This window comes from Aeromonas sp. FDAARGOS 1416, assembly GCF_019048085.1.
Lineage (GTDB): Bacteria > Pseudomonadota > Gammaproteobacteria > Enterobacterales > Aeromonadaceae > Aeromonas > Aeromonas veronii.
The window spans coordinates 2,819,169-2,876,839 of the sequence record NZ_CP077301.1 but is presented as its reverse complement, the minus strand read 5'-3'; the positions used below and the strand labels follow the sequence as shown (position 1 = coordinate 2,876,839).

43 protein-coding genes (2 of these 43 cut by a window edge) are annotated in these 57,671 nt (G+C 59.8%); 30 read left to right on the top strand and 13 right to left on the bottom strand.

What is annotated here, in order from left to right; genetic code table 11:
* From I6L46_RS12795 to I6L46_RS12785, 3 genes are all read right to left on the bottom strand, one after another.
* Positions 1 to 920, bottom strand: the 5' portion of a protein-coding gene (locus I6L46_RS12795; RefSeq protein WP_216975787.1) for a type I restriction endonuclease. Its footprint begins 175 nt before the window's first position; 920 of the gene's 1,095 nt are visible here — the first part of the coding sequence; its start codon is at positions 918 to 920; its stop codon lies off the left edge, out of view.
* A 266-nt stretch (positions 921 to 1,186) separates the two neighbouring features.
* On the bottom strand, positions 1,187 to 4,060 hold the full coding sequence (gene glnE / locus I6L46_RS12790; RefSeq protein ID WP_216975785.1) for a bifunctional [glutamate--ammonia ligase]-adenylyl-L-tyrosine phosphorylase/[glutamate--ammonia-ligase] adenylyltransferase: 2,874 nt from the start codon (positions 4,058 to 4,060) through the stop codon (positions 1,187 to 1,189).
* 205 nt (positions 4,061 to 4,265) lie between these two features.
* Positions 4,266 to 5,516 carry a methyl-accepting chemotaxis protein gene (locus I6L46_RS12785; RefSeq protein WP_184237551.1) on the bottom strand — a complete coding sequence of 417 codons (1,251 nt, stop codon included), beginning with the start codon at positions 5,514 to 5,516 and terminating at the stop codon, positions 4,266 to 4,268.
* 101 nt (positions 5,517 to 5,617) lie between these two features.
* Between I6L46_RS12785 and I6L46_RS12780 the strand changes: the two genes are divergently transcribed.
* From I6L46_RS12780 to I6L46_RS12730, 11 genes are all read left to right on the top strand, one after another.
* Positions 5,618 to 6,370, top strand: a complete 753-nt coding sequence (locus tag I6L46_RS12780; protein WP_254203099.1) for a potassium channel family protein — start codon at positions 5,618 to 5,620, stop codon at positions 6,368 to 6,370.
* A 146-nt stretch (positions 6,371 to 6,516) separates the two neighbouring features.
* Positions 6,517 to 7,122: a TIGR04211 family SH3 domain-containing protein gene (locus I6L46_RS12775; RefSeq protein WP_042029683.1), complete on the top strand. Its 606-nt coding sequence runs from the start codon at positions 6,517 to 6,519 to the stop codon at positions 7,120 to 7,122.
* Between the two features lie 329 nt (positions 7,123 to 7,451).
* Complete coding sequence (gene putA / locus I6L46_RS12770; RefSeq protein WP_216975780.1) at positions 7,452 to 10,616, top strand: bifunctional proline dehydrogenase/L-glutamate gamma-semialdehyde dehydrogenase PutA; 3,165 nt, start codon at positions 7,452 to 7,454, stop codon at positions 10,614 to 10,616.
* Positions 10,617 to 10,837: 221 nt separating this feature from the next.
* A complete protein-coding gene (gene nudC / locus I6L46_RS12765; protein ID WP_216975778.1) occupies positions 10,838 to 11,617 on the top strand; it encodes an NAD(+) diphosphatase in 780 nt (259 codons plus the stop codon).
* 182 nt (positions 11,618 to 11,799) lie between these two features.
* Entirely contained in the window at positions 11,800 to 12,867 is a 1,068-nt protein-coding gene (hemE, locus tag I6L46_RS12760; protein ID WP_216975776.1) for a uroporphyrinogen decarboxylase, read from the top strand.
* Positions 12,868 to 12,979: 112 nt separating this feature from the next.
* Positions 12,980 to 13,909, top strand: coding sequence for an ROK family protein (locus tag I6L46_RS12755; RefSeq protein WP_201991988.1), 930 nt, complete (start codon positions 12,980 to 12,982; stop codon positions 13,907 to 13,909).
* Between the two features lie 60 nt (positions 13,910 to 13,969).
* Positions 13,970 to 14,980 carry an erythrose-4-phosphate dehydrogenase gene (gene epd / locus I6L46_RS12750; protein ID WP_005335438.1) on the top strand — a complete coding sequence of 337 codons (1,011 nt, stop codon included), beginning with the start codon at positions 13,970 to 13,972 and terminating at the stop codon, positions 14,978 to 14,980.
* Between the two features lie 61 nt (positions 14,981 to 15,041).
* Positions 15,042 to 16,205, top strand: a complete 1,164-nt coding sequence (locus I6L46_RS12745; RefSeq protein WP_005335436.1) for a phosphoglycerate kinase — start codon at positions 15,042 to 15,044, stop codon at positions 16,203 to 16,205.
* 115 nt (positions 16,206 to 16,320) lie between these two features.
* Entirely contained in the window at positions 16,321 to 17,400 is a 1,080-nt protein-coding gene (gene fbaA / locus I6L46_RS12740) for a class II fructose-bisphosphate aldolase (RefSeq protein WP_005340963.1), read from the top strand.
* Positions 17,401 to 17,559: 159 nt separating this feature from the next.
* The gene (locus I6L46_RS12735) at positions 17,560 to 18,864 is read left to right on the top strand and encodes an FAD-binding oxidoreductase (RefSeq protein ID WP_216975774.1); all 1,305 of its coding nucleotides are present in this window, start codon (positions 17,560 to 17,562) and stop codon (positions 18,862 to 18,864) included.
* A 239-nt stretch (positions 18,865 to 19,103) separates the two neighbouring features.
* The gene (locus tag I6L46_RS12730) at positions 19,104 to 19,691 is read left to right on the top strand and encodes a hypothetical protein (RefSeq protein WP_216975772.1); all 588 of its coding nucleotides are present in this window, start codon (positions 19,104 to 19,106) and stop codon (positions 19,689 to 19,691) included.
* Between the two features lie 54 nt (positions 19,692 to 19,745).
* Here I6L46_RS12730 and I6L46_RS12725 read toward each other — a convergent pair whose 3' ends face one another.
* The 3 genes from I6L46_RS12725 to cutA form a co-directional block, all read right to left on the bottom strand.
* Entirely contained in the window at positions 19,746 to 20,159 is a 414-nt protein-coding gene (locus tag I6L46_RS12725) for a hypothetical protein (protein ID WP_058058537.1), read from the bottom strand.
* 131 nt (positions 20,160 to 20,290) lie between these two features.
* Positions 20,291 to 22,081, bottom strand: coding sequence for a protein-disulfide reductase DsbD (locus tag I6L46_RS12720; RefSeq protein ID WP_216975770.1), 1,791 nt, complete (start codon positions 22,079 to 22,081; stop codon positions 20,291 to 20,293).
* Positions 22,078 to 22,395 carry a divalent-cation tolerance protein CutA gene (gene cutA, locus I6L46_RS12715; protein WP_005335428.1) on the bottom strand — a complete coding sequence of 106 codons (318 nt, stop codon included), beginning with the start codon at positions 22,393 to 22,395 and terminating at the stop codon, positions 22,078 to 22,080. Before cutA ends, I6L46_RS12720 begins: the two co-directional genes overlap by 4 nt.
* A gap of 244 nt (positions 22,396 to 22,639) precedes the next feature.
* Between cutA and I6L46_RS12710 the strand changes: the two genes are divergently transcribed.
* Complete coding sequence (locus I6L46_RS12710; RefSeq protein WP_005362699.1) at positions 22,640 to 22,996, top strand: hypothetical protein; 357 nt, start codon at positions 22,640 to 22,642, stop codon at positions 22,994 to 22,996.
* A gap of 162 nt (positions 22,997 to 23,158) precedes the next feature.
* Here I6L46_RS12710 and I6L46_RS12705 read toward each other — a convergent pair whose 3' ends face one another.
* A complete protein-coding gene (locus I6L46_RS12705) occupies positions 23,159 to 23,605 on the bottom strand; it encodes a PACE efflux transporter (RefSeq protein WP_005335423.1) in 447 nt (148 codons plus the stop codon).
* A gap of 125 nt (positions 23,606 to 23,730) precedes the next feature.
* On the opposite strand from I6L46_RS12705, the gene I6L46_RS12700 reads away from it, so the two are divergent.
* Positions 23,731 to 24,612 carry a LysR family transcriptional regulator gene (locus tag I6L46_RS12700; protein ID WP_042080104.1) on the top strand — a complete coding sequence of 294 codons (882 nt, stop codon included), beginning with the start codon at positions 23,731 to 23,733 and terminating at the stop codon, positions 24,610 to 24,612.
* Positions 24,613 to 24,618: 6 nt separating this feature from the next.
* Here the strand turns inward: I6L46_RS12700 and ygfZ are convergent, their stop codons facing one another.
* The gene (gene ygfZ, locus I6L46_RS12695; RefSeq protein ID WP_216975767.1) at positions 24,619 to 25,527 is read right to left on the bottom strand and encodes a tRNA-modifying protein YgfZ; all 909 of its coding nucleotides are present in this window, start codon (positions 25,525 to 25,527) and stop codon (positions 24,619 to 24,621) included.
* A 111-nt stretch (positions 25,528 to 25,638) separates the two neighbouring features.
* On the opposite strand from ygfZ, the gene I6L46_RS12690 reads away from it, so the two are divergent.
* Together I6L46_RS12690 and I6L46_RS12685 are read left to right on the top strand one after the other, a co-directional pair.
* Entirely contained in the window at positions 25,639 to 25,908 is a 270-nt protein-coding gene (locus I6L46_RS12690; RefSeq protein ID WP_005335417.1) for a succinate dehydrogenase assembly factor 2, read from the top strand.
* 19 nt (positions 25,909 to 25,927) lie between these two features.
* A complete protein-coding gene (locus I6L46_RS12685; RefSeq protein WP_111901299.1) occupies positions 25,928 to 26,320 on the top strand; it encodes a protein YgfX in 393 nt (130 codons plus the stop codon).
* 154 nt (positions 26,321 to 26,474) lie between these two features.
* On the opposite strand, the gene nadB is transcribed toward I6L46_RS12685, so the two are convergent.
* Complete coding sequence (gene nadB / locus I6L46_RS12680; protein WP_005354382.1) at positions 26,475 to 28,082, bottom strand: L-aspartate oxidase; 1,608 nt, start codon at positions 28,080 to 28,082, stop codon at positions 26,475 to 26,477.
* A 182-nt stretch (positions 28,083 to 28,264) separates the two neighbouring features.
* Here nadB and rpoE point away from each other — a divergent pair, with 182 nt between their 5' ends.
* The 11 genes from rpoE (at position 28,265) to cysQ (ending at position 37,925) form a co-directional block, all read left to right on the top strand.
* Complete coding sequence (rpoE, locus tag I6L46_RS12675; RefSeq protein ID WP_005335411.1) at positions 28,265 to 28,846, top strand: RNA polymerase sigma factor RpoE; 582 nt, start codon at positions 28,265 to 28,267, stop codon at positions 28,844 to 28,846.
* 22 nt (positions 28,847 to 28,868) lie between these two features.
* The gene (locus I6L46_RS12670) at positions 28,869 to 29,471 is read left to right on the top strand and encodes an RseA family anti-sigma factor (protein WP_111901301.1); all 603 of its coding nucleotides are present in this window, start codon (positions 28,869 to 28,871) and stop codon (positions 29,469 to 29,471) included.
* Positions 29,472 to 29,492: 21 nt separating this feature from the next.
* The gene (locus I6L46_RS12665; RefSeq protein ID WP_005335407.1) at positions 29,493 to 30,473 is read left to right on the top strand and encodes a MucB/RseB C-terminal domain-containing protein; all 981 of its coding nucleotides are present in this window, start codon (positions 29,493 to 29,495) and stop codon (positions 30,471 to 30,473) included.
* Between the two features lie 93 nt (positions 30,474 to 30,566).
* Positions 30,567 to 31,028: a SoxR reducing system RseC family protein gene (locus tag I6L46_RS12660; protein ID WP_216978051.1), complete on the top strand. Its 462-nt coding sequence runs from the start codon at positions 30,567 to 30,569 to the stop codon at positions 31,026 to 31,028.
* Positions 31,029 to 31,144: 116 nt separating this feature from the next.
* Entirely contained in the window at positions 31,145 to 32,938 is a 1,794-nt protein-coding gene (gene lepA / locus I6L46_RS12655) for a translation elongation factor 4 (protein WP_005335396.1), read from the top strand.
* 3 nt (positions 32,939 to 32,941) lie between these two features.
* Positions 32,942 to 33,865: a signal peptidase I gene (lepB, locus tag I6L46_RS12650; protein ID WP_005335395.1), complete on the top strand. Its 924-nt coding sequence runs from the start codon at positions 32,942 to 32,944 to the stop codon at positions 33,863 to 33,865.
* Entirely contained in the window at positions 33,866 to 34,537 is a 672-nt protein-coding gene (gene rnc, locus I6L46_RS12645) for a ribonuclease III (RefSeq protein ID WP_005335394.1), read from the top strand. It begins immediately after the preceding gene.
* Positions 34,534 to 35,433 (top strand): GTPase Era, encoded by a 900-nt coding sequence (era, locus tag I6L46_RS12640; protein WP_005335393.1) that lies wholly within the window; start codon positions 34,534 to 34,536, stop codon positions 35,431 to 35,433. The genes rnc and era overlap by 4 nt, the downstream gene beginning before the upstream one ends.
* Positions 35,434 to 36,144: a DNA repair protein RecO gene (gene recO, locus I6L46_RS12635; RefSeq protein ID WP_005335391.1), complete on the top strand. Its 711-nt coding sequence runs from the start codon at positions 35,434 to 35,436 to the stop codon at positions 36,142 to 36,144.
* Between the two features lie 84 nt (positions 36,145 to 36,228).
* Positions 36,229 to 36,966: a pyridoxine 5'-phosphate synthase gene (gene pdxJ / locus I6L46_RS12630; protein WP_005340919.1), complete on the top strand. Its 738-nt coding sequence runs from the start codon at positions 36,229 to 36,231 to the stop codon at positions 36,964 to 36,966.
* Positions 36,967 to 37,169: 203 nt separating this feature from the next.
* Positions 37,170 to 37,925, top strand: coding sequence for a 3'(2'),5'-bisphosphate nucleotidase CysQ (gene cysQ / locus I6L46_RS12625; RefSeq protein ID WP_042053947.1), 756 nt, complete (start codon positions 37,170 to 37,172; stop codon positions 37,923 to 37,925).
* A 79-nt stretch (positions 37,926 to 38,004) separates the two neighbouring features.
* On the opposite strand, the gene I6L46_RS12620 is transcribed toward cysQ, so the two are convergent.
* The 3 genes from I6L46_RS12620 to I6L46_RS12610 form a co-directional block, all read right to left on the bottom strand.
* Complete coding sequence (locus I6L46_RS12620; RefSeq protein WP_005335344.1) at positions 38,005 to 38,301, bottom strand: YciI family protein; 297 nt, start codon at positions 38,299 to 38,301, stop codon at positions 38,005 to 38,007.
* Between the two features lie 24 nt (positions 38,302 to 38,325).
* Positions 38,326 to 38,889: a septation protein A gene (locus tag I6L46_RS12615; protein WP_005354349.1), complete on the bottom strand. Its 564-nt coding sequence runs from the start codon at positions 38,887 to 38,889 to the stop codon at positions 38,326 to 38,328.
* Positions 38,890 to 38,979: 90 nt separating this feature from the next.
* Complete coding sequence (locus I6L46_RS12610) at positions 38,980 to 40,503, bottom strand: aminotransferase class V-fold PLP-dependent enzyme (protein ID WP_216975765.1); 1,524 nt, start codon at positions 40,501 to 40,503, stop codon at positions 38,980 to 38,982.
* Positions 40,504 to 40,678: 175 nt separating this feature from the next.
* Between I6L46_RS12610 and I6L46_RS12605 the strand changes: the two genes are divergently transcribed.
* From I6L46_RS12605 to I6L46_RS12595, 3 genes are all read left to right on the top strand, one after another.
* Entirely contained in the window at positions 40,679 to 41,314 is a 636-nt protein-coding gene (locus I6L46_RS12605; RefSeq protein WP_216975763.1) for a hemolysin III family protein, read from the top strand.
* Positions 41,315 to 41,441: 127 nt separating this feature from the next.
* Positions 41,442 to 43,103 carry a putative transporter gene (locus tag I6L46_RS12600; protein WP_005335335.1) on the top strand — a complete coding sequence of 554 codons (1,662 nt, stop codon included), beginning with the start codon at positions 41,442 to 41,444 and terminating at the stop codon, positions 43,101 to 43,103.
* Between the two features lie 230 nt (positions 43,104 to 43,333).
* On the top strand, positions 43,334 to 55,564 hold the full coding sequence (locus I6L46_RS12595; RefSeq protein WP_216975761.1) for a retention module-containing protein: 12,231 nt from the start codon (positions 43,334 to 43,336) through the stop codon (positions 55,562 to 55,564).
* A 69-nt stretch (positions 55,565 to 55,633) separates the two neighbouring features.
* On the opposite strand, the gene I6L46_RS12590 is transcribed toward I6L46_RS12595, so the two are convergent.
* Positions 55,634 to 56,128 (bottom strand): hypothetical protein, encoded by a 495-nt coding sequence (locus I6L46_RS12590; protein WP_216975758.1) that lies wholly within the window; start codon positions 56,126 to 56,128, stop codon positions 55,634 to 55,636.
* A gap of 185 nt (positions 56,129 to 56,313) precedes the next feature.
* Here I6L46_RS12590 and I6L46_RS12585 point away from each other — a divergent pair, with 185 nt between their 5' ends.
* Positions 56,314 to 57,671, top strand: partial view of an EAL domain-containing protein gene (locus tag I6L46_RS12585; RefSeq protein ID WP_043820901.1) — the 5' portion only. 598 nt of this gene lie beyond the right edge of the window; 1,358 of the gene's 1,956 nt are visible here — the first part of the coding sequence; its start codon is at positions 56,314 to 56,316; its stop codon lies off the right edge, out of view.

The window sequence follows — 57,671 nt, the reverse complement described above, 5'->3', positions numbered from 1 at the left end:
ATACCAAAATAACTTTGGGTATCTCTTGCCGCGATTCTTGTTACATCAAATCGCTGTCTCAGAATTGCTTTGACAACATTAAAGCCTTCCATCTCTTCAATCGTTGTATCGATCTTTGATTTTTCCTCACTACAGCCTTCGGCATTATTGTTATCACTTGATGGATTACTATCAAATGCCGGTTGGATAGTTGAGGTGTTGACACTGCCACCAATCGCAGATTTCAATCTTGCATTGATGCTGTCATTCAGAAATTGGCTAAGTGCCTTCTTGGTAATGTCGGTAAAGGACTGTTTGACCTTTGCCGTCAGTACACCGTCATAGATTCTGGATGCAAAGAACTTAACAAAGTCTTCTTCCGGTGAGCCAAATTGTTCGGCTAGCAATTTTTTGATCTGGCTAAGGTACTTCAGTTCACCAGCTGCATCGACAACTGAATCAACATCGAAAGAGGTTTTGGTTAGTTTTAATACCTCAGGCACTATGTGTTCATCTATGTCTTCCAGATCGAGCGTCAAAAATGGTTTTTCGTCCATTTTGTTTGGGGCATCAAGGTCTGTGTAGAACTCATATTGTGCCCCATTGGTAAGAATGCCGATTCGAGCATTGGTAACTGAAAAATAGCGAAAGAGTTGCCCAGAGTGCTTGGCCGAGAGTTTTTCACTGTATTTTTTACACTCAACCAGAATTTGCACTTGGCCATCTTTGAGAATGGCGTAGTCAACCTTTTCCCCTTTTTTGATGCCTGTATCTGCGGTGAATTCCGGAATCACCTCCGTAGGATCAAACACATCATAACCAAGTACACGATTGAGAAATGGCATGACAAATGCGTTTTTGGTTGCTTCTTCTGTGGTGATCATCGATGACTGTTGAGCAATCTTTTTGGCTAGACTCTGCAGCTGCTCTGAAAAATCCATTGTTTCCTCTCTGCGCTGGGACTGGAATTGTTGAGTTGATATTCACCGTCATATCTGGCCAAAAATCAGGTGAGGTCATAGAGACGGTTTATCTCTACGTATATTCAGCAAAGTGCCATACGATTCCAAGGCTGGTATGCCTGAAACAGGATCCAGCTCACCGCTATTGAGTGTTATATGAAGAAAATATGAGCTTGTAGCTGATATTTATATTAAAAAGGGGCACCCAAGCGCCCCTTTTCTCGTTGAACCTGCTGTGGTTTATCTCACTCCCCCAGCAGCTTGTGCCAGACGGCGAGCACATGGCTGCGCTCGTTTTGCAGCTGATCGTCGCTCACCTTGCGGGAGATCTCCGAGAGGTTGAGGCGATGGCCGAGGTTGCGGATCTCCAGATAGGCCTGTTTCAGCCCCTCCGCCTGCTCCAGGGTCAGCACCCCCGCCATCACGCACTCGTCGAAGATGCGCACGTTATCGGACCAGCGGGTGAGGGCATCGGGCTCGCCGCAGGCGTGGGCCAGCACCAGATACTGGGCGATAAACTCGATATCCACCATGCCGCCGGGGGACTGCTTGAGGTCGAACTCGCCGGCACCCGCTTTCAGCAGGTGATCCCGCATCTTGTGGCGCATCTCGCGCACCTCGCGGGCCAGGGTCGGCCGCTCCCGCTCCTTGGCCAGCACATCGCGGCGGATACGGGCAAACTCGGCAACGATGGCATCATCGCCATAGATGGGGCGAGCCCGCACCAGCGCCTGATGTTCCCAGGTCCATGCCTCGTTTTGCTGGTATTGCTCGTAGGCCGACAGCGACGAGACCAGCAGGCCGGAGTCGCCGGAGGGACGCAGCCGCATATCGATCTCGTAGAGAATGCCGGACGGGGTGCGGGTGCTGAACAGGTGCAGGATCCGCTGGGCGAGGCGCAGGTAGAACTGGCGGCTGTCGATGGGCTTGCGGCCATCTGTGTAGCTGTTGGGGTCGCCGCCGTGCAGGAATACCAGATCGAGATCCGAGCCGTAGCCGAGCTCGATACCGCCCAGCTTGCCATAGGCCACCACCGCAAAACCGCGCTGGCCACTGGTTGCCACCTCGGGCGGTACCCCGTAGCGCTCGCTCATCTGGGCCCACGCCTGATTGACCACCTCTTCGGTGATCGCCTCCGCCAGCCAGGTGAGGTGGTCGCTCACCTTCATCAGCGGCAGGGCGCCGGCGATGTCGGCCGCCACGATGCGCAGCAGCTGCACCTGTTTGAACTGGCGCAGCGCCTCCATCTGCTGCTCCACATCTTCCTCGGGGATGCGCAGCAGGAACTGGCGCAGCTGGGGCTTGTACTGATCGAGCGGGGTGGGGTGGTAGAGGTGCTGGGGATCGAGCAGCTCATCCAGCAGGATGGGGTAGCGGGCCAGCTGTTCGCTCACCAGATGGCTGGCGTCGCACAGCCGTACCAGCTGGCGCAGGGCGCCCGGGTTTTCCGCCAGCAGTTGCAGATAGGCGCTGCGGGTGAAGATGCGGGTAAGCAGCTCACAGACCCGCTCGAACAGGCGGGCGGGTTGCTCACTGGCGACCACCAGCCGCAGCAGCTCCGGCATCAGCCAGTCCAGCGCGATGCGCCCCTGCGGCCCCACCTGACGGCGCTTGTACTCCTCCTTGAAGCGCAGCAGGGCGGCGCAGAGCGGAGCGGGCTCGACGACCCCTTGAGCAGTCAGCAATTTTTCCAGCTCGGCGGCATCGAGCTCGGTGCGCCAGAGATCGAGCCAGAGCTGCTCCAGATGGGCGGGTGCCTCTTTCTCTTCCCCCACCACGGCGGCGAACTCCTGATGGACGGCCGCCATCTCCTCATCCAGATAAGCCATAAAGGTGCCCCAGTCGGCAAAGCCGAGGGCGGCGATCAGCCGCTGGCGATCCCGCTCTTCGGTGGGCAGGGTCTGGGTCTGTTGATCGCCGATCTCCTGCAGGATGTTTTCGACCCGGCGCAGGAAACGATAGGTCGTCAGCAAGCGGTCGCAATGGGCGGATTCGAGGGCGCCACATTGGGCGATGGCGGCCAGCGCCTCCGGCAGGTGACGCACCCGCAGTGCCGGTTCACGGCCGCCGCGAATAAGTTGCAGCGCCTGGGCGATAAACTCCACTTCACGGATGCCGCCAGCCCCCAGCTTGATGTTGCCCTCCAGCCCCTTGCGGCGCACCTCGGCGGCGATCATCGCCTTCATCTGGCGCAGGCCGTCGATGACGCCAAAGTCGATATAGCGGCGAAACACGAAGGGGCGCAGCATCTCGGCCAGCTCCACCTCGTGCTCGCACTGGGGCCCCAGTACCCGCGCTTTGACCATGGCGTAGCGCTCCCAGTTGCGGCCGTGGTGCTGGTAATAATCCTCCATGGCGGCGAAGGAGATGGCCAGCGGCCCCGCATCGCCAAACGGGCGTAGTCGCATATCAACCCGGAACACCTGACCATCCTGGGTGGGCTGGTGAAGGGCGTTGATGATGCGCTGGCCGAGCTTGATAAAGAACTGCTGGTTGGCGAGCTCGCGCCGCCCGCCGACCGTGTAGCCGTTCTCGGGGAATGTGAAGATAAGGTCGATATCCGAGGAGAAGTTGAGCTCGCCACCTCCCAGCTTGCCCATACCGAGAATGAGCAGCGGCTGCGGGTTGCCATTGCCGTCCATCGGGGTGCCCAGCTCGCTGCACTGTTTGGCGTAGAGCCAGTCGCGAGCGGAGCAGATCAGGGCATCCGCCAGTTTGGTGAGATGGATAAAGCTCTCTTCCACCGCCGCATGGCCCAGCAGCTCGCGCCAGGCGATCACCAGCATGCGGCTGCGGCGGAACTGGCGCAGGATACGCTTGAGCGCCTCTTCATCGCTTACCTCGGCGAGCAGGGCGGTCAGATCGCTCTGGTAGGCGGGCCAGCGTTCGGAGCGCTCCAGATCTCCGGAGGCGAGCAGCTCGGTCAGCAACTCCGGCTGTTTGAAGAGGGAGTCGGCGACAAAATCGGAGAGGCCGAGCAGGGTCTGCAGGGTCTGGCGAACGGGCTCGGGCAGCGAGCCATAGTCGGGGGCTAGCTCGACCAGTCGCTGCCATTGGCGCTCGGCCTGTTCTTGCAGCAGGGGGGAGAGGGCGGAGAAAGAGGGAGAGTGCTGGGCCACGGTTGCCGTCCTTGTGGTTCACGACAGCGGGTTAACGACACGGGGTTAACAACGCTGCCGGTTCAAAATGGTGGTTGCCAATCTAGCACTGTCAGGCTCCCGCGTCACAGCGCAGGGGCGAGAAGCATGATCCAGAAAGGAAAATGGGTTGCTGGTGGGGATATGAAGAAAGGCCCCTCAGGGCCTTTCTGTCTATGCGCTGTGGTCACGCCAGCTTGAAGGACTGGATCTGGCTGTCGAGCTCCTTGCTGTGCTGCTCGACCAGCTCGGAGGCCTCTTGCAGCTCGCGCAGCACCACGACGGAGCCTTCGGCGATCTGCTTGACCTGCTCCAGATTACCGCGCATCTCTTCGGCGACCGAGCTTTGTTGCTCGGAGGCGGCGGCGATGTGGCGGTTCATGTCGGCCACGCCCTGTACCCGCTGCACTATGGTGGCGAGCTGTGTACCGGCCTGGGTCACCTGTTCCACCCCCTTGTCGGCCTGTTGTACGCTTTGGGCCATCAGCTCGCCAGCCTGATGGGCATTGCCCTGCAGCTGTTCGATCATCTTCTGGATCTCGACGGTGGCGGCCTGAGCCCGGTTGGCCAGCTCGCGCACTTCGGAGGCCACCACGGCAAAGCCACGACCTGCTTCACCGGCGCGAGCCGCTTCGATGGCGGCGTTCAGTGCCAACAGGTTGGTCTGCTCCGAGATGCCGCGAATGGTGTCGACTACCGAGCCAATGCGCTCGACCCCCTGCTCCACCTCGTTGACCACGGTGGCGGAGCGCTGGATGTTGCCGGAGAGGGTGTCTATGGTGCTGACGGTGTCGGCGACGCAGCGGCTCCCCTCTTCCGCCAGTTGGCTGGTCTCGGCGGTGGCGTGAGAGGCCTGCTCCGCATGGGCGGCCACTTCGCGAATGGCACCGACCATCTGGCTCATGGCGCTGGCCAGCTGTTCGATCTGGGTGAACTCTTCGTTGATCGCTTCGTTGGCCTCTTCCATGCAAAGGGTCACCTGGGAGGCGATGTCGTTGAGCTCCTTGCAGGCGGCGCGCTGGTTGCCAAACACCTCTTTGAGGTTCTCCTGCGAGTGGGAGACCGCCTTGGCGATGTCACCGAATTCGTCACGAGACTTGAGCAGTACCTTGTGGCTGAGGTCCCGCTTGGCGAAGCGCTCCAGCAGGCCCACCAGATAGTGCACCTGCTTGACCATCAGGCGGGAGCCGGTGAGCAGCAGGATCACGAACAGCAGCCCCATGATGGCGGTCTCCATCAGACCGGTCCAGAGCAGGCGATTGGAGATCGCATCCGCTTTGGCGGGATCGAGCCCTTCGCTGAGCAGGGTCGCTTCCAGATTGTTGGCGTCAAACCAGAGTTTTGTCAGTAGCAGGAGGGTACTGAACACCATCAGCAGCACCACTTTGGGTACCAACCGGATGTTGCTCATTCTTTTCTCCAGCAGGTTCAGCTGCATTGTCATTCTCCTTTTAAAAGCCGTTTTTTCCTTTGCCCTCAGGACTATCGGCATTATCTTCTCTTTTATTAATTTGCACTGTGCTTAAAGTTGGAAAATGTATGCGACATCACTTAACTCATCTGCGGGCGATGGATCTGCTGATGGCATTTCTGTCGATTATCTCGGTTGTGCTGGTGACGGCTCGCTGGTGGGGCCATGAGAGCCTGACACCACAGACCCTGCAGCTCTTCTATGACCTCGACAGTCTGATCTGCTACTTCTTCCTCGCGCACTTTGCTTATGGCTGGATCCGGTCCTCCGATCGCAAGGCCTATTTCAAGGCCAACTGGATCTATCTGCCGGGTAGCCTGCCGATGGCGGAGCAACTGCGCTGGGCGCGGTTGATCCAGCTGTGGCGGGTCTATCAGCTATTCAAGGAGCACCCGGATCTCTGGGCCATGTTCCGTCGCGAGCGCAACGAGACCACCCTCTCCGGCATCCTGTTTCTGTTCTTCCTGCTGCTGGGGGTGGGCTCCGGCGTCATGTACTGGATTGAGTCAGGCCAGCCCGGCAGCCAGATTGAGACACCCTATGACGCGTTCTGGTGGACGCTGGTGACCCTATCGACAGTGGGTTACGGGGATCTGGTGCCCAAGACAGAGGAGGGGCGGTTTGTCGCCAGCCTGCTGATCCTGTTCGGGGTCGGTCTGTTTGGTGCCATCAGCGGTTTTATGGCCAGCCTGTTTTTGCAGCCCAACAAGGGGGATGGCGAGACCGACAAGTGGCGTCATCACTACAACAACCAGCAAGAGGATCTGCTGCGGGAGATCCGCGCCCTGCGCAGCGAGGTGCAGGAGCTGAAAAACAAGTGAGGCCGCGGACGGGCAAGTTGCGAGGTGACTCGCAACTCTGCGCTCTTTAATCCGGGGGAGGTGCTTTTTCTTTGCTTGTCCTTTAACCTGCTGGCGGCTTAACATTCAACCTCTTGTCCAAACCTGAAAAAGAGAACCGATCGACCATGCGCGCCCTTCTCGGGATTTTGATCTGCTTGTGTGCCCAACAGGCACTGGCCGATACCCGTTATGTTTCAGACAACATCTTTACCTTTATCCACAATGGTCCTGGTACCCAGTACCGGATCCTCGGTAGCGTCAAGGCTGGTGAACCGCTGGAGGTGAAGGCGGTGAACGGCGAGGCCGGTTTCACTCAGGTGGTGGACGGTCGCGGCCGTGATGGATGGATCAAAAGCAGCGAACTGCAGAGCCAGATCAGCCTGCGCGAGCAGCTGCCGCAGGTAGAAAAGGAGCGTGACGAGCTCAAGGCCCGCCTGCAAAACCTCAACGGCGACAACGAGAAACGCTTCGCCGAGAAGGATGGCCAGATCGCAGCCCAGAGCAAGGAGATTGCCGCCCTCAAGGCCCAGCTGGCCAGCCAGGGTGAAGAGATGAACAATCTCAAAGAGCAGAATGATGCCCTGACCCAGAGCTACGACAATCAGGAGCACGACATGCAGATGGACTGGTTCATCCGTGGTGGTGCCATGGTTGGTGCCGGTATCCTGCTTGGCATCCTGTTGCCCATGCTGCCTCGCCGTCGCAGCCGTGGCGATCGCTGGATGAACTGACAGCCTCTGGCTGACTGAATTGATGAGAAGGGTCGCCGTGGCGGCCCTTCTTTTTTTGGGCACATTGGCGGCCTCCGCTATTGGGCGGAATGCGTGGCTGTTTTGCGACAGGGTGGAGGCAGATCGTATACAAAATGAAGTCAGATGACCTTCATGTTTACTGGCGGGCTGGCGTCAAAAGGGAATGAATGGGGTGAATTAGCGATCTTTGTTAAAGAGTGGCAACAAATTCATTTCATATAGGGGAGGATATTGTATACATTGTCGACGTTTCGGCGGCGCGACCGCCTTTGTCGATATCAGCCTTAGGGCGTACAGGAAGACCCCATATGTTCAAAGCTACTCAAGTGCTTGCCGCTGACTATATCCCCTCTGATCTGGCCGCCCTGCGCGAAGCCATCACCCAGAACTACGTGGTGGATGAAAATGCCTATCTGGCCGAACTGTCGGCCATGCTGCCGGGGGATGGCGCCTCGCTGGAGCAGGTGACCCAGCGTGCCCGTACTCTGGTGACCAAGGTGCGCAAGGAGAGCGGCTCCGGTGACGGTATCGACGCCTTCCTGCAGGAGTACAGCCTGGATACCCAGGAGGGGATCATCCTGATGTGTCTGGCCGAGGCGCTGCTGCGGATTCCCGATGCCGAGACCGCCGACGCCCTGATCAAGGACAAGCTCTCCGGCGCCAACTGGTCATCCCATTTCCGCAAGAGCGACTCTACTCTGGTCAACGCCTCCACCTGGGGACTGATGCTGACCGGCAAGATCATCAAGCTCGATAAAAAGCTCGACGGCAACCCGGCCAACCTGCTGGGGCGCATGGTCAACAAGCTGGGCGAGCCGGTGGTGCGATCCGCCATGTACGCCGCCATGAAGATCATGGGCAAGCAGTTCGTGCTGGGGCGCGACATGAAAGAGGCGCTCAAGGCGAGCCGCAAATCCCGCGAGCTGGGTTACACCCACACCTACGACATGCTGGGTGAATCGGCACTGACCATGCAGGATGCCGACAAGTATCTGACCGATTACCGCAACGCCATCGAGGCGGTGGGCAACGAGCGGATCAGCGACGGCGGCCCGGCCCCTTCCATCTCCATCAAGCTCTCGGCGCTCCATCCGCGCTATGACGTAGCCAACCGTGAACGGGTGCTCGGCGAGATGTGCGAGCGGCTGGTGGGGCTGGTGCGTCTGGCCCGCGACAAGGATGTGGCCATCAGCATCGATGCCGAGGAGATGGACCGCCTCGAGCTCTCTCTCGATCTGTTCGAGCAGCTCTACCGCTCCGACGCCAACCGTGGCTGGGGCAAGCTCGGCATGGTGGTGCAGGCCTATTCCAAACGCGCGCTGCCGGTACTCTGCTGGCTCACCGCCCTGGCCCGCGAGCAGGGTGACCTCATTCCGGTGCGACTGGTAAAAGGCGCCTACTGGGACAGCGAACTGAAATATGCCCAGCAGGCGGGCCTGCCCGGCTACCCGCTCTTTACCCGCAAGGCGGGCACCGATATCTCCTACCTCGCCTGCGCCCGCTACCTGCTGAGCGAGCCGACCCGTGGCTTTATCGCCCCCCAGTTTGCCACCCACAATGCCAATACCGTGGTCAGCATTCTGGAGATGGCCGGTGATCGCCAGTTTGAATTCCAGCGTCTGCACGGCATGGGGGAGGAGCTGCACAACGCCGTGCTGAACGACAATCCCGGCCTGCACTGCCGCATCTATGCGCCGGTCGGCGCCCACAAGGACTTGCTGCCCTATCTGGTACGCCGCCTGCTGGAGAACGGGGCCAACACCTCCTTCGTTCACAAGCTGGTGGATCCCAACACCCCGGTGGACTCGCTGGCCGAGCACCCGCTGCGTACTCTCAAGCGCTACTCCGGTTTTGCCAACGACCGCATTCCCCAGCCGGTGCACCTCTTCATCGACCGCAAGAACTCCAGCGGCGTCAACATGAACATCCTCTCCATCCAGCGCCCCTTCTTCGCCCGCTTGAAAGAGCTGGAGAGCAAGCAGTGGCTGGCGGGCCCCATCGTCGATGGCGAGACCCTCAAGCGCAGCGAGGCACGCACCGTGCTGAGCCCGCAGGATGTGAGCCTGACTGTCGGCAAGATCCACTGGGCCGACGAGCAGGCGGTGGAACAGGCTTTGGCATCTGCCCACGCTGCCTTCCCGCGCTGGCGTGAAACCCCGGTGAGCGAGCGTGCTGCCGCGCTGGAGAAGCTGGCGGATCTGTTGGAAGCGAACCGCGAGCAGTTCGTCTCCCTCTGTACCCGCGAGGCGGGCAAGTTGCTGCAAGATGGCATCGACGAGGTGCGTGAAGCGGTCGATTTCTGCCGCTACTACGCGGTGCAGGCCCGCGGCCTGATGGGGCAGGCAACCCTGTTGCCCGGTTATACCGGCGAGCAGAACGAGCTGTTCCTGCAGGGGCGCGGTGTCTTTGTCTGCATCAGCCCGTGGAACTTCCCGCTGGCGATCTTCCTCGGCCAAATTGCTGCTGCGCTGGCCACCGGCAACACCGTCATCGCCAAACCGGCGGAGCAGACCGGCCTTATAGCCCATCTGGCGGTGACTCTGGCCCATCAGGCCGGTATTCCGGGCGACGTGCTGCAACTGCTGCCCGGTGACGGTGCCACCGTGGGTGCCAAGTTGACAGCCGATCCGCGCATCGGCGGCGTCTGCTTCACCGGCTCCACCGAGACTGCCAAGCTCATCAACATGACCCTGGCCCAGCGCGATGGCGCCATCCTGCCGCTTATCGCCGAAACCGGCGGCCAGAACGCTATGATCGTCGACTCCACCGCCCTGCCGGAGCAGGTGGTGCGCGACGTGGTGAGCGCCGCCTTCCAGAGCGCCGGTCAGCGCTGCTCGGCCCTGCGGGTGCTCTACCTGCAGGAGGAGATCGCCGAGCGGGTGCTGGAGATCCTCACCGGCGCCATGCAGGAGCTGAAAGTGGGCAACCCGACCGAGCACAACACCGACGTCGGCCCGGTGATCGATGCCGATGCCAAGGCCGGTCTCGATGCTCACCTCGCCTACATGATCCCGCGTGCTCGCCTGATTGCCCAGGCGCCGATGCCCGCCGCGACCATGGAGGGACACTTCGTCCAGCCGACCGCGCTGGAGATCGGCTCCATCCGCGAGCTGGTGAAGGAGCAGTTCGGTCCCATCCTGCACGTGGTGCGCTACGCCACCCGGGATCTGGACAAGGTGATCAGCGACATCAACGGCACCGGCTACGGCCTGACGCTGGGGATCCACAGTCGCAACGAATCCCACGCCGAGGAGCTGGCGAGCCGCATCAACGTCGGCAACGTCTACATCAACCGCAACCAGATCGGCGCCATGGTCGGGGTGCAGCCGTTCGGCGGCCAGGGGCTCTCCGGCACCGGCCCCAAGGCGGGTGGCCCCCACTACCTGAGCCGCTTCGTTACCGAGAAGACCCGCACCATCAACACCACTGCGGTGGGCGGCAACGCCTCCCTGCTGGCGATGGGTGATGCCTGATCCGCGTCGATAGAGGCCGGATACTGGATGCCGGATAACAGCGGGCCGCCTTCGGGCGGCCTCTTTATTTGCGCCATCCGTTTTTTACGAATGGGACAATCGGCCAATGCGGGGTCGTCAGCGACCCGTGCTGGTCGTAAGATGGGAGCCATTCGCATGGCGTTTGTCCCTTGGCGGGCCCGCCGTAGCCAGGGTTTTGTTTTAACGAGAGTGTTTATCTGATGTCATTAACCGAACAAGCCCGCTGGTTCGTGCTGGGGGGCGATCATCTGGTACTGCTCGATCAGCAAGGTCAGGTGCCACAGGGCAGTAAAGCGTGTCTGCCGGCTGAGCTGGCTGACACCCCTTTCGAGCGTTTTGATGAGTGGCAGGGACTGCCCTGTTATCTGCTGGATCTGGGGGACGAGGCTGACACGAGCGCCATGAGCCCTCTGCGCCAGCTGATGGTGGCGGGAGACGAAGAGGGCTTTCGTCTCGCGGGCCGCGCCTGGCAGCTCGTCACTTTCCGCCGCACCCACCGTTTCTGCGGCGAGTGCGGCGCCCCCATGAGCCCGAAGGCGGGGGAGTGGGCGCAGGTGTGCCACCACGGCCACACGGCCTATCCGCGCATTTCACCCTGCATTATCGTGGCAGTGCGCAAGGGGCCGGAGATCCTGCTGGCGGCCCATCGCCGTCACTATCAGGCGGATGATCCCATGTATACCGTGCTGGCCGGGTTTGTGGAGGCGGGGGAGAATCTCGAGCAGTGCGTGGCGCGGGAGGTGTTCGAGGAGAGCGGCATCCGGGTGCGCAATGTGCGCTATGTGGCGAGCCAGTCCTGGCCATTTCCCCACAGCCTGATGATGGGCTTCACCGCCGACTACGAGAGCGGCGAGATCCGGGTGCAGGATGACGAACTGGTGGCCGCCGATTTCTTTACCGCCGACCGCTTGCCGCGTTTGCCGCCCCACGGCACCATCGCCCGGCGGCTGATCGAGCGTTCGCTGGCGGGCGAGGGGTAACGAGGCGCTTATCTTTTCGCCAATCCTTTTGTACTTCTTGTTACAAGCGGGGCGGTCAGGTTTGCGCCCCTTCACATCTTTGCAACCGTGCGCCCATTTGCCACGTTTTGGGCAGTCCGATCCGGTGGGCAAAGTGGTATTATGGCCGCCATTTTATGCGTGATACGAACTCAGGAACTGGGATGAAAGAGCTGAAGAACGATCGATACCTGCGCGCCCTGATGCGTCAGGACGTGGATATGACCCCGGTATGGATGATGCGCCAGGCTGGCCGTTATCTGCCGGAATACAAGGCGACTCGCGCCCAGGCGGGGGATTTTATGTCCCTGTGCCGCAACGCCGAGCTGGCCTGTGAAGTCACCCTGCAGCCGCTGCGCCGCTACCCGCTCGATGCCGCCATCCTCTTCTCCGACATCCTCACCGTGCCCGATGCCATGGGGCTCGGTCTCTACTTCGAGCAGGGTGAAGGCCCGCGCTTCGAGCGTCCGATCACCTCCATGGCCGATGTGCAGGCGCTGCCGATCCCGGATCCGGAAGATGAGCTGGGCTACGTGATGAATGCGGTGCGCACCATCCGCCGCGAGCTGAAGGGCGAAGTGCCGCTCATCGGCTTCTCCGGCAGCCCCTGGACCCTGGCTACCTACATGGTGGAGGGGGGCAGCTCCAAGGCATTTACCAAGATCAAGCAGATGATGTACGCAGAGCCGCAAACCCTGCACCTGCTGCTCGACAAGTTGGCCGACAGCGTGATTGCTTACCTCAACGCCCAGATCAAGGCGGGTGCGCAGGCGGTCATGGTGTTCGACACCTGGGGCGGCGTGCTCACCCCGCGCGACTACCGCGATTTCTCCCTGCAGTACATGCACAAGATTGTTGATGGTTTGATTCGCGAGTATGACGGTCGCCGCGTGCCGGTCACCCTGTTCACCAAGAACGGCGGTCAGTGGCTGGAGCAGATCGCCGCCACCGGTTGCGATGCGCTGGGTCTGGACTGGACCACCGACATCGCCGATGCCAAGCGCCGGGTAGGTGACAAGGTAGCGCTGCAGGGCAACATGGATCCCTCCATGCTCTACGCCACTCCGGCTCGCATCCGTGAAGAGGTCGCCTCCATTCTGGCCGGTTTCGGTCACGGCAATGGTCACGTATTCAACCTCGGCCACGGCATCCATCAGGATGTTAACCCGGAACACGCTGGCGTGTTCGTCAACGCGGTACACGAGCTCTCCGCCCAGTACCACGGTCGCTAAGGCCGGGGCGAGAGAAGAAGAGTTTGTTTGAAATCCGGGGCCGTCAGGCCCCGTTTTACATTAAAAAATGGCGCCGCGATGACGAACGCGTGGCGGCCGAGCAGGAGGCAAGATGAGCAGCAAGTCACTGGATTGGGGTATCGATCTTGGCGGTACCAAGTGTGAATGCGTGGTGCTGGATGGCGACGAGGTGCTGCTGCGCCATCGCATCCCCACCGAACGGGCTGGCGGTTATGAGCATATGATCGGCCAGATCGCCAAGCTGGTAGCTGAGTGCGCCGAGAAGATTGGCCAGCGCCCGGCCGTCATCGGCATGGGCACCCCCGGCGCGCGGGATCCACAGACCGGCCTGATGAAGAACTGCAACACCACCGAGCTCAACGGCAAGCCGTTCAAGGAGGATCTGGAGCGCAAGCTGGGTGTGCCGGTGCTGATCGCCAACGATGCCAACTGCTTTGCGCTGGCAGAAACCCATCTCGGTGCAGTGCGCCAGCACCATCCCGATGCGAAAGTGGTGTTCGGCATCATCATGGGCACTGGAGTCGGCTCCGGCATCGTCATCAACGGCCAGATCCTCAATGGCCACCACGGCATCGCCGGTGAGTGGGGCCACAATGTGCTCTCCCCCGACGGTCCCGAGTGTTACTGCGGCAAGCGTGGCTGCGTCGAGACCCTGATCAGCGGCCCGGCGCTGGAGGCCTGGTACGAGGCCAAGGCCAAGCGCCGCCTCTCGCTCGCCCAAATCGCGGCCGCCACGGCTCACGATCATGTGGCCAAGCTCACCATCGACCGGCTGCATCTGCTGTTTGGTCAGGCGCTGGCCAACGTGGTCAACATTCTCGACCCGGATGTGATCGTCATCGGCGGCGGAGTGGGCAATGTGCAGAGCCTTTACAGTGCCGGGCGACAGACAATTTTGCCCTTCCTCTTTAATCCCCGCTTCAGAGCCCCCATTATTGCTCCTGCCCTGGGTGACAGTGCCGGGGTATTCGGGGCCGCACTGCTGGCCCGCGGTGAATTCAAGGAGGCCCTGCTGTCGTAGCCGGGACTCCCGGGCGGCCGGTGTGCCGCCCTGTTGCTGGTTCAAGGAAACGGATTCTCGATGATCAAGATTGCCATCAATGGTTACGGGCGGATCGGTCGCAACGTGTTGCGAGCCCTCTATGAAAGCGGGCGCGACAAGACCATCAAGATCGTCGCCATCAACGAGTTGGCGGCCCCCGAGGCCATGGTGCACCTGACCCGTTACGATACCAGTCACGGTCGCTTCCACCATCCGGTGCAACTGGCGGGCAACAGCATGCTGGTGGGGGAGGACCTCATCTCTCTGTTTGCCGAGCGGGATCCGTCAAAGCTGCCGTGGCGGGCGCTGGGGGTGGACGTGGTGCTCGATTGCACCGGGGTATTCGGCTCGCGGGCCGATGCCGAGCTGCATCTGGCGGCGGGGGCGGGTAAGGTGCTCTTCTCCCACCCGGCGGATGCGGATGTGGATGCCACCGTGGTTTACGGGGTCAACCATCATACCCTCACCGGAGCGGAGCGGATCGTCTCCAACGCCTCCTGTACCACCAACTGCGTGGTGCCGGTGATTGAAACATTGCATCGAGAATTCGAGATAAATTGTGGTACTATTACGACAATTCATTCGGCCATGCATGATCAGCAAGTCATCGATGCCTACCACAGTGACTTGCGCCGAACCCGCGCTGCCAGTCAGTCCATCATTCCGGTGGACACCAAGCTGGCAAAGGGGCTGGAGCGTATCCTGCCCCACTTCGCCGGCAAGTTTGAAGCGATCGCGGTGCGGGTGCCGACCATCAATGTAACAGCGATGGATCTCAGTATTACTGTTCGTAAAAAAGTGACAGTTACTGACGTAAATCAAGCCCTGCAACGGGCATCCAGAGGTACATTACACGGTATTCTGGATTACACGGAAGAACCTCTGGTCTCCGTAGACTTCAATCATGATGCACACTCCTGCATCATTGATGGTACCCAGACCCGGGTGAGCGATGCCAACCTCGTCAAGATGTTGATGTGGTGCGATAACGAATGGGGCTTCGCAAACCGGATGCTGGATACCACCCGGGCCATGATGGCCGCAGGCTGAGCCTGCCCCGGGCGAAAGGTTACTGTTTTTAACATTACCTGGAAAATATAGAGGACTGAATATGTCTGTTATCAAGATGACTGACCTGGATCTGGCGGGTAAACGCGTTCTGATCCGTGCTGACCTGAACGTACCGGTAAAAGACGGCAAGGTCACCTCCGATGCACGTATCGTTGCGACTCTGCCGACCATCAAGCTGGCTCTGGAAAAGGGCGCCAAGCTGATGATCACCTCCCACCTGGGTCGTCCGACCGAGGGTGAATACAACGAAGAATTCTCCCTGGCTCCGGTTGTCAACTATCTGAAAGACGCTCTGTCCTGCCCGGTTCGCCTGGCCAAGGATTACCTGGATGGCGTAGAAGTCGCTGCCGGTGAGCTGGTTGTGCTGGAAAACTGCCGCTTCAACAAAGGCGAGAAGAAGAACACCGAAGAGCTGGCCAAAAAATACGCCGCCCTGTGTGACGTCTTTGTAATGGATGCGTTCGGTACTGCTCACCGCGCCGAAGGTTCCACCTACGGTGTTGCACAGTTCGCTCCGGTCGCCTGTGCTGGTCCGCTGCTGGCGGGTGAACTGGAAGCGCTGGGCAAAGCCATGCTGAAGCCCGAGCGCCCGATGGTTGCCATCGTTGGCGGCTCCAAGGTCTCCACCAAGCTGACCGTTCTGGAATCCCTCTCCAAAATCGCTGACCAGCTGGTTGTCGGTGGTGGCATCGCCAACACCTTCATCGCTGCTGCCGGTCACAACGTCGGCAAGTCCCTGTGCGAGCACGACCTGATCGATACCGCCAAGAAACTGGCTGCCGAGACCAATATTCCTGTGACCACCGACGTGGTTGTAGGTGCCGAGTTCTCCGAGTCCACTCCGGCCACCATCAAGTCCGTCTCTGACGTGACCGACGGCGACATGATCTTCGACATCGGCCCGGATTCTGCCAAGGCCCTGGCTGACATCATCATGAACGCCAAGACCATCCTGTGGAACGGCCCGGTTGGTGTGTTCGAGTTCGACCAGTTCGCTGAAGGCACCAAGGTTATCGCTGAAGCCATCGCTGCTTCTCCGGCCTTCTCCATCGCTGGCGGTGGTGACACCCTGGCTGCCATCGACAAGTTCGGCATCGCTGACAAAGTCTCCTACATCTCCACTGGCGGCGGCGCCTTCCTGGAGTTCGTAGAAGGCAAGGTACTGCCGGCTGTTGCGATTCTGGAACAGCGCGCTAAAGCCTAATTGACCCGGAACGGGGGGCAAAAGCCTCCCGTTTCGTTTATCATGTGCCCGCTGTGCCGGTTCATGATGAACCCCCCATTTTTTATTAACGGCATACGAGACAGGACGATTAAACATGTCTAAGAAAATTTTCGACTTCGTAAAACCCGGCGTGATCACTGGTGATGACGTTCAGAAAGTGTTCGCCATCGCTAAAGAGAACGGCTTTGCTCTGCCGGCCGTAAACTGCGTTGGTACCGACTCCGTGAACGCCGTACTGGAAGCTGCCGCCAAGGTTAAAGCGCCGGTTATCGTTCAGTTCTCCAACGGTGGTGCCGTGTTCACCGCCGGTAAGGGTCTGAAGCTGGAAGGTCAGAAAGCTGCCATCCTGGGTGCCATCTCTGGTGCCAAGCACGTTCACGCTGTTGCCGAAGCTTACGGCGTGCCGGTAATCCTGCACACCGACCACGCTGCCAAGAAGCTGCTGCCGTGGATCGACGGTCTGCTGGAAGCGGGCGAGAAGCACTTTGCTGAAACCGGCAAGCCGCTGTTCTCCTCCCACATGCTGGATCTGTCCGAAGAGTCTCTGGAAGAGAACATCGACATCTGCTGCGAGTACCTGACCCGCATGGCCAAGATGAACATGACTCTGGAGCTGGAACTGGGTTGCACCGGTGGCGAAGAAGACGGCGTCGACAACAGCCACATGGATCAGTCCGCTCTGTACACCCAGCCGGAAGATGTTGCTTACGCTTACGAGCGTCTGTCCAAGATCAGCCCGCGTTTCACCATCGCAGCCTCCTTCGGCAACGTACACGGTGTATACAAGCCGGGTAACGTCAAGCTGACCCCGTCCATCCTGGACGCTTCCCAGAAGTACGTTTCCGAGAAGTTTGGCGTTCCAGCCAAATCTCTGGACTTCGTATTCCACGGTGGTTCAGGTTCCACTCTGGAAGAGATCCGCGAGTCCATCTCCTACGGCGTAGTGAAGATGAACATCGACACCGACACCCAGTGGGCAACCTGGGAAGGTCTGCTGAACTTCTACAAGAAGAACGAAGCTTACCTGCAAGGCCAGCTGGGCAACCCGGAAGGCGCCGACAAGCCGAACAAGAAGTACTACGATCCGCGCGTATGGCTGCGTGAAGGTCAGACTTCCATGATCGCTCGTCTGGAGAAAGCATTCTCCGACCTGAACGCCATCGACGTACTGTAATTCGTTACAGCACCTTGATTGCATGAAAAGGCGCCCTTCGGGGCGCCTTTTGCATTTCTGTGATCCGCACCGGTTGGTGAGTGGAGGAGGAACTGGGTATTATCGAAACAACTTTGCTTATTTTATTAAACAATTTGCAACCAAGGCAGGATGCTGAGTATGCAGGCAGGAAAGCACAACGGATATCAGGAGCACGTCGCCTCCTACTACGCGGCCACCCGCAACGACTCGCAACAGTGGCCCGAGCTGGAGGGGGAGCACAAGGCTGACGTCTGCATCATCGGCGGCGGCTTTACCGGCCTCAATACCGCCATCAATCTGGCGGATGCCGGGTACAAGGTAGCCTTGCTGGAGGCCAACCGCATCGGCTGGGGGGCGTCGGGGCGCAACGGCGGTCAGCTTATTCGCGGTATCGGCCACGATACCAGCCAGTTCGCCCGCTGGATTGGTGAGGATGGGGTCCGCGAGCTGGATCTGATGGGGCTGGAGGCGGTGCAGCTGGTGCGCGAGCGGGTCGAGCGTTTCAATATCGAGTGCGATCTCACCTGGGGCTACTGCGATCTGGCCACCCGTCAGCGTCATCTGGCCGGTTTCGAAGAGGATTTCGACCATCTGGCGAGCCTGGGCTATGAGCACGAACTCAAACTGGTGCCGCGGGAAGATATCCATAGCGTGGTGGGGTCGGATCGCTATATCGGCGGCCTTATCGACATGGGCTCCGGCCATCTTCATCCCCTCAATCTGGCGCTCGGCGAGGCGCGAGCCGCAGCCAGCCTTGGGGTTTCCCTGTTTGAACATTCCAGAGTGACCCATATCGATTACGGCAAGCAGGTTGAAGTGACCACGGCTCATGGCCGGGTCACCGCCGATTATCTGGTGATCGGCTGCAACGCCTATCTCAACGACCTCAATCCGGAGCTGGGAGGGCGGGTGCTGCCGGCCGGTTCCTACATTCTCGCCACCGAGGTACTGGATCGCCGCTTGCGCCAGCGCTTGCTGCCGCAAAACATGGCGGTGTGCGATCAAAATGTGGCGCTCGACTACTACCGCCTCTCCGCCGACGGTCGCCTGCTGTTTGGCGGGGCCTGCAACTACTCGGGAAGGGATCCCCGCGACATCAAGGCCTTCATGTTGCCCAAGATGCTGCGTGTCTTCCCCGAGTTGGCTGGCACCGCCATCGAGTTCCAGTGGGGCGGGATGATCGGGATCGGCGCCAACCGGCTGCCGCAGATTGGCCGTCTCAAGGAGCATCCCAATGTGCTCTACGCCCAGGCCTACTCGGGGCACGGCCTCAATGCCACCCACATGGCGGGCAAGCTGGTAGCCGAGGCGATCCGCGGCGAAAGCCGGGGTTTCGATCTCTTTGCCAGCGTGCCCCATATCACCTTCCCCGGCGGCCCGGCGCTGCGCTCCCCGCTGTTGGCACTGGGTATGTTGTGGCACCGGATGAAGGATATCTTCTGACCCCCATTGTCAGCCTGCGCAGTGATGGCTGAACGCCAGTCCCCTTGCCAACCTCTTGTTTATAGCGGGTTAGCACAATCGTTCCGCCTGATAGACCAAAAGATGCATTCGCGCCAATCTCGTCCGGTTGGCGCTATCTTTTAGGTGTGAGAGCGGTTATCTGCCAAGGGGACGAGGGTGTGTCTGCTTGCCGGAATATTTGCCGAAAATGGCCAGAGGGCGGGGAGAGGAGGGCCAAGATGGAGATAAATGTAGTCGCGTCAGGCGGGCTCAGCCCGCTGGCGCAACGACAGGGTTCTCCCGCCGTGCAGGCATCGGAGAGGGCCGCATCGTCGCCATCAACGGGCAGTGACAGCCTGGTGCGCGATCTTGGCGCCGTGCTGGATGAGCTCGGGTTGTCGCCGAAAGGGGAGGATAGCAGCGGGAGCAGCATCTCAATCAGAGATTCGCTGGAAGCGTTCATCAACACCATGATGGGCTCCCTGCAACAGCAGCAGGAGCAACAGCTGGCATTGCAGCAACAACAGCGGCAAGAGCAGGAACAGCGCAAACTCGCCATCGATGACAGCAGCGAGAACCCGCTCAAGCGGGATCTGGAGCGCCTGCTGGAGACGCTGGATCAACAGGGTGGACAGGGAAAAGAGAGCGAGCAAGGAGCCGAGCGTGAAGCGGTCAACCCCTTGCAGAGCCAGCTGACCAAGCTGCTGGAGAGCAGTGGTGCGGTAGAGAGCGGGGTCACCCTCAAGGAGGTGCTGTCAGGGTTGGCCAGCAAGTTGCCGAGCGAACCTGCCGAGCGAAAAGGGTATCGGGTCGATACCCAGGTTTGAGCTGGTTGGCAACAGCAGTCCAGTAGTTGCAGTGCGTAAGGGGCGGGCAGCCCTTTATTGGGCCGGTTCAGCCAGTCGCCACCCCTGTTCGTCCTTCATCATCCACACCTCGGCCTCTTGTGGCAGCACCTGGCCCGCCTCGAACTCGCCATATTTGCGCTCGAGCTCCATCAGCCCCATCTCCTGCTGGAAGGGGCCAACCCGGTCGTAGACCAGATCCTCGTCGTGCAACACCTGCAACTGATCGAGTCCCTGCTTGAAGTGGAGCTGGTAACTCACCTTGACCAGATAGACCCCCTCCATCCGCTCCTCCTTGCCGAGGATGGTGAAGTCGCTGATATCGAACAGGTTGGCGTCTGTCTCGGCCAGCAACTTAGCGGTAACTTGGCTCCGGATATCCTCTTCACCGGGCCCTGCACTGCAGCCATAAAGCCAGAGGGCTAGCAGGGGGATGAACCACTTTTTCATCAAAACTCCGGACGGGCGAGACAATCGAAGGGCAAATTCTGCCATGCTGCCGGTCATATACAAGGGATTGCCAGAAAAATCAGTGCGTAACGTATAAGGCTGCCCCTGTCTGTCGACAGGGGTGCCGTTGGTCAGCGTAGCTGATCAAGCCTGCCCAGAAACTCCACCGGCCCCATAAAACCGGTGACCCGCTGCCCTGTCAGCTCCTTGCCCTCGCGGTCGAAGAAGATCAGGGTCGGCAGCCCCAGCACATTGAGGCCGTTGAGCAGCTCGATATCGGCATCGTCGTTGGCGGTAACATCCGCCTGCAGCAGCACCATCTGGCCGAAGCGCTCCCGCACTGCGGGATCACTGAAGGTCTTGTGCTCGAACTCCTTGCAGGCGACGCACCAGTCGGCGTAGAGGTCGAGCAGCACCGGCTTGCCGCGGGCGGCGGCCAGCTGCACCTTGAGATCAGCCAGGGTCTTGATGCGGATAAACTGCGGTGCCGTTTGACCGGCATCCGCCGTGATGGCAGCAGGGGGGGGCGGTTGCAGCAGATCCTTGCCCACTACCACGGCGCTGATCATCGCCAGCAACAGCACGAAGCCGCGCACGCTTCTGGCCACCGAGTGGGGCTGGTGCTGGTTGTGGTGATAGAGATAGCCGCACAGCAGCAGCCCCCAGCCGAGCCAGGCGAGGGTAGTAACTTGATCGCTCCAGAGTCGTGACAGCAGCAGGATCGGCACCGCCAGCAGGGCAAAACCAAACAGCTGCTTGATCACATCCATCCAGGCGCCCGCCTTGGGCAGTAGCTTGCCACCCGAGGTGCCGAGCAGCAGCAGCGGTAGCCCCATCCCGAGCGAGAGGGCATAGAGCGCCGCCCCGCCGAGCCAGAGATCGCCGCTCTGGGCCACGTAGATCAATGCCCCCGAGAGCGGCGCCGTGGTGCAGGGGGAGCAGACCAGCCCGGAGATCATCCCCATGATGGCGACCCCGACCACAGAGCCCCCCTGCTGGCGGTTGGAGAGGCCGGAGAGACGGGTTTGCAAACTGCTCGGCAGTTGCAGGGTGTAGAGGCCGAACATGGAGAGGGCCAGCAGCACGAACATCACCGAGAGGCCGATCAGCACATAGGGGTGTTGCAGCGCCGCCTGGAATTTCAGCCCTGCCGAGGCGACTACCAGCCCCAGCAGGGTGTAGGTGACCGCCATCCCCTGCACATAGACCAGAGAGAGCAGGAAGGCGCGACCGGTAGAGAGGCGATGGCCGGCACCGGCGATGATGCCGGTCAGAATGGGATACATGGGGAAGACGCAGGGGGTGAAGGCGAGCCCCAGCCCCAGCGCGAAGAAGGCGACGATGCTGAGCCAAAAACCCTGATTACCGAGGGCGGCGGCCAGCTGATCTTGCTGGCTAACCGGTGCGACGCTTTGTGCCGTATCAGCAGTGGACGCTGTGGTTGCCGTGACCAGCGGGGCTACGTCGATCAGTTTGTCGGTCGGCGGGTAGCAGAGGCCGTCGGTACAGCCCTGATAGCGCACCCGCAGGGTGGCATTTTCCCCCACCTCCTTTAGCGGTACCGTGATGCTCACCTGCTGGTAGTAGACCCGGGTCTTGCCGAAGAAATCATCCTCGTGCTCGGTGCCTTCCGGCAGAGCTGGCTCGCTGAAGGTGAGGTTGTTCCCCTTGAAGCGCAGGCTGTGGCGATAGAGGTAGTAGTCATCGGCGATGTGGAGGGTCAGCAGCAGCTGATCGCCACGCTGTTCGCTCTCGATCTGAAATGCCTCATCGACCTGCAAAAATTTGGGTTTGGCGTTGGCCTCAATGCCCAGCGAGCTGAGCAGATCGGCGCCGCTGGCGTGGGCTGGGGCGCAGCCTACCGCTGTCGTCAACAGAGCACAGAGCAGCAACAGGGGAGAGAGCAAGCGGGTGAGCGTCATGAGGTCTCCCCATTGAGCCAGTCGAGATAGGCAGGTAGTCCGGCACTTACCGGCAGGGCCAGCAGCTCGGGCACCTCATAGGGGTGATTGGCTTGAATACATGCCTGCAGCTCGGCAAAGAGTGGCTGGCGGGATTTGATGATGAGCTGGATCTCGGTGGCGCGCTCCACCTTGCCTTGCCAACGATAGACGGAGGTAATGCCCGGCAGTTGATTGATGCAGGCGGCCAGTCGCTGGTTCAGCAGCTGTTCGCAGAGAAGGTCGGCACTGGTTTGATCTGGGCAGGTGCAGAGCACCACAATGGCGTCGGTCATAAAGCGGATCTTCACCTCGTTGGGGTAAACCGGGCAGGCGCCCTTGCCGTCTCATCCCTGTTTGCGGATGAGGGTGAAAAAAGCGCCTGAAAATCAGCGGCTACTATACCCCAGAGCCACTTCAAATAGCATCTGTAGCCATTTGTGAGCCAGCGCCAAAAATTTGTGGGAGGCATGAGATAGACGCTGTCATGGGGACAGGGCAGAATGAGCGGGCTTGTTCCCAATTGACGTAAGGAAATGTATGACCCAACAGAATGAGCAGCAGAGAAACCGCATGTTGAGCCTGCTGCGCGAAGGTGAGCGCCGCATGTTGGTTCAATTGGCCGGGCTGCTGCGCACGACCGCCGATGAAATCAATGCCGAGCTGGAGAAAGAGGAGCTGATGGCCACCCTGGAGCAGCCCATCACGGTGGAGTATCTCAACGGCGTGGTGCAGCACCATCTGTTCGAGCGTAAACACAAGGGAGATATGGCTGTTGCCCAGCAGATCCTGAGCGATTATCAGAGCGAGCTGGAAGCGCTGCAGGCTGCCCAAGCCCAGCCTGAAGAGGCTGCCGCGGCCGACGAGAGCGGCGAAGAGCTCAAGGCCCAGGCTTGAGCGACGGGCAGGCCTGAATCCTTACCTCTGAATCAGCCGGCCTGCCAGCGCTGACGCCTTTTGCGGCCCCATCATGTCTGCCATGATGGGGCCGTGTCGTTTCTTCTGTAGTCTTTCCTTGTTGACCTTCACGTCTCGGTTTCAATCCAACTGATTCGTGCCTTAGCGCGCCTCTTGGGGCATGCCGTGCGGCACTTCGCGGGGGATGGGGAACACCTTGTCATAGCCCCAGTTGTAGACGAAGGCATAGATCAGATAGAAGACGACGAAGCCCAGATCCAGCACCAGCGCCTCCAGCATGCTGACGCTCAGCCACCAGGACATGACCGGCAGCGCGACGATCAGCAGACCGCCCTCAAAGCCGAAGGTATGCAGCACCCGTTGCCACAGGGTTTTGTGGGTATGGCCCTGATATTTGAGCAGCAGCTTGTCGACCCCGATGTTGTAGATGTAGTTCCAGACGGTGGCCAGCACCGAGAAGAACAGTGCCAGCGGGCCCATATGGTTGAGCCCGACCCCGGTAACCCAACTGGCCAGCGGGGCGGCAATCAGCAGGCCAATAAATTCAAAGCCAATGGCATGGCGCAGGCGATCGTTACGGGTACGCATAAGTCACTCTCTCAATCAGGTTCATTCACGAATTGCAGGTTAATCTATAGAACTTTGGCGATAGATTCATGTTGGTATCCATCGCTAAAATAGATGGATGAGAGGTCTTGCCGGAGGGCCATAAGATGACGCCATCACTGGAACAACTGAGGATCTTGCTGGCGGCCGCCGAAACCGGCTCGTTTTCCGCTGCCGCCCGCAAGCTGGGCAAGGCGCAGTCGGTGGTGAGCAGCGCCATCGCCAATCTGGAGATCGATCTGGCGCTCACCCTGTTTGACCGCAGCGGCCGCTATCCGCAGCTGACGGAGGCGGGGGCCCGCATGGTGCAGGAGGCGGGGATCCTGCTGGCGCAGAGTGAACGATTGCAATCCATTGCCGGGGAGCTGGCGGCCGGGGTGGAGACGCGGCTCACTCTGGCCATCGATGATGACTCCCACCTCCCCTGGCTCGGCACCCTGCTGGAGGAGTTCGCCACTCGTTACCCGACCGTGGAGCTGGAGCTGCTCTTCCCGCTGATGGAAGATGTGACCGAGATGCTGGTGACCGGCCGGGCCCAGCTCGGCATCAGCTATCAGAAGGTGCATCCCCAGCGGGAGATCGTTGCCCGTTCGCTGGGGGAGGTAACCATGCCGCTGGTGGTGTCACCGGATCATCCGCTGGCCCGCAAGCAGCCGCTGCGGGAGGTCGATCTGCAGGGGGCACGCCAGCTGATGGTCACCGGCCGACGGGAAGGGAGCGAGCGTCAGCGTTTTCGCATCTCGGCTCAGGTGTGGTGGGTCGAGGGGGATCTCGGGGTGCTGGAGCTGGTCAAGCGGGGTCTTGGCTGGTCCGCCATTCCGGAATTTCTGCTGCATCAACCGCTGAAGCGGGGCGAGGTGGTGGTGCTGGAGCCCGACTTTATCGCCAGCCACGCGCTGGCGCTGGAGTTACAGTGGCATCGCGCCCGCCCGCTGGGGCAGGCGGGGCGCTGGCTGAAGGAGGCACTGCTGGCGCGGGTGCCTCGCTAGCCGACCTTACTCGGTCAGGGCGTAAGGCAGGGGTTGCAGGGTGAGGCGGGAGCCTTCGTCCTGCTTGAGGCGGAATTGGGCGTCAGCCTCGGTATCTTTCGGCAATACGGCGGTGAGCCACACCTGCCCGGCCTGTTGCCAGGCGTTGAGCACCATGCCGCTGCGGCGCCAATTGTCACCCAGTTGCAGCTCCAGGGTATCGCCGCTGGCGACCGGCTCGCCGGTGGTGCCCGCCAGCAAGAACAGGGCGCGATTGTTGGCGCCGCGATACTTGGCGCGGGCCACCGTCTCCTGCCCCATGTAGCAACCCTTGTTGAAGCTGATACCGTCCAGCGCCTGCAGGTTGAGCATCTGCGGGATGAACTCCTCCTGATGCACCGCCTCCATGTGCGGCAGACCCGCCTTGATCTCGAGCCCCCACCAGAGTGACTCGTCACCTTGCGGCAGGGCGTCGGCTTGCTGATTGCTTACCAGCAGCCAGCGATCCTGTTCGATCTTCACCGCCATGCCGCCGTCGATAAGACCGCTCTGCAGAAGGCCAAACTGCTCGGTGATCCAGCCATCGCTGCCTGTACCGGCGATCCCGGTGGCGTGACGCTCGTCTGCGGCGATCTCGACCTTGGAGAAGACGGCAAATTTCTTCAGCTCCGGCAACTGACGCTCCAGTACAGAGGGGCTGGTCAGCAGCAGCAGACTGTCGTCGAGGCAGAGCAGGCGGAAATTGCTCCACAGCTTGCCTTTGGGATCACAGTGGCCGCCCGGGGTCTGTTGCCCCGGTTGCAGGGCGTTGACATCACAGGTGACCTGACCTTGCAGATATTTGGCGCGATCCTGGCCGCTGATACGGGTGATGGCCAGCTTGGTCAGGGAGAAGCGGGTCGGCTCGGCAGGAAAAACAGGTGGTTGCAGGCTCACGATGGTATTCCAGAGAGAAAGTATGTGAGCTGCATGGTAAAGACGTAACTAATGTTTGTCAGCCGGAAAATCCAGCTGGTACCATCCCCCGGTCTTTGTAAGGAGAGTGCCATGTTGAGCCCAGTTGAAAAATCCCGCCTGAAGTGGGCCTGCCGTCGCGGTATGCTCGAGCTGGATGTGATCTTTATGCCCTTTTTCGAACACGAGTTCGACTCCCTGAGCGAAGCCGATCAGCAGACCTTTATCCGCCTGCTGGCGAGCGACGATCCGGATCTGTTCAAATGGTGCATGGGTCATGGTGTCCCTGCCGATCCCGCATTTGCCGCCATGATCCCGATGATCCTGGAGCGCAATCAGGCGCGCCACGACCGCCAGGGGTAATACCGTGGAGCGGGTGATCATGACGGTTCACCCCTCCCGCCATCAGCAATATTTGCTGGTGGCCCTCTTTCTGTTCCTGCTCTGGCCGGTGGCTGGCCTGATTGCCGGTTGGCAGTGGGCGCTGTTGCTGCCCGTCTGGCTGGTGGCGCTCTGGCTGAGCTGGCGTGCGCTCGCCGCGCCCCCGTTCGAGCTCGTCTGGGATGGCCAGTGGCTGCAGTGGCAAGGTCGCCGCTATCAGTTCGACAAGAAAAGCCGCATTCTGCCCGGTGTGCTCAGGCTAGCGCTTTGTCCTGATCCGCAAGAGAGTGGAGCTGTGTCGCCACGGCAATTGTGGCTCTTCTCCGACGCCCTTCCCCCCGAACATTACCGCCTGCTGGCGCGAGCCATCCACTTTCTGCCGTCCCGGCGCTGATGCCTGCTTTCCGTGATGACCATGCGCTGATTTATCGCGATAAGCTGCTGCCATGTGGCTGGCGGCACTCTTTTTGTGGTTGAAAAGCGGTTGAAAACAAGTGACCCCGCCGGGGCGGGGTCACTGATAGCTGCAATGCTTGGCGGGAAGGGGGTTAATCCCGCTCCGGGGTCAGCACGGTCGGTTTGGAGTCCGGCAACATATCCGGATAATCCAGGTTGTAGTGCAGGCCGCGCGACTCCTTGCGCTGCAGGGCGCAGTTGACGATAAGTTCGGCCACCTGCAGCAGGTTGCGCAGCTCCAGCAGGTTGTTGGAGACGCGGAAGTTGGCGTAGTACTCCTGCACCTCCTGCTTGAGCAGGTCGATGCGGCGCTTGGCGCGGGCCAGGCGTTTGTTGGTACGCACTATCCCCACGTAGTCCCACATCATCAGCCGCAGCTCGTGCCAGTTGTGCTGGATCACCACCAGTTCGTCGGAATCTTCCACCTTGCTCTCGTCCCATACCGGCAGGCGTGGCGGCTCCACGCTCATCGGCAGCTTGGCCAGAATGTCGGCCCCCGCCTGATGGGCATAGACCACGCACTCCAGCAGGGAGTTGGAGGCCATGCGGTTGGCGCCGTGCAGACCGGTGTAGGTCACTTCACCGATGGCGTATAGGCCGGGAATATCGGTCTGGCCGTTGTTGTCGATCATCACGCCGCCACAGGTGTAGTGGGCGGCCGGCACGATGGGCATCGGCTCCTTGGTGATGTCGATGCCAACCGCGAGGCAGCGCTCATAAATGGTCGGGAAGTGCTTGATGATGAAATCGGCCGGTTTGTGGCTGATGTCCAGATACATGCAATCCGCCCCGAGCCGCTTCATCTCGTGGTCGATGGCGCGGGCGACGATATCCCGCGGTGCCAGCTCGGCCCGCTCGTCAAACTCCGGCATAAAGCGGCTGCCGTCCGGGCGGCGCAGATAGGCCCCCTCGCCACGCAGCGCTTCGGTCAGCAGGAAGTTGGGGTCGTCCGGGTGGAACAGGCTGGTGGGGTGGAACTGGTTGAACTCCAGGTTCGCCACCCGGCAACCGGCCCGCCATGCCATGGCGATGCCATCGCCAGAGCTCACATCCGGGTTGGAGGTGTACTGGTAGACCTTGGAGGCACCACCGGTGGCCAGTGCCACGAAACGGGCGCGGATCACCTCGACCTGCTCGGCGTTGCGGTTCCAGACGTAGGCGCCCAGCACCTTGTTGCCTGGCAGGTTGAGCTTGCGGGTGGTGATGAGGTCGACCGCGTTGAAGCGCTCCATCAGCTGGATATTGGGGTGAGCGCGCACCTGATCGATCAGGGTGAGCTGCACCGCCTTGCCGGTGGCATCCGCCGCGTGGAAGATGCGGCGATGGCTGTGACCCCCTTCCCGGGTGAGGTGGTACTGGGATTCACCGTCGGCATTCTCCTCCTGATCGAAGGGGACCCCTTGCTGAATGAGCCACTGGATGGACTCGCGGGCGTGGCGAGCGGTGAACTCGACCACTGCCGGGTCACACAACCCGGCGCCCGCGTTGAGCGTGTCGCTCACGTGCGATTCGATGCTGTCGGTTTCGTCGAAAACGGCAGCGATGCCTCCTTGCGCATAGAAAGTGGCCCCTTCACTGATGGGCCCCTTGCTCAGAACCAGGACTTTGGCGTGGTCTGCCAATCGCAACGCGAGGGACAAACCAGCGGCACCGCTGCCAATGATCAGTACATCGCAAAGGTATTCAACACTTGCTTTCATAAGTATCATTGGCCTGGATTAAGAACTGGCACCATGGTAGCCCAAGCGAGGGCGAGGATGCAGCCTGCATCACATTTTTTTCAATTGAAGCGAACTTTCTCTGATTCTCCCTGTCTGAACTTGTGCGCTTAGGAAGGGCCGGAAAAGAAAAACGATAACCTGATGGGGGTTTTACGGCTCTGATGAGCGACCAGAATCTACTGGACGAACAGCTGGTTGAACGGGTCCAGCGCGGCGATAAAGCAGCTTTCAACCTGTTGGTAAAAAAATACCAGCATAAGGTGGTCAACCTGGTTGCCAGGTATGTCAACAATCCCGGTGATGTGCCCGATGTGGCGCAAGAGGCCTTTATAAAAGCCTACCGTGCATTGCCGACATTCCGTGGCGAAAGTGCTTTTTACACCTGGTTGTACCGAATTGCCGTGAACACGGCGAAGAATTATCTCACCTCCCAGGGGCGCAGGCCGCCCAGCAGTGATGTGGAGGCTGACGAAGCGGAGTCTTATGGTGGTGGTGAAGCCTTGCAAGAGGTCTCAACCCCCGAAAACCTGGCGCTGACTGACGAGATCAAACGCACCGTGTTTTCAGCCATAGAGGCATTGCCGGAAGACCTGAGGACAGCTATCACCCTTCGCGAACTGGAAGGGCTGAGCTACGAAGAGATTGCCGAAATCATGGATTGCCCTGTGGGTACGGTCAGATCCCGTATCTTCCGGGCGAGGGAAGCAATCGATAAAAAGCTGCAACCTCTGATCGAGAATTAACTGGGGAAAGACGGGTTAACTTATGGCAAATAAAGAGCAAATCTCTGCCCTGATGGATGGTGACCTGATTGACGCAGAGGTACTGAACGAGCTGGAGATGGACTCCGACTTGCAAGATACCTGGGGTCGTTACCACCTGATCGGCGATGCCATGCGGGGTGACCTGCCGGTCAATCTGCAACTGGATCTCAGTGACAGCATTATGGCTGCGCTGGAGGATGAGCCCACCATACTGGCACCCAAGCCGGTCGAGACGGCTCCCGTGCTGCAACCTGCCGTTGCTCCGGTCAAGACTGATTCCAATGTGGTTCCGTTGTTCCGCCGTGTTGGTCAGCAACTGGGTCAATATGCCATTGCGGCATCCGTGGCCGCTGCCGTTATCTTCGGGGTGCAGCAGTATCAGGGGCAGGATGGCGTTCCGGCCAATCCGGTGCTCAATACCATTCCAATCGGTGGCAGTGCGGCGCCGGTGAGTGTTCACTATCCGCAACAGGATGGCGCCCGTGCCCGTCAGCAAGGGCTGACCGAACAGCAGATGCAGGAGCAGCGGGAGCGGATTAACGCCTTCTTGCGTGACCACCAGTTGCAGCAGCGCCTGTTGCAAGACAGACAGATCCAACAATAACGAATTGTCAGGGATACAAACGTGCGCCAGTCCAGCCGTATTTTGCTGGCCTCTCTCCTGCTGATCAGTGCCAAGGCCTCGGCCGACGATAAGTCGGCCGAGGCCTTGTTGCAGCAGATGCAGAGTGCCGTGCAGCAACAGAATTTCGAGTTGTCCATGGTCAAGGCCCGTCAGGGGCGTCTTGAACCGATCCGGATCAGCCATGCCGTCATCAACGGCAAGGAAGTTGCCCACCTCAGTTACCTCGACGGCAAGGCGATCGAGTATCTCCAGCGCCAGAACGAATACACCTTCTTTGAAAACAGCCACGATCCCTACACCCTGAAGGATGCCCGCTTCCCCGGCATCTGGTCGACCCTGGTGAAGATGCCGCTGGCGCAGGTGCTGGAGAGCTATGATCCAGTGCTGGCCGGTCGCAGCCGGGTCGCCGGTGTGGTGGCACAGGTGGTGAGGCTGGTGCCTAAAGAGGCCGATAAATATGGTTTCGTGCTCTGGATTGACGAGCAGAGCCACTTGCTGCTGCGGATCGACATGGTCGAGCGGGAAGGCAATCTGGTGGAGCAGGTGCTCGGTGTCGAGCTGGATCTGCAGAGCAAACCGGCCCCCTGGCTGGTGAAGCTGGCCAACAGCAAGCAGCCTCCGGCGCTGGCGCTGGAGGATGCCTATCCAGCGCCACAACAGCAGTTGAACTGGCAGATCACCTGGCTGCCCGATGGCTTCAAGGTGCTGTCGCAAGACCGGCACCAGCTGGTGACCACCAGTATGCCGGTGGATTACATGATGCTCTCCGATGGGCTGGTGGATCTCTCGGTCTATGTCTCCCGGGTCGATCCCAAGCAGGCGGTGCGCCAGCAGCTGATCCGCCAGGGGGCGACTTCGCTGGTGAGCTATGTCAACGAGGTGGGGGTCGAGATCACCGTGGTCGGCGAGGTGCCTGCCGAAACCGCCAAGCGCATCGCCGAGTCGGTCCAGCCGCTGGCCCGCAACGAAGCGGTGCAGTAACGGGGGATGCGGGGTTCTTCCCCGCTTGCCGAGCGTGGCGAGTCGTGGTCAGATCCCCTGATTGTGTGAACCCGAGGTGTTGCCGTGAATGAGATGAGTGAAGAGCTGGCGACCGTGGTGGCCATTGAGGGTGACCATGCCTGGGTGGAGTACGAGCGTCGCTCCGCCTGCAGTGGTTGTCAGCAGCAATCCAACTGCGGTACCGGCACCGTGGCCAAGGCGTTTCCCCTGAAAGCTCCCCGCTTGCGGGTCAGGCTGACCGCCGAGGTGCGGGTTGGCCAGCAAGTGAGGCTCGGTATCCCGCAGGAGAGTCTGCTGCGCGGGGCGGCGCTGGTCTATGTGTTGCCGCTTTTCTGTCTGTTGGCCGGCGCCTTGCTGGGGCAGCTCTGGCTGGCGCCGCTGCTCTCGGGCGGGGAGGGGATCACCATTCTCTGCTGCCTGCTGGGGGGCGTGCTGGGCTTTTTACTGGTTCGTTACTTTTCCAACCGCCTGGATCAGGGGCGCTACGGCCCGCAGATGCTCGGCGCTGTCGTCCCTGTCCGCATCCTCCCCTGACTGAACAGGCGCTATTTCACTGGCGCTGGCGACTAAAGAATGGCCGTCAGCCGGGTTATCCAGTAAAATCGCGCCTCCATAACTGACCTTAACTAATTTTGAGTGACTCTTGCTCGATGAAACACATTCGTAACTTTTCGATTATTGCGCACATCGACCACGGTAAATCGACCCTGTCGGACCGTCTGATCCAGACTTGCGGTGGCTTGTCCGACCGCGAGATGCAGGCTCAGGTGCTTGACTCCATGGATCTGGAGCGCGAGCGCGGCATTACCATCAAAGCACAGAGTGTGACCCTGAACTACCAGGCACAAGACGGTAACACCTACCAGCTGAACTTTATCGACACCCCGGGCCACGTGGATTTCTCCTACGAGGTCTCCCGCTCTTTGGCGGCCTGTGAAGGGGCGCTGCTGGTGGTGGATGCCGGCCAGGGGGTTGAGGCACAGACTCTGGCCAACTGCTACACCGCCATGGAAATGGATCTGGAAGTGGTGCCGGTGCTGAACAAGATTGACCTGCCGGCCGCAGAGCCGGAGCGGGTTGCCGAGGAGATCGAAGACATCGTCGGTATCGACGCGGTCGATGCGGTGCGCTGCTCCGCCAAGACCGGCCTGGGTGTTGATCTGGTGCTGGAAGAGATCGTCGCCAAGATCCCGGCACCGGAAGGTGACCCGGATGCCCCGCTGCAGGCGCTGATCATCGACTCCTGGTTCGACTCCTATCTGGGCGTTGTCTCTTTGGTGCGGATCAAGAACGGTTCCCTGAAGAAGAACGACAAGATCAAGGTGATGAGCACCGGTCAGGTGTGGGGTGTCGATCGTATCGGTATCTTCACACCCAAGCAGGTGGATACCCAGGGTCTGGGTTGCGGCGAGGTAGGTTGGGTTGTCTGCGGTATCAAGGACATCCACGGCGCGCCGGTGGGCGATACCCTGACTCAGGCCAAGAACGGTGCCGACAAGGCGCTGGCTGGCTTCAAGAAGGTGAAGCCGCAGGTTTATGCGGGTCTGTTCCCTATCTCCAGCGATGACTACGAGTCGTTCCGTGACGCCCTCGACAAGCTCTCCCTGAACGATGCCTCCCTGTTCTTCGAACCGGAGAGCTCCACTGCGCTGGGCTTCGGCTTCCGTTGCGGCTTCCTCGGCATGCTGCACATGGAGATCATTCAGGAGCGTCTGGAGCGTGAATACGATCTGGATCTGATCACCACGGCTCCGACCGTAGTGTACGAGATCGAGCTGACCGACGGCTCCACCATCCATATCGACAGCCCGGCCCAGATGCCCGCCATCACCAGCATCAAGGAGATGCGCGAGCCGATCGCCGAGTGTCATATCCTGCTGCCGCAGGAGTACATGGGCAACGTGATCACCCTCTGTATCGAGAAGCGTGGCGTGCAGACCAACATGGTCTACCACGGCAAGCAGGTGGCGCTGACCTATGAAATCCCGATGGCGGAAGTGGTGCTCGACTTCTTCGACCGTCTGAAATCCACCAGTCGTGGTTACGCCTCGCTGGACTATGGCTTCAAGCGTTTCGAAACCTCCGACATGGTCCGTCTGGATATCATGATCAACGGTGAGCGCGTCGATGCCCTGGCCATCATCACCCACAAGGACAACGCCCAGTATCGCGGTCGTCAGGTGGTGGAGAAGATGCGTGAGCTGATCCCGCGCCAGATGTTCGATATCGCCATTCAGGCGGCCATCGGCAACCAGATCATCGCTCGCAGCACCGTCAAGGCACTGCGTAAAGACGTAACCGCCAAGTGTTACGGTGGTGACGTGAGTCGTAAGAAGAAACTGCTGAACAAGCAGAAAGAAGGTAAGAAGCGGATGAAGTCCCTCGGCCGTGTCGACGTGCCGCAGGAAGCCTTCCTCGCGATTCTCCACGTCGGAAAGGATTAATAGATGGCAAGCACGTTTTCCCTGATCCTGGTGGTGGTCTGTGCGATCACCGGTGTTATCTGGTGTCTGGACAAGATGATTTGGTCCAAGCAGCGCGCCGCCAAGATTGCCGTGGCTCGTGCCCATGGCGGTGCTCACCTGGATGAGAAGACTCTGGCCAAGGTCGCCCCTGTGCCGGTCTGGATTGAACAGACCGCCGGGGTCTTCCCGGTCATCACCTTTGTGCTGATCCTGCGTTCGTTCATTTTTGAACCGTTCCAGATCCCGTCAGGTTCCATGATGCCCACCCTGCTGGTGGGCGACTTCATCCTGGTGGAAAAATTTGCCTATGGTCTGCGGGACCCGGTGACCAACACCAAGTTCCTCGAGACTGGCGAGCCCAAGCGTGGCGACGTGGTGGTGTTCAAGTATCCCCTTGAACCGCGCGTTGACTACATCAAGCGGGTGGTCGGCATGCCGGGTGATCGGGTCATCTATCGCAACAAGGAGCTGATGATCCGGCCCAAGTGCGAAGAGCAGGAAGGGAAAACGTGCCCGGGCTTCAAGAAGCTCGACGTCAAGTTTGAACAAAGAGGCGAATTTACCCAGATGGGGATCCCCCTTGACCGCTATACCGAGCAGTTGGGTGATGTCTCCCACGAGACCCTGCGCAATCCGCTGATGCCCGACATGGTTGGCCGTTACTATCGCCAGCCCGGCACCTACCCCGACGAGTGGGTGGTACCGGAAGGCCAGTATTTCGTGATGGGCGACAACCGCGACAACAGCACCGATAGCCGCTTCTGGGGCTTTGTGCCCGAGCAGAATCTGGTCGGCAAGGCGGTCGCTATCTGGATAAGTTTTGAATTCGAGCGCGAAGAAGGCTCCCTGCTGCCAAGTTGGGTACCGACAGGTGTGCGCTTCAACCGCATTGGCGGAATCAAGTAAATGAATATCAAGATGAACAGACTGCAGTCCCGTCTCGGGCATGTCTTTGCGGATCTGGAACTGCTGACCCGTGCGCTGACTCACCGCAGCGCCGGTTCCCGTCACAATGAACGACTGGAATTTCTGGGTGACTCGATTTTGAGTCTGGTGATTGCCGACGATCTCTTCCACCGCTTCCCGCAAGCGGCGGAAGGGGATCTCAGCCGGATGCGCGCCACCCTGGTGCGCGAGAAGACCCTGGCCGAACTGGGCCGGGAGTTTGACCTTGGTGATCACCTGATCCTGGGCCCCGGCGAACTCAAGAGCGGCGGTTTTCGCCGCGAATCCATTCTGGCCGACACGGTCGAGGCGGTGATCGGTGCCGTCTATCTGGATACCAATCTTGAGACGGTGCGGACACTGCTGCTGAGCTGGTATGCCAGCCGCCTGGAAGAGATCAAGCCGGGCATCGAGCAGAAAGATCCAAAGACCCGTCTGCAAGAAATTTTGCAGGGAAGCCGCAAATCCCTGCCGACCTACACTGTGACCAACGTCAAGGGCGAGGCCCACAACCAGGAGTTCACTGTCCAGTGTGACGTGGAAGGTCTGGATGGTCCCCTCGTCGGGGTCGGCACCAGCCGTCGCAAGGCCGAACAGGCCGCTGCGCAGCAAGCATTGGAAAAACTGTCATGACAGATACCACCTACTGCGGCTTTGTCGCCATCGTGGGCCGACCGAATGTGGGCAAGTCCACCCTGCTCAACAAGCTGCTTGGCCAGAAGGTCAGCATCACCTCGAAGAAGCCCCAGACCACCCGTCACCGGATTTTGGGGATCGACACCGAGGATAACTACCAGACCATCTATGTGGATACCCCGGGTCTGCACATTGAAGAGAAACGGGCCATCAACCGCCTGATGAACCGTGCTGCCACCAGTTCGCTGGGTGATGTGGCCATGGTGGTGTTCATGGTCGATGGTACCCACTGGACCAAAGACGACGAGATGGTGCTGGGCAAGCTGCGCAATCTCAAGTGTCCGGTGGTGCTGGCGGTCAACAAGATTGACAACGTCAAAGAGAAAGAAGATCTGCTGCCCCACCTCGAGTGGTTGGGCCAACAGATGAACTTCGCCCATATTCTGCCCATCAGTGCCGAAAAGGGCACCAACGTGGAGAAGATCCGCGAGTGGGCCAAGGATCTGCTGCCGGAAAACGTCCACTTCTTCCCGGAAGATTACGTGACCGACCGCTCCTCCCGTTTTATGGCCTCCGAAATCATCCGCGAGAAGCTGATGCGCTTCACCGGTGAGGAGCTGCCCTACTCGGTGACCGTGGAGATCGAGCGCTTCAAGGTGGAAGAGAACGGCCTCTATCACATCCACGGCCTGATCCTGGTCGAGCGCGATGGCCAGAAGAAGATGGTCATCGGCAATAAGGGCGAGAAGATCAAGACCATCGGCACCGAAGCGCGCCTCGATATGGAGCGTCTGTTCCAGAACAAGGTGCACCTCGAGCTGTGGGTCAAGGTCAAGTCGGGCTGGGCTGATGATGAGCGCGCCCTGCGCAGCCTCGGGTATGGCGACGACTGATTGCTGACCCCGGCTTTCGTCATCCACAGTCGGCCCTATCGGGAGACCAGCCAGCTGGTCGAGGTCTTCACCCAGGATAGTGGCCGATTTACTCTGGTGGCTCGCGGTTCTCGCGGGCCACGCTCCCCTCTCAAGGGGTTGTTGCAACCCTTTACCCTGCTCACCATCGCCTGGCGCGGCAAGGGGGATCTCAAGAACCTCACCCAGGTCGAATGCCCGGATCACTCCCTGCGTCTCGGCGGCGATCGCCTCTTCTACGGCCTCTATCTCAACGAGCTGGTCTACTACCTGCTGGAAGCGCACACCCCGTTCCCCGAAGTATTCGATGCCTATGCCCGTGCCATCATGGCGCTGGCCGATGGCGAGACGCCGGAGCTGCCGCTGCGTCGCTTCGAGTTCCTGCTGTTGCAGGCGCTCGGCTATGCGGTGGATTTCGAATACACGGCGGACGACGAGTCGCCCATCGAGCCGACCTTGCTCTATGGCTTCGAGCGTGAATTGGGCTTTGTTGCTTGCGAGCGGGCGCCGGATCCCCGTACCCTGTTTCTCGGTGCCCACCTGCTCGCCTTTGCCGAGGGTCGTTTCGATACCCCTCCCTTGCTGCAGGCGGCCAAACGTTTCAGCCGATTGGCGTTGCAACCCTATCTGGGCAAGCGCCAGCTAAAGAGCCGGGAGCTGTTTTTAAAACGCAAAGCCAGTATGCAAGGCTGACACAGATTACAGACATACGGATATTGGCGCGGGGTGATTCGCTGACCGCGCAGTCAACAGATGAAGCCTTTCAAGGAGTTCTCAATGAGTGAAATCTATCTGGGTGTGAACATCGACCATATTGCGACTTTGCGCAACGCCCGTGGCACCCAGTATCCGGATCCGGTACAGGCCGCCTTCGTGGCCGAACAGGCCGGGGCCGATGGCATTACCGTGCATCTGCGTGAAGATCGCCGCCATATCACCGATCGCGACGTGGAGATCCTGCGTCAGACTATCCAGACCAGAATGAACCTGGAGATGGCGGTGACCGAAGAGATGATCGGCATCGCCTGCCGCATCAAGCCTCATTTCGTCTGTCTGGTGCCGGAGAAGCGCACCGAGGTGACCACCGAGGGCGGTCTGGATGTGGCCGGTCAGCTGGCCAAGGTGACTGATGCCGTTGCCCGTCTCTCCGCGGTGGGGGCGCAGGTTTCGCTCTTTATCGATGCCGATCCCATTCAGATCGATGCGGCTGCCGAGAGCGGTGCTCCCTTTATCGAGATCCATACCGGTCGTTACGCCGATGCCACCACAGATGCCGAGCGTAACGCCGAGTTCAAGCGCATCGCCGCCGGTGCCTCCTATGCCGCTGGCAAGGGGCTCAAGGTCAATGCCGGTCACGGCCTGCACTACCACAACGTCAAGGCCATCGCCGCCATCCCCGAGCTCTATGAGCTCAACATCGGCCACGCCATTATTGGTCGCGCCGCCTTCGACGGCTTGGCCAAGGCCGTGAGCGATATGCGCCTGCTGATGCAGGAAGCCCGTCAGGGGATCTGAGTTGCAAAATAGGCCCGCGGCCTGAGACCGGCCGCTAGAAATAACAAGGGACGCCGCGGCGTCCTTTGTTATTTCAGGCCCTGTTCAAGCGAGGGCGGCACCCGCGCAGTAATAACCCAGCACAATCGGCTATAAGCAGTTGATGTCAAAAGGGTTACACTGGTTGACCCTGTGAGTTGGACGAGATTGTTATGGATCATCCCCTGTACCACCCCGATATCACCGAACTTGAACCTGTCGCCCGCGCGGCGGGGGCGGCCATCATGGCCATCTACAGCCAGCCTTTCGCGGTGGAGTACAAGAGTGACGAGAGTCCGCTGACCGCTGCCGACAAGGGGGCGCATGAGGTGATCGTTCAGGGGTTGGCACGGCTGACTCCGGATATTCCCGTATTGTCCGAGGAGTCTGGGTCCGAGGTGATGGCGGCGCGCCACGGCTGGTCCCGCTACTGGCTGGTGGATCCCCTCGACGGCACCAAGGAGTTTGTCTCCCGCAACGGCGAGTTCACCGTCAATATCGCGCTGATTGAAGGGGGGGCGCCGCGCTGGGGGCTGGTCTATGCCCCTGTGCTGGACAAGCTCTGGTATGGCGGCAAGGGGCTCGGTGCCTGGCGCATCGCCGATGGCAAGCGCGAGCCTATCCAGACCCGGCCTCATCGTGAAGGCGAGGCGTGGCGAGTGGTGGGCAGTCGCAACCATCTGTCGCAGGAGACCCTCGATTTCCTGGCTCCTTTTGGCGAGATCGAGCTGGTTTCCATGGGCAGCTCCCTCAAGTTCTGCATCATTGCCGAGGGGGGCGCCGAGCTCTATCCGCGCCTCGCACCTACCTGCGAGTGGGATACCGGCGCTGCACAGGCGGTGCTGGAGGGGGCGGGTGGCAGCGTCACCCAGCTCGATGGCTCATCCCTTGCCTACAACAAGCCCGATATCCTCAATCCCTGGTTTGTCGCCAAGGCATAAACGAGATATCGGGATGCAAAAAGGCCGGACTGGAATGAACTTCCAGTCCGGCCTTTTTTATTTCGCTATTCGCTTCGGGTCAGAAGACCTTTTTGAACGGCTTGATGGTGACCTTGGCGTAAACACCGGCGGTCACATAAGGGTCGGCATCAGCCCAGGCTTTGGCGTCAGCTTGCGAGGCAAACTCGGCGATGACGGTGCTGCCGGTAAAGCCTGCATCGGCCGGATCCTCGGCATCGATGGCCGGGTTGGGACCCGCGGTCAGCAGCCGACCTTCATCCTGCAGGGCTTGCAGGCGGGCCAGATGGGCAGGGCGAACCTGCTTGCGCAGTGGCAGGCTATCGGGGACATCTTCGGAGTAGATGAGATACCACATGAGACAATCCTTTTCTGATGAGGGTTATTTTTTGGGTTCGTCTTTTTGCTGGGACAACTGCTCGGCAGGAATGTGGCGGTAGAGGTAGACACCGCTCAGCAGGGTAAAGACCAGCGTCATCCCCAGCAGACCGAACACCTTGAAGTTGACCCACATCTCTTGCGGCAGGTTGAACGCCACGTAGAGGTTGAGCAGGCCACAGACGGTAAAGAAGCCGACCCAGCCGAGATTGACCTTGTCCCAGACTGCATCGGGTGCTTGCAGCTCCTTGGCCAGCATCTGTTTGATCAGATTCTTGCCAAAGCCGTAGCGGCTGATAAGCAGACCCAGTGCGAACAGCACGTTGATGACAGTCACTTTCCACTTGATAAAGGTGTCATCGTGGAAGAAGACGGTGAGGCCGCCGAAGAAGCCGACCAGCAGGAAGGTAAAGAGCTGCATCTTCTCGACTTTGCGATAGCGGATCCAGCTATAGGCGAGCTGCAGACCGGTGACCACCACCAGTGCGCCGGTAGCCATGTAGATGTCGTAGAACTTGTAGACCGCGAAGAAAACGATAAGTGGAATAAATTCAATAAATTGCTTCATTGTTGGCGCCTAGTCCTCAAAGATGGCCTGCAAATTTCGCCCAGTCTACCTGCATGGCGGACAACGGCAAATGAATAAGACCGCTCATTTTTACGCCGGTTCCGTGCTGTCGCCAAACAGTTGGCGAGCAATGGTGATCCCCAGTCGCTGCTGATCGGCCAGCAGGTCGCGAATATGACGCTCTTCGATAAGCGGGTTGAGTAGCACGGCGCGCAGCAGGGTGAGCGGTTGGGCGCCGTAGCGCAACACAGCGCGCTGGGTGCGGGAGACAAAGCTGTGCCCCTCGGCGCGCTGGGCTTTTTGTAGCGCCACGTTGAAGGCGTTGATCTGCTCGTTGGCCGCTTCGTCCAGCACCTTGCCCTGCAGATGGGGCGGGATGCAGCGGTAGGAGAGCAGGTTCATCACCGGTGCCGACATCAGCTCGAAGGCGGGGTCACTTTCGATGAGATCTGCCATCAGCCGGGCGCGGTCGTAGTTGGCTTCGATAAGCTCGGCGTAGCCTTGCTGGCCGAAGAGTTGGAAAGCGGCATCCAGATAGAGGGCATTGGCCGGGCGGGTGCCCTCCAGGGTAAAGCGACCCTGATCGAACGAGGTGGCGCGAATGGCATAGGGCGCCTCTCGCTTGACTGCCATCATCAGGTCGGGCTGGCGGCAGAGCAGCATGCCGGTACCAAGCGGCACCAGCAGCTGTTTGTGGCCATCGAGGGTGACGGTGTCGGCCTGCTCTATTCCGGCAAGCAGACCTTGATAGCGGGGAGAGAAGAGGGTCGGGCCGCCCCAGGCGGCATCCACGTGGAAGTGGATCTGCTCGCGCTCGGCGATGGCGGCCAGCTCAGGCAGGGGGTCGATGGAGCCAAAGTCGGTACTGCCCGCCACGCCGACCAATGCCAGTACTTTCAATTTCTGCTCTTTGCACTGGATCAGCGCCTGCTCCAGCGCAGCCAGACTGAGCCGGTTCTGCTCGTCGGTCTCAAGGCGCCAGACGCTTCTGGCGCCCAGTCCGAGCAGATCCATCCCCTTGTCGAAGGAGTAGTGCATCAGCCGGGAGCCCAGAATGACGGCGCCGCGATAGCCCTGCTCATAGAGGGCGAACAGGTTGTCGCCACAGGCGCGGTTGCGGGCCAGCCAGAGAGCTGTGACATTGGCGATGGTGCCGCCGCTGGTCATGACACCGAGAGCGGCATCCTTGGCATGCATCTGCTTGCCGTAGAAGGCATCGTCCCTGCCATAGATGAGGCGGTGCAGCTTGGCCAGCACCTCTCGCTCCAGAAAGCTGAGCAGACGGGAGGACTCCATCTTCATCGGATTCTGGTTCAGCATTACCAGCAGGCGCGACAGCTCGGCGGTATAGGCCGGCAGTGGCGCCGTCATGTGGCCCATGTAGCGTGGCGAGGTGAGGTGCGAGGCGCCGGGCACCAGAGTGGCCAGCCGCGCCAGATACTCCTCGATAGGTTGGCCGACTGCAGGCATGCGGGATTGATCGAGCTGGTGGGTGAACAGGTCGCGCTGATAGGGGGCCTGACTGTCGTCGGAGTGGTGGAAGCTCTCCAGCAAGGTGTTCATCGCCTCACCAAAGGCGGGATCCGCTTGTGCAAACAGCTCAGTCAACTTCATCAGGTTCTCCAGACCAGGTCACCGGGGTAGGTGTCTATGCCGCTTGTCTCGGGCATCGGCGGCAGAGCATACACCAAAGGTTGGCAGGTGACAGCCACTCCATTTTTTAAGCGAACACTTGTACTCCGAAATGGCGCTGGGTAGAGTGAGCCACAGTTATTGTGGAGTCGATGTTATGAGTGGTGTGATGGATTACTCCCCCCGGGAGGAGCTGGCAAACCGGCTGAGCCACGGTGCGGGATTGTTGCTGGGGATTGTCGGGTTGGTGCTGTTGCTCATCAAGGGATGGGGGCAGGGCACGCAGGCGCTGGTGAGTTACAGCCTTTATGGTGGCAGTCTGGTGCTGCTCTATCTCGCCTCGACCCTTTACCACAGCATGGCAGAAGGGCGGGCCAGACGCTGGTTCAAGGTGTTTGATCACTGTGCCATCTATCTGCTGATCGCCGGTACTTATACCCCCTTTCTGCTGGTGGCGCTCGACACGCCGCTGGCGAAGGGCTTGATGGTGGTGATCTGGGCCCTGGCGCTGGCTGGTGTGGTGTTCAAGCTGGTGTTTATCAACCGCTTCAAGAAGTTGTCGCTCTTTACCTACCTGATGTTGGGCTGGCTGTCGCTGGTGGTCATCTACCAGCTCTATATCCATCTGGCCGGTGAGGGGCTGCTGCTGCTCGGGCTTGGTGGCCTTATATACAGCCTCGGGGTCATCTTCTACGTTGCCAAGCGAATTCCCTACAACCACGCCATCTGGCATCTGTTTGTGCTGGGTGGCAGCGTTTGTCACTTTATGGCCATTTACGGCTACGTCGCCTAACGTCTTGCAACTAGCCCTTAATTGGTATTTTTAGCGCGTAAAAGGATAAATTCGTGCGGTATCACACAGTTGGCATCAGCGTTTGCTGACAAGCTAGGGCCAGTTCAATTCGCAAAGGATGCACGAAATGAGTGAAATCGCGCTTTCCATCAGCATGTTGTCGCTGGTGGCAGTGCTAGGACTCTGGCTGGGAAACTGGCGAGTCTATGGCGTTGGCTTGGGAATAGGGGGGGTGCTGTTCGGCGGCATCATAGTAGGTCATTTTGCAGGCGCCTCCGATCTCGCGCTGGATGCACAAACGCTTCACTTTATTCAAGAATTTGGCCTGATCCTGTTTGTCTATACCATCGGCATCCAGGTCGGGCCGGGTTTCTTCTCGTCATTGCGCAGTTCGGGTCTCAAACTCAACGCCTTTGCCGCCTTGCTGGTCATCCTTGGCTGCGTGGTGGCCGCTGGCTTGCATCAATTTTTCGATGTGCCGTTGCCGGTCATTCTGGGGGTCTTCTCCGGTGCCGTCACCAATACGCCATCCCTCGGTGCGGGCCAGCAGATCCTGGCCGAGCTGGGCGCCGCCCCCGGTTCGACCGGCCTGATGGGGATGGGCTATGCGGTTGCCTATCCGTTTGGCATCTGTGGCATTTTGCTCACCATGTGGCTGGTTCGGGTCTTCTTTCGCATCAAAATCGACGATGAAGCCGCCCAGTTCGAGCTGCAAACCGGTAAAACCAAGGAGAGCTTGCAGACCATCAATATCGCGGTGCGCAACCCCAACATGCACGGCCTGATGCTGAGCGAGATCCCGAGTCTCGACGAGTCTGATGTCATCTGTTCACGGCTTAAGCGTGGCGACGAGCTGATGGTGCCACGGCCGGAATCCCGTATCGAACTGGGTGACTTGCTGCACCTGGTGGGTGAGCGCCATGCGCTGCACAAGGTGTTGCTGGTGTTGGGGGAGGAGGTGGAGACCTCGCTCTCGACCCGCGGCACCGATCTGCGCGTCGAGCGGGTTGTGGTGACCAACGAGCAGGTTCTTGGCAAGAAGATCCGCGATCTGGATATCAAACAACGCTATGACGTGGTGATCTCGCGCCTCAATCGTGCCGGTATCGAACTGGTGCCGACCAGTCAGACCAGCCTGCAGTTTGGTGATATCCTCAACCTGGTGGGGCGCCTCGATGCCATCGAAGCGGTGACCAATGTGGTCGGCAACGTGCAGCAAAAACTGCAGCAGGTGCAGATGTTGCCGGTATTTATCGGGATCGGTCTCGGCGTATTGCTCGGCTCCATCCCCTTCTACCTGCCCGGTTTCCCGGCCGCTCTCAAATTGGGTCTGGCGGGCGGGCCGTTGGTGGTGGCGCTGATCCTGTCGCGGATCGGCAGCATCGGCAAGCTTTACTGGTTCATGCCCCCCAGTGCCAACCTGGCGCTGCGGGAGATCGGGATTGTGCTGTTTCTGGCGGTGGTCGGATTCAAGTCCGGTGCCGGTTTTGTCGATACCCTGATCAACGGTGATGGCCCAGCCTGGATGCTCTACGGTATGGCGATCACCCTGATCCCGCTGCTGGTGGTCGGTGTGCTGGCGCGCCTCTACGGCAAGATGAATTATCTGACCCTGTGCGGCTTGCTGGCCGGCTCCATGACAGACCCTCCCGCGCTGGCCTTTGCCAACGCCATGCACCCGACCAGTGGCGCCAGTGCGCTCTCCTATGCCACCGTTTACCCTCTGGTCATGTTCCTGCGGATCATCTCGCCACAGCTGCTGGCTATCATCCTCTGGGCGGGAGCCTAGGGTTAATCCTGACAGGAGCATGCCTTGTCATGCTCCTGTCATTACTCTGTAATCTATTGATAATTTAGGTTTTGCCACTCTCGCAACCTCGTTCTATACACTTCTGTCTGGCTGAACAGTTTAGCCTCAAATCGGCCTATCCTTTCGAATTTTCGAGCTGGTTATTTTTCCCCTCAGTCTGCAAAGTAGGCTGTGGCTTATTGCATGCAAATCAGGATTCAGGAGAGAACATGATCACCAATGCTGTTACCTTGGAACAGGGCGTAACCGTAACCCAACTTAAAGGACAAATTTATCTGGTGGCCGCAGATGGCAGCCGGAAGCTGTTGGCTGAAGGTGATGTGCTGCCGAAAGGGGCGGTGATCATGTCGCCGGATGGCGCCAGTTTCATGGGCGGCGGACAGTCGTTCACTGTGCAACCAGCCAGCGAACAGAGTGAGCCTGCCGAAGAGGGAGATGCTCCCCAGCTGGCGCAAAACGGCGCTGCAGGTACTCCTGATGATATTAGTGCCTTGCAACAGGCGATCTTGGGTGGCGCGGACCCGACCCAGGCTTTTGAAGCTTCCGCAGCAGGCGGTGCACCTGCTGCCGGTGGTGGCGGTATTGGGGGCGTCGCCGGTGCCAGTGGCAACGGCGGTTTTGTCACCATCGACCGTACCGGTTCCGCAACCATTGCTGAAGCTACCTTCGATACCACCTACAACACCAATGGCGAGCCACCGCTGGGTGCTGCTGGCGAAGATGAAGTATTCGACCTGACGCCGCCCACCATTTCCGTGGTTGCGCCAGATAACACCAATGACACTACTCCGACCCTGACCGGGACCACGGATGCTCCTGCTGGCAGCACCGTAACCTTGCTGGTCACCGATGCAAACGGTAATCAACAAACCCTGACAGCGATTGTCACACCCAGCGGTACCTTCACCGTGGATGTGGTGACCCCTTTGGCTGAAGGCTCTTATACCGTAACAGCCACAGTGACAGATCCTGCGGGTAATACAGGAACGGCAACCGACAATGGCAGCGTGGATGTGACCGCCCCGACCATCACGGTCGATGCGCCGGACAACACCACTGACACTACTCCAACCATCACAGGTACAACCAATGCAGCCCCTGGCAGCATAGTCACCCTGGTGGTGACCGATGCCAATGGCACTCAGCAGACATTGACCGCCATCGTGCAACCGGGTGGTAGCTACAGCGTGGATGTCACCACCCCGCTGGCGGAAGGGAGCTACAAGGTGGATGCCAGCGTCACCGATCCGGCCGGCAACACCGGCACCGCGACCGACGATGGCAGTGTCGATGTGACCGCGCCGACCATCAGTGTGGATGCGCCGGACAACACCAACGACACCACCCCGACCATTACCGGTACGACGGATGCCCCGGCGGGCAGTACCGTTACCCTGGTCGTGACCGATGCCAACGGCAACCCGCAGACCCTGACCGCCACCGTGCAACCGGGTGGTGGTTACAGCGTGGATGTCACTACCCCGCTGGCGGAAGGCAGCTATCAAGTAACGGCCAGCGTCACCGATCCGGCCGGCAACACCGGCACTGCGACCGACAATGGCAGTATGGATGTGACTTCGACTGCGGCCCCGACCGTCACCATCGTGGATGACCTGAACAACGATGAGCTGCTGAGCAAGGGCGAGATCGGTGCTGACCAGGTGCAGGTGACAGCCGAGGTCAATCACACCGAGCTGACCGCGGGCGGTAAGGTCACTCTGACCATCACCAATGGCGATGCCAGCAGTAGCGTCGAGCTGAAGCTGGTGAACGGTGTGCTGCAGTTTGCCAATGGCACACCTGCGACCGGCTTTGCCTACAGCAACGGCACCATCAGCTGGGCCGAGAATACCCCGGCGGATGGCAAGTCACTGACGGTAAGTGCGACCCAGACCGACAAGGCGGGCAACGTCTCCCTGCCGGGCAGTGACACAGCGAAGGTGGACGTCACCGCGACAGACAAGCCGACCGTCACCATCGTGGATGACAGCAACCCGGATGACGGCCTGCTGAGCAAGGGCGAGATCGGTGCTGACCAGGTGCAGGTGAAGGCCGAGGTCAATCACACCGAGCTGACGGCGGGCGGCAAGGTCACCCTGACCATCACCAATGGCGATGCCAGCAGTAGCGTCGAGCTGAAGCTGGTGAACGGTGTGCTGCAGTTTGCCAATGGCACACCTGCGACCGGCTTTGCCTACAGCAACGGCACCATCAGCTGGACCGAGAATACCCCGGCGGATGGCAAGTCACTGACGGTAAGTGCGACCCAGACCGACAAGGCGGGCAACGTCTCCCTGCCGGGCAGTGACACAGCGAAGGTGGACGTCACCGCGACAGACAAGCCGACCGTCACCATCGTGGATGACAGCAACCCGGATGACGGCCTGCTGAGCAAGGGCGAGATCGGTGCTGACCAGGTGCAGGTGAAGGCCGAGGTCAATCACACCGAGCTGACGGCGGGCGGCAAGGTCACCCTGACCATCACCAATGGCGATGCCAGCAGTAGCGTCGAGCTGAAGCTGGTGAACGGTGTGCTGCAGTTTGCAGATGGCACACCTGCGACCGGCTTTGCCTACAGCAACGGCACCATCAGCTGGACCGAGAATACCCCGGCGGATGGCAAGTCACTGACGGTAAGTGCGACCCAGACCGACAAGGCGGGCAACGTCTCCCTGCCGGGCAGTGACACAGCGAAGGTGGACGTCACCGCGACAGACAAGCCGACCGTCACCATCGTGGATGACAGCAACCCGGATGACGGCCTGCTGAGCAAGGGCGAGATCGGTGCTGACCAGGTGCAGGTGAAGGCCGAGGTCAATCACACCGAGCTGACGGCGGGCGGCAAGGTCACCCTGACCATCACCAATGGCGATGCCAGCAGTAGCGTCGAGCTGAAGCTGGTGAACGGTGTGCTGCAGTTTGCCAATGGCACACCTGCGACCGGCTTTGCCTACAGCAACGGCACCATCAGCTGGACCGAGAATACCCCGGCGGATGGCAAGTCACTGACGGTAAGTGCGACCCAGACCGACAAGGCGGGCAACGTCTCCCTGCCGGGCAGTGACACGGCGAAGGTGGACGTCACCGCGACCGACAAGCCGACCGTCACCATCGTGGATGACAGCAACCCGGATGACGGCCTGCTGAGCAAGGGCGAGATCGGTGCTGACCAGGTGCAGGTGAAGGCCGAGGTCAATCACACCGAGCTGACGGCGGGCGGCAAGGTCACTCTGACCATCACCAATGGCGATGCCAGCAGTAGCGTCGAGCTGAAGCTGGTGAACGGTGTGCTGCAGTTTGCAGATGGCACACCTGCGACCGGCTTTGCCTACAGCAACGGCACCATCAGCTGGACCGAGAATACCCCGGCGGATGGCAAGTCACTGACGGTAAGTGCGACCCAGACCGACAAGGCGGGCAACGTCTCCCTGCCGGGCAGTGACACGGCGAAGGTGGATGTAACCGCGACCGACAAGCCGACCGTCACCATCGTGGATGACAGCAACCCGGATGACGGCCTGCTGAGCAAGGGCGAGATCGGTGCTGACCAGGTGCAGGTGAAGGCCGAGGTCAATCACACCGAGCTGACCGCGGGCGGTAAGGTCACTCTGACCATCACCAATGGCGATGCCAGCAGTAGCGTCGAGCTGAAGCTGGTGAACGGTGTGCTGCAGTTTGCAGATGGCACACCTGCGACCGGCTTTGCCTACAGCAACGGCACCATCAGCTGGACCGAGAATACCCCGGCGGATGGCAAGTCACTGACGGTAAGTGCGACCCAGACCGACAAGGCGGGCAACGTCTCCCTGCCGGGCAGTGACACAGCGAAGGTGGACGTCACCGCGACAGACAAGCCGACCGTCACCATCGTGGATGACCTGAACAACGATGAGCTGCTGAGCAAGGGCGAGATCGGTGCTGACCAGGTGCAGGTGACAGCCGAGGTCAATCACACCGAGCTGACCGCGGGCGGCAAGGTCACTCTGACCATCACCAATGGCGATGCCAGCAGTAGCGTCGAGCTGAAGCTGGTGAACGGTGTGCTGCAGTTTGCAGATGGCACACCTGCGACCGGCTTTGCCTACAGCAACGGCACCATCAGCTGGACCGAGAATACCCCGGCGGATGGCAAGTCACTGACGGTAAGTGCGACCCAGACCGACAAGGCGGGCAACGTCTCCCTGCCGGGCAGTGACACAGCGAAGGTGGACGTCACCGCGACAGACAAGCCGACCGTCACCATCGTGGATGACCTGAACAACGATGAGCTGCTGAGCAAGGGCGAGATCGGTGCTGACCAGGTGCAGGTGAAGGCCGAGGTCAATCACACCGAGCTGACGGCGGGCGGCAAGGTCACCCTGACCATCACCAATGGCGATGCCAGCAGTAGCGTCGAGCTGAAGCTGGTGAACGGTGTGCTGCAGTTTGCCAATGGCACACCTGCGACCGGCTTTGCCTACAGCAACGGCACCATCAGCTGGACCGAGAATACCCCGGCGGATGGCAAGTCACTGACGGTAAGTGCGACCCAGACCGACAAGGCGGGCAACGTCTCCCTGCCGGGCAGTGACACAGCGAAGGTGGACGTCACCGCGACAGACAAGCCGACCGTCACCATCGTGGATGACAGCAACCCGGATGACGGCCTGCTGAGCAAGGGTGAGATTGGTGCTGACCAGGTGCAGGTGACAGCCGAGGTCAATCACACCGAGCTGACCGCGGGCGGCAAGGTCACCCTGACCATCACCAATGGCGATGCCAGCAGTAGCGTCGAGCTGAAGCTGGTGAACGGTGTGCTGCAGTTTGCAGATGGCACACCTGCGACCGGCTTTGCCTACAGCAACGGCACCATCAGCTGGACCGAGAATACCCCGGCGGATGGCAAGTCACTGACGGTAAGTGCGACCCAGACCGACAAGGCGGGCAACGTTTCCCTGCCGGGCAGTGACACAGCGAAGGTGGATGTAACCGCGACCGACAAGCCGACCGTCACCATCGTGGATGACAGCAACCCGGATGACGGCCTGCTGAGCAAGGGCGAGATCGGTGCTGACCAGGTGCAGGTGAAGGCCGAGGTCAATCACACCGAGCTGACGGCGGGCGGCAAGGTCACCCTGACCATCACCAATGGCGATGCCAGCAGTAGCGTCGAGCTGAAGCTGGTGAACGGTGTGCTGCAGTTTGCCAATGGCACACCTGCGACCGGCTTTGCCTACAGCAACGGCACCATCAGCTGGACCGAGAATACCCCGGCGGATGGCAAGTCACTGACGGTAAGTGCGACCCAGACCGACAAGGCGGGCAACGTCTCCCTGCCGGGCAGTGACACGGCGAAGGTGGATGTAACCGCGACCGACAAGCCGACCGTCACCATCGTGGATGACAGCAACCCGGATGACGGCCTGCTGAGCAAGGGCGAGATCGGTGCTGACCAGGTGCAGGTGAAGGCCGAGGTCAATCACACCGAGCTGACGGCGGGCGGCAAGGTCACTCTGACCATCACCAATGGCGATGCCAGCAGTAGCGTCGAGCTGAAGCTGGTGAACGGTGTGCTGCAGTTTGCAGATGGCACACCTGCGACCGGCTTTGCCTACAGCAACGGCACCATCAGCTGGACCGAGAATACCCCGGCGGATGGCAAGTCACTGACGGTAAGTGCGACCCAGACCGACAAGGCGGGCAACGTCTCCCTGCCGGGCAGTGACACAGCGAAGGTGGACGTCACCGCGACAGACAAGCCGACCGTCACCATCGTGGATGACAGCAACCCGGATGACGGCCTGCTGAGCAAGGGCGAGATCGGTGCTGACCAGGTGCAGGTGAAGGCCGAGGTCAATCACACCGAGCTGACGGCGGGCGGCAAGGTCACCCTGACCATCACCAATGGCGATGCCAGCAGTAGCGTCGAGCTGAAGCTGGTGAACGGTGTGCTGCAGTTTGCAGATGGCACACCTGCGACCGGCTTTGCCTACAGCAACGGCACCATCAGCTGGACCGAGAATACCCCGGCGGATGGCAAGTCACTGACGGTAAGTGCGACCCAGACCGACAAGGCGGGCAACGTCTCCCTGCCGGGCAGTGACACAGCGAAGGTGGACGTCACCGCGACAGACAAGCCGACCGTCACCATCGTGGATGACAGCAACCCGGATGACGGCCTGCTGAGCAAGGGCGAGATCGGTGCTGACCAGGTGCAGGTGAAGGCCGAGGTCAATCACACCGAGCTGACGGCGGGCGGCAAGGTCACCCTGACCATCACCAATGGCGATGCCAGCAGTAGCGTCGAGCTGAAGCTGGTGAACGGTGTGCTGCAGTTTGCCAATGGCACACCTGCGACCGGCTTTGCCTACAGCAACGGCACCATCAGCTGGACCGAGAATACCCCGGCGGATGGCAAGTCACTGACGGTAAGTGCGACCCAGACCGACAAGGCGGGCAACGTCTCCCTGCCGGGCAGTGACACGGCGAAGGTGGACGTCACCGCGACCGACAAGCCGACCGTCACCATCGTGGATGACAGCAACCCGGATGACGGCCTGCTGAGCAAGGGCGAGATCGGTGCTGACCAGGTGCAGGTGAAGGCCGAGGTCAATCACACCGAGCTGACGGCGGGCGGCAAGGTCACTCTGACCATCACCAATGGCGATGCCAGCAGTAGCGTCGAGCTGAAGCTGGTGAACGGTGTGCTGCAGTTTGCAGATGGCACACCTGCGACCGGCTTTGCCTACAGCAACGGCACCATCAGCTGGACCGAGAATACCCCGGCGGATGGCAAGTCACTGACGGTAAGTGCGACCCAGACCGACAAGGCGGGCAACGTTTCCCTGCCGGGCAGTGACACAGCGAAGGTGGATGTAACCGCGACCGACAAGCCGACCGTCACCATCGTGGATGACAGCAACCCGGATGACGGCCTGCTGAGCAAGGGCGAGATCGGTGCTGACCAGGTGCAGGTGAAGGCCGAGGTCAATCACACCGAGCTGACGGCGGGCGGCAAGGTCACCCTGACCATCACCAATGGCGATGCCAGCAGTAGCGTCGAGCTGAAGCTGGTGAACGGTGTGCTGCAGTTTGCCAATGGCACACCTGCGACCGGCTTTGCCTACAGCAACGGCACCATCAGCTGGACCGAGAATACCCCGGCGGATGGCAAGTCACTGACGGTAAGTGCGACCCAGACCGACAAGGCGGGCAACGTCTCCCTGCCGGGCAGTGACACGGCGAAGGTGGATGTAACCGCGACCGACAAGCCGACCGTCACCATCGTGGATGACAGCAACCCGGATGACGGCCTGCTGAGCAAGGGCGAGATCGGTGCTGACCAGGTGCAGGTGAAGGCCGAGGTCAATCACACCGAGCTGACGGCGGGCGGCAAGGTCACTCTGACCATCACCAATGGCGATGCCAGCAGTAGCGTCGAGCTGAAGCTGGTGAACGGTGTGCTGCAGTTTGCAGATGGCACACCTGCGACCGGCTTTGCCTACAGCAACGGCACCATCAGCTGGACCGAGAATACCCCGGCGGATGGCAAGTCACTGACGGTAAGTGCGACCCAGACCGACAAGGCGGGCAACGTCTCCCTGCCGGGCAGTGACACAGCGAAGGTGGACGTCACCGCGACAGACAAGCCGACCGTCACCATCGTGGATGACAGCAACCCGGATGACGGCCTGCTGAGCAAGGGCGAGATCGGTGCTGACCAGGTGCAGGTGAAGGCCGAGGTCAATCACACCGAGCTGACGGCGGGCGGCAAGGTCACCCTGACCATCAGCAATGGCGATGCCAGCAGTAGCGTCGAGCTGAAGCTGGTGAACGGTGTGCTGCAGTTTGCCAATGGCACACCTGCGACCGGCTTTGCCTACAGCAACGGCACCATCAGCTGGACCGAGAATACCCCGGCGGATGGCAAGTCACTGACGGTAAGTGCGACCCAGACCGACAAGGCGGGCAACGTCTCCCTGCCGGGCAGTGACACAGCGAAGGTGGACGTCACCGCGACAGACAAGCCGACCGTCACCATCGTGGATGACAGCAACCCGGATGACGGCCTGCTGAGCAAGGGCGAGATCGGTGCTGACCAGGTGCAGGTGAAGGCCGAGGTCAATCACACCGAGCTGACGGCGGGCGGCAAGGTCACCCTGACCATCAGCAATGGCGATGCCAGCAGTAGCGTCGAGCTGAAGCTGGTGAACGGTGTGCTGCAGTTTGCCAATGGCACACCTGCGACCGGCTTTGCCTACAGCAACGGCACCATCAGCTGGACCGAGAATACCCCGGCGGATGGCAAGTCACTGACGGTAAGTGCGACCCAGACCGACAAGGCGGGCAACGTCTCCCTGCCGGGCAGTGACACAGCGAAGGTGGACGTCACCGCGACAGACAAGCCGACCGTCACCATCGTGGATGACCTGAACAACGATGAGCTGCTGAGCAAGGGCGAGATCGGTGCTGACCAGGTGCAGGTGAAGGCCGAGGTCAATCACACCGAGCTGACGGCGGGCGGCAAGGTCACCCTGACCATCACCAATGGCGATGCCAGCAGTAGCGTCGAGCTGAAGCTGGTGAACGGTGTGCTGCAGTTTGCCAATGGCACACCTGCGACCGGCTTTGCCTACAGCAACGGCACCATCAGCTGGACCGAGAATACCCCGGCGGATGGCAAGTCACTGACGGTAAGTGCGACCCAGACCGACAAGGCGGGCAACGTCTCCCTGCCGGGCAGTGACACAGCGAAGGTGGACGTCACCGCGACAGACAAGCCGACCGTCACCATCGTGGATGACAGCAACCCGGATGACGGCCTGCTGAGCAAGGGCGAGATCGGTGCTGACCAGGTGCAGGTGAAGGCCGAGGTCAATCACACCGAGCTGACGGCGGGCGGCAAGGTCACCCTGACCATCACCAATGGCGATGCCAGCAGTAGCGTCGAGCTGAAGCTGGTGAACGGGGTGCTGCAGTTTGCCAATGGCACACCTGCGACCGGCTTTGCCTACAGCAACGGCACCATCAGCTGGACCGAGAATACCCCGGCGGATGGCAAGTCACTGACGGTAAGTGCGACCCAGACCGACAAGGCGGGCAACGTCTCCCTGCCGGGCAGTGACACGGCTCTTGTTCTGGCTGCTCCCACCACCTCTGGTGGTTATGCCCAGGGTGAAGAAGATATGCCGCTTACTTTGAAATGGAGCGACTTCAAGGCTAGCGATGTCGATACCGCTGCGGACAAGTTGTCGATCAAGATCACCTCACTGCCGGCTGATGGGGTGCTGCAGTACAAGGATGCCAACGGTAACTGGCAGGCTGTGGTTGAAAATCAGGTATTTACTCAGGCAGAAATCGCCGCCGGTAAGCTGCAGTTCAAGCCTGATCCGCATGAGGCTAGCGGGTCGGCGGGCAGCGGTGTGAACACGGGGGCGGACGGCAATAAGCTGGGGGATTATGCGTCGTTCGGCTATCAGGTGAGCGACGGGGTAAACAGTAGTGGTAATGCGACCTTTGTGGTCGATATCAAGCCGGTGGTTGACGGCGTGACGCTGAAGGTTGAGCTGGTGAGTGGCGGGTTTGTGCCGGGGGCGGCTAAGATTGAGCAAATTCTGTTCGACCTGAATGGCAAGAGGCCGTCGCCATCACCGACTGGCGGAGATGATTATCTGGTTACCAATGGCAGTTGGGTTCTGGGCGGTGGCGGCAATGACACCATCAAATACGGCAGTGGCGACCACTTCCTGGCAAAAGGCGAAGCTGGCAATGACATTCTGATTGGTGGTGGCAGTGTTACTGACAACCTGGATGGCGGCGATGGGAATGACATTCTGATCGGCGGCAAGAATGCTACGTCGTCGGTCACTCTGAATGCTGGTGCTGGCAACGACACGCTGATAGCCCAAAGCCTGAAGGCCTCCACCTCTTATTATGGTGGTGATGGGCTGGATGTTGCCTATATGCTAGGTTCGATGAAGGACCTGAAGCTTGTGACGACAGGGTTGCCACAGGGTTGTGATTACCGATTGGTATATAAAGACTCTAGTGGTGCTTTGACTAACCATGATTTTTACAGCGTTGAGACCCTTTACCTGCAAGATGGCAAGTATGAGTTCAAGGATGGCAACCTGACCAAGGTAGCTGAGCTGGCGACGTTGAAAGTTGATGTCGACTTGATCGATACCGATGGCAGTGAACATTTTACCGAGCTGACCATCAAGGGATTACCTCAAGGTACGCTACTGTCAGGCGGCACTCTGCAGGCCGACGGCAGCTGGAAGGTGCCGGCCAGCATGCTGGATAAAGACGGGAAACTGTCGCTGCAGGTGGAGTTGCCTGTCGGTAGCCAGAATATCAAGGTTACCGTGGTGGCTGGTTCGCAAGAGTATGACATGAATGGTCAGCCGATAGCCGGTGAAGTGAAATATACCGAAGCGGATACCGGCTTTATGGTCAAGCCCAGCAATCCGAACGGCGATAACACTGTCGAGGGGGGGCGTGGTGATGATGTATTGCTGGGAGATATAGGTGGTATCAAGACCTCGGTTGAACCGGGCAAAAACTACAATATTGCTCTGATTGTAGATACTTCAGGCAGTATGCAGTATGGCCTGGACGGAAGATCAAATCCGCCTGCAGGCCAGGACAGGATGACCCTAACAATTGCTGCTCTGAAAGTGCTGGCCAATCAACTGGCAGGTCATGATGGCGTCGTGAACGTGACGTTGGTTGATTTCAATTGGTCTGCCAGTTCTGTCATCTCAATTAATGATCTATCCAAGAGCAATTTACAGTCGCTTATTGACAAAATTAGCTCGTTGTCTGCTGGCGGTGCGACCAACTATGAGGATGCCTTTATCAAGGCTACCCAGTGGTTTAACAGCAAGCCAGGTAGCAGCTCTGGATTGACCTTTGAGAATGTCACTTATTTCCTGACCGATGGTGATCCAACAGTTTATAACGGGAACAGTAATGCATCTGAATCAGATGCGATGCAAAAGGCCATCGATGCGTTTGCTCCTTTATCTGGGCTGAGCGAAGTCAAGGCGATCGGTATCGGTAATGGTGTGACGAAGGAGAACCTGAATTATTTTGACAACACGCAGGTGATTGGCTCAGGCAGTCAATATGGAAGCGCTCTTTTGCTGAATGATTTTTCCGGCAATGCGGGGTCTTGGAGCGCGAATAGCTGGAGCAGGGCTGGCGATAGCAGTGGGAGTGTCGTAAGGGTCAGTAGTCGGCTGGAGTTAACTGATAATGCGGGAAATGGTTCATCGGTATTTGCCAGCGAAACACTGAAGATAGCGACGGGAGTTGGCATCCGTTTCGATCTCAGCACAAGCAACAATCTCTCTTACTCGGACAGTTTCTCGGTGCAACTGCAACGCTGGGACGGTTCTACCTGGGTGAATGTCGGTGTAGCGGTGACCTCCACTGGCACCATCAACAGTGGAGCGATGGTTGCCGGTGATTATCGTTACGTATTCACAGTCACTGATGTAAAGCAAGCCGGGTGGGATGACACTGCTGCTACGCTGCGGATTGACAATCTGAGCAAGGTGACCTACCCGCCGGTTGGCCAGCCCGACATCATCACCACGGCAGATCAGCTCAAGGCTGTGCTGGTTGGCAGTTCGACCACCAATACACCTGCTGAAGTAGGGGCCGATGTCCTGCACGGTGGCGCGGGTAACGATATCCTGTTCGGGGATGCCATCAATACTGATCACCTGCCGTGGGGCACGGCTGGCAACCCAGCTAAGCCGGCAGATTGGGTTGATGGCAAGGGACTGGATGGTCTGACCCAGTTCCTGACCTTGAAAAACGGTTATGCACCCAGCTCTCTTGAGCTTTACGAGTACATCAAGGGGAATGCTAACTCATTTGATGTGGCGGGCGATACCCGAGGGGGCAACGACAAGCTGCACGGCGGTCTGGGGGACGATATCCTGTTTGGCCAGGGTGGTGACGATGAGCTCTACGGTGACGATGGCAAGGATATCCTTTATGGCGGCACCGGCAGCGACAAGCTGGATGGTGGTGCCGGGAACGATATTCTGAGCGGTGGTCTAGGCAACGACATACTGACCGGTGGCGATGGAGCGGATATCTTCGTGTGGAACAAGGGGGATACCGAATCAGGTAAGTTGACGGTTGATACTGTCACGGACTTCAAACCGAGCCTGAGTGATCCGACACAGCGCGACAAGCTGGATCTGAGTGATCTGCTGGATCATGATGGGTCTAAAACAGAGTCATTGTTGAAAAATCTGTTGTCTGTGTCCGCAGATAGCCAAGGTGTGCATCTCAAGGTTAGCGATTCGGTTGGCGGCTCTGTGACCCAGGAGATTGTGTTGTCTGGTCACACTTTTGGTTCTCTGACCGGTAATAGTAGTGCAACGGCTAGCCAGGTGATCGATTACATGTTGACCAACAACATGCTCGATATCGACAAGTAAGCCCAACTCGGGGCAATAAAAAGCGGCAGAGCAATCTGCCGCTTTTTTTATCTTTGCAGGGAAGAGAAATCAGTTGCCGAGGGTGGCAAACAGGCTCTGCTCCAGGGTACCGCGGGAGACACAGACCGGCTTGATGGACGGGGCCGGTACGCGCTCGCCTGAGGATTCAACGAAGAACAGCTCGGTGTTGCCCTTGACGTTGACGGTGGCCACGCTGCTGTTACCGCTCTGGGTGATGATCAGGTTGATCTGCAGGTTCGGGTTGCCCAGTGCAACTTTGGAACCCATGGTACCGCAGTCCAGCCACTCCAGCCCGTCGGCTGACTGGTTGACGTTGGCAGTCATCAGGCCGGAGCCACGCTGGCTATTTTCGATGGTGAGGCCGCGATCGGTGAACCACTTCTCGGCGCGAGCCCACACCAGATCCACCGGGATCGCCATCTCCTGGGTATTGTTGGTTGCCTTGGCAATTGGCGGGTTGTAGCGATACTCCTCACCGCCGTTATTGTCACCAGCACAACCAACCAGCAGCAGCGCCAATGCGCTCCCCATAATCTTTTTCATCTTGTTTCTCTCGTCCATATCACTAGGCCATTGGCCAACCGGCGCCTATTATCGCCGGAGCGACAATCTCTGTCAGCAACCATCCAGCGTTCGGTGTTATGGGGAGGTGATCGGGGTGCTTTACAAAATTGGTTTGCTATCATAGATTTGCTCGAAATTCCTCCATAAGCGCCCCTGTGACCAACATGCTCACCCCGGATCTGCTGCAGCAGATCATCGACCAATTGCCAATGAGTATCTTCTGTCGAGATAGTCATGGGCGTTACCTGTTCGCCAATCGTGAGTTCGCCCGTGAAGCCAAGCTGGAGTCGCCTGCCGAGGTTGTCGGCAAGACAGATGCAGAGATGCCCTGGGGCGATCTCTTTCGCAGTGAGGATGAGCAGCTGCTTGCCGGAGGCGTGCCGATGCTGTATCAGCAGCTCCATTGCAATCGGGGCGGGAATACCTGCTGGATGGAGGTGCACAAGGTACCTCTTTACACCCCGCAGGGAGAGGCGTGCGCAGTATTCGGAGTGGTTAACGAGATTGCCCAGCGCAAGAGCCTGGAACAAACGGTCAAAAAGCAGCAGTTGTTGCAGCGTTTTCTGCTCGATGCCATTCCTGACCTGATCCGTTTCGATGATCACAACGGGGTGTTGCTGGAGTGCAATCAGGCATTTCTCGACTTTATCGGCCATGGGGCCGATGAGGTGCTGGGTCAGCAGCTGCCGTTCCGGTTGGCGGCGCCGCAGGGGATGGGTCATGGCGAGTGTTGTCTGCTGGATGCCAGCGGGCAGGGGCGACACATGGAGATCACCCGGGTCGATGTCCCCGATGGTGACGGCCACTCCCTCGGGATCCTGACGCTGGGGCGTGACATCACCGGCCTGCGCACCACTCAGGCGCAGTTGCAGCAGGAGCAGCACTACGACAGCCTGACCGGACTGCTCAAACTCTCCCGGTTCTTGCAGACCAGCCGCCATCTTGGGGGACGCAGTGCCACATTGGTGCTGGTCGATCTGCACCATTTTCGTGAAATAAACGATCGCTTCGGGATCCGGATTGCCGATCGCCTGCTGAGCCAGGTTGCCAAGCGGTTGCAGCAGCTGGTGCCGCCGCGTTCTCTGCTCTGTCGGGTCGCTGCCGATGACTTCAGCCTGTTGCTGCCGGACTTCAACGAGCCATTGCAGGGGTGGAGCCAGCATCTGCAGCAGCAGTTGATGGAGCATTATCAGGTGGAAGATCATCGCATACAGATCCCGGTGTTTCTGGGGCTGGCCCAGGGGCGGGCAAGCGATGCCGAGCGGTTGCTCAGTCATGCCGAGGCTGCGCTGGCGCAGGGCAAACGGCAGCAACAGTACTGCACCCTGTTTGATCCCGAGCTGCATGCCCGGCTCAAGCGGCGTCAGCTGATCGCCGCCCAGTTGCCGCTCGCTATCAAGTCCGCCCAGCTGGTTGCCGTCTATCAGCCGATCATCTGTACCCGCACCCACCGGCTGCATGGCGCCGAGCTGCTCTGTCGCTGGCCCCATCCCGAGCTTGGGATGATCTCCCCCGATGAATT

What these genes read in the sequence shown, in the direction of transcription:
- I6L46_RS12785 (WP_184237551.1), bottom strand. Translation starts at nt 5,516, where the DNA reads ATGCAGCTGAACCTGCTGGAGAAAAGAATGAGCAACATCCGGTTGGTA.
- I6L46_RS12780 (WP_254203099.1), top strand. Translation starts at nt 5,618, where the DNA reads ATGCGACATCACTTAACTCATCTGCGGGCGATGGATCTGCTGATGGCA.
- I6L46_RS12775 (WP_042029683.1), top strand. Translation starts at nt 6,517, where the DNA reads ATGCGCGCCCTTCTCGGGATTTTGATCTGCTTGTGTGCCCAACAGGCA.
- putA (WP_216975780.1), top strand. Translation starts at nt 7,452, where the DNA reads ATGTTCAAAGCTACTCAAGTGCTTGCCGCTGACTATATCCCCTCTGAT.
- nudC (WP_216975778.1), top strand. Translation starts at nt 10,838, where the DNA reads ATGTCATTAACCGAACAAGCCCGCTGGTTCGTGCTGGGGGGCGATCAT.
- hemE (WP_216975776.1), top strand. Translation starts at nt 11,800, where the DNA reads ATGAAAGAGCTGAAGAACGATCGATACCTGCGCGCCCTGATGCGTCAG.
- I6L46_RS12755 (WP_201991988.1), top strand. Translation starts at nt 12,980, where the DNA reads ATGAGCAGCAAGTCACTGGATTGGGGTATCGATCTTGGCGGTACCAAG.
- epd (WP_005335438.1), top strand. Translation starts at nt 13,970, where the DNA reads ATGATCAAGATTGCCATCAATGGTTACGGGCGGATCGGTCGCAACGTG.
- I6L46_RS12745 (WP_005335436.1), top strand. Translation starts at nt 15,042, where the DNA reads ATGTCTGTTATCAAGATGACTGACCTGGATCTGGCGGGTAAACGCGTT.
- fbaA (WP_005340963.1), top strand. Translation starts at nt 16,321, where the DNA reads ATGTCTAAGAAAATTTTCGACTTCGTAAAACCCGGCGTGATCACTGGT.
- I6L46_RS12735 (WP_216975774.1), top strand. Translation starts at nt 17,560, where the DNA reads ATGCAGGCAGGAAAGCACAACGGATATCAGGAGCACGTCGCCTCCTAC.
- I6L46_RS12730 (WP_216975772.1), top strand. Translation starts at nt 19,104, where the DNA reads ATGGAGATAAATGTAGTCGCGTCAGGCGGGCTCAGCCCGCTGGCGCAA.
- I6L46_RS12725 (WP_058058537.1), bottom strand. Translation starts at nt 20,159, where the DNA reads ATGAAAAAGTGGTTCATCCCCCTGCTAGCCCTCTGGCTTTATGGCTGC.
- I6L46_RS12720 (WP_216975770.1), bottom strand. Translation starts at nt 22,081, where the DNA reads ATGACGCTCACCCGCTTGCTCTCTCCCCTGTTGCTGCTCTGTGCTCTG.
- cutA (WP_005335428.1), bottom strand. Translation starts at nt 22,395, where the DNA reads ATGACCGACGCCATTGTGGTGCTCTGCACCTGCCCAGATCAAACCAGT.
- I6L46_RS12710 (WP_005362699.1), top strand. Translation starts at nt 22,640, where the DNA reads ATGACCCAACAGAATGAGCAGCAGAGAAACCGCATGTTGAGCCTGCTG.
- I6L46_RS12705 (WP_005335423.1), bottom strand. Translation starts at nt 23,605, where the DNA reads ATGCGTACCCGTAACGATCGCCTGCGCCATGCCATTGGCTTTGAATTT.
- I6L46_RS12700 (WP_042080104.1), top strand. Translation starts at nt 23,731, where the DNA reads ATGACGCCATCACTGGAACAACTGAGGATCTTGCTGGCGGCCGCCGAA.
- I6L46_RS12690 (WP_005335417.1), top strand. Translation starts at nt 25,639, where the DNA reads ATGTTGAGCCCAGTTGAAAAATCCCGCCTGAAGTGGGCCTGCCGTCGC.
- I6L46_RS12685 (WP_111901299.1), top strand. Translation starts at nt 25,928, where the DNA reads ATGACGGTTCACCCCTCCCGCCATCAGCAATATTTGCTGGTGGCCCTC.
- nadB (WP_005354382.1), bottom strand. Translation starts at nt 28,082, where the DNA reads ATGAAAGCAAGTGTTGAATACCTTTGCGATGTACTGATCATTGGCAGC.
- rpoE (WP_005335411.1), top strand. Translation starts at nt 28,265, where the DNA reads ATGAGCGACCAGAATCTACTGGACGAACAGCTGGTTGAACGGGTCCAG.
- I6L46_RS12670 (WP_111901301.1), top strand. Translation starts at nt 28,869, where the DNA reads ATGGCAAATAAAGAGCAAATCTCTGCCCTGATGGATGGTGACCTGATT.
- I6L46_RS12660 (WP_216978051.1), top strand. Translation starts at nt 30,567, where the DNA reads ATGAGTGAAGAGCTGGCGACCGTGGTGGCCATTGAGGGTGACCATGCC.
- lepA (WP_005335396.1), top strand. Translation starts at nt 31,145, where the DNA reads ATGAAACACATTCGTAACTTTTCGATTATTGCGCACATCGACCACGGT.
- lepB (WP_005335395.1), top strand. Translation starts at nt 32,942, where the DNA reads ATGGCAAGCACGTTTTCCCTGATCCTGGTGGTGGTCTGTGCGATCACC.
- rnc (WP_005335394.1), top strand. Translation starts at nt 33,866, where the DNA reads ATGAATATCAAGATGAACAGACTGCAGTCCCGTCTCGGGCATGTCTTT.
- era (WP_005335393.1), top strand. Translation starts at nt 34,534, where the DNA reads ATGACAGATACCACCTACTGCGGCTTTGTCGCCATCGTGGGCCGACCG.
- pdxJ (WP_005340919.1), top strand. Translation starts at nt 36,229, where the DNA reads ATGAGTGAAATCTATCTGGGTGTGAACATCGACCATATTGCGACTTTG.
- I6L46_RS12620 (WP_005335344.1), bottom strand. Translation starts at nt 38,301, where the DNA reads ATGTGGTATCTCATCTACTCCGAAGATGTCCCCGATAGCCTGCCACTG.
- I6L46_RS12615 (WP_005354349.1), bottom strand. Translation starts at nt 38,889, where the DNA reads ATGAAGCAATTTATTGAATTTATTCCACTTATCGTTTTCTTCGCGGTC.
- I6L46_RS12610 (WP_216975765.1), bottom strand. Translation starts at nt 40,503, where the DNA reads ATGAAGTTGACTGAGCTGTTTGCACAAGCGGATCCCGCCTTTGGTGAG.
- I6L46_RS12605 (WP_216975763.1), top strand. Translation starts at nt 40,679, where the DNA reads ATGAGTGGTGTGATGGATTACTCCCCCCGGGAGGAGCTGGCAAACCGG.
- I6L46_RS12600 (WP_005335335.1), top strand. Translation starts at nt 41,442, where the DNA reads ATGAGTGAAATCGCGCTTTCCATCAGCATGTTGTCGCTGGTGGCAGTG.
- I6L46_RS12595 (WP_216975761.1), top strand. Translation starts at nt 43,334, where the DNA reads ATGATCACCAATGCTGTTACCTTGGAACAGGGCGTAACCGTAACCCAA.
- I6L46_RS12590 (WP_216975758.1), bottom strand. Translation starts at nt 56,128, where the DNA reads ATGAAAAAGATTATGGGGAGCGCATTGGCGCTGCTGCTGGTTGGTTGT.